Annotated in this window: 50 protein-coding genes and 1 tRNA gene (1 of these 51 cut by a window edge); 19 read left to right on the top strand and 32 right to left on the bottom strand. The window is 70.4% G+C overall.

Features of this window, described 5'->3' with window-relative positions:
- Window positions 1–100: 100 nt before the first annotated feature.
- Both ACIBK4_RS18760 and ACIBK4_RS18755 read right to left on the bottom strand, forming a co-directional pair.
- Window positions 101–2629, bottom strand: coding sequence for an ABC transporter permease (locus tag ACIBK4_RS18760; RefSeq protein WP_398995869.1), 2529 nt, complete (start codon window positions 2627–2629; stop codon window positions 101–103).
- A gap of 500 nt (window positions 2630–3129) precedes the next feature.
- Window positions 3130–3900, bottom strand: a complete 771-nt coding sequence (locus ACIBK4_RS18755; protein ID WP_384286947.1) for an ABC transporter ATP-binding protein — start codon at window positions 3898–3900, stop codon at window positions 3130–3132.
- A 471-nt stretch (window positions 3901–4371) separates the two neighbouring features.
- Between ACIBK4_RS18755 and ACIBK4_RS18750 the strand changes: the two genes are divergently transcribed.
- Window positions 4372–4458 (top strand) — tRNA-Leu (locus ACIBK4_RS18750).
- Window positions 4459–4514: 56 nt separating this feature from the next.
- On the opposite strand, the gene ACIBK4_RS18745 is transcribed toward ACIBK4_RS18750, so the two are convergent.
- Complete coding sequence (locus tag ACIBK4_RS18745) at window positions 4515–5099, bottom strand: hypothetical protein (RefSeq protein ID WP_398995868.1); 585 nt, start codon at window positions 5097–5099, stop codon at window positions 4515–4517.
- A gap of 207 nt (window positions 5100–5306) precedes the next feature.
- On the opposite strand from ACIBK4_RS18745, the gene ACIBK4_RS18740 reads away from it, so the two are divergent.
- Window positions 5307–6491 (top strand): 4-hydroxybenzoate 3-monooxygenase, encoded by a 1185-nt coding sequence (locus ACIBK4_RS18740; RefSeq protein ID WP_398995867.1) that lies wholly within the window; start codon window positions 5307–5309, stop codon window positions 6489–6491.
- A gap of 171 nt (window positions 6492–6662) precedes the next feature.
- Window positions 6663–7550: a Bax inhibitor-1/YccA family protein gene (locus ACIBK4_RS18735; RefSeq protein WP_384158707.1), complete on the top strand. Its 888-nt coding sequence runs from the start codon at window positions 6663–6665 to the stop codon at window positions 7548–7550.
- 120 nt (window positions 7551–7670) lie between these two features.
- On the opposite strand, the gene ACIBK4_RS18730 is transcribed toward ACIBK4_RS18735, so the two are convergent.
- Entirely contained in the window at window positions 7671–7901 is a 231-nt protein-coding gene (locus ACIBK4_RS18730) for a DUF4287 domain-containing protein (protein WP_026178224.1), read from the bottom strand.
- A 102-nt stretch (window positions 7902–8003) separates the two neighbouring features.
- Here ACIBK4_RS18730 and ACIBK4_RS18725 point away from each other — a divergent pair, with 102 nt between their 5' ends.
- On the top strand, window positions 8004–8315 hold the full coding sequence (locus ACIBK4_RS18725; protein ID WP_398995866.1) for a hypothetical protein: 312 nt from the start codon (window positions 8004–8006) through the stop codon (window positions 8313–8315).
- A gap of 229 nt (window positions 8316–8544) precedes the next feature.
- On the opposite strand, the gene ACIBK4_RS18720 is transcribed toward ACIBK4_RS18725, so the two are convergent.
- From ACIBK4_RS18720 to ACIBK4_RS18710, 3 genes are all read right to left on the bottom strand, one after another.
- Entirely contained in the window at window positions 8545–9333 is a 789-nt protein-coding gene (locus ACIBK4_RS18720) for a hypothetical protein (protein ID WP_398995865.1), read from the bottom strand.
- A 274-nt stretch (window positions 9334–9607) separates the two neighbouring features.
- A complete protein-coding gene (locus ACIBK4_RS18715; RefSeq protein ID WP_398995864.1) occupies window positions 9608–10828 on the bottom strand; it encodes an acetyl-CoA C-acetyltransferase in 1221 nt (406 codons plus the stop codon).
- 721 nt (window positions 10829–11549) lie between these two features.
- On the bottom strand, window positions 11550–12587 hold the full coding sequence (locus ACIBK4_RS18710) for an SGNH/GDSL hydrolase family protein (protein WP_398995863.1): 1038 nt from the start codon (window positions 12585–12587) through the stop codon (window positions 11550–11552).
- 215 nt (window positions 12588–12802) lie between these two features.
- Between ACIBK4_RS18710 and ACIBK4_RS18705 the strand changes: the two genes are divergently transcribed.
- Entirely contained in the window at window positions 12803–14194 is a 1392-nt protein-coding gene (locus ACIBK4_RS18705; RefSeq protein ID WP_329553367.1) for a cystathionine beta-synthase, read from the top strand.
- Window positions 14195–14541: 347 nt separating this feature from the next.
- Here the strand turns inward: ACIBK4_RS18705 and ACIBK4_RS18700 are convergent, their stop codons facing one another.
- Both ACIBK4_RS18700 and ACIBK4_RS18695 read right to left on the bottom strand, forming a co-directional pair.
- On the bottom strand, window positions 14542–15387 hold the full coding sequence (locus ACIBK4_RS18700) for a helix-turn-helix transcriptional regulator (RefSeq protein WP_398995862.1): 846 nt from the start codon (window positions 15385–15387) through the stop codon (window positions 14542–14544).
- A 55-nt stretch (window positions 15388–15442) separates the two neighbouring features.
- Window positions 15443–16399, bottom strand: a complete 957-nt coding sequence (locus ACIBK4_RS18695; RefSeq protein ID WP_398995861.1) for an LD-carboxypeptidase — start codon at window positions 16397–16399, stop codon at window positions 15443–15445.
- Between the two features lie 182 nt (window positions 16400–16581).
- Between ACIBK4_RS18695 and ACIBK4_RS18690 the strand changes: the two genes are divergently transcribed.
- The gene (locus ACIBK4_RS18690) at window positions 16582–17343 is read left to right on the top strand and encodes an SDR family oxidoreductase (protein WP_398995860.1); all 762 of its coding nucleotides are present in this window, start codon (window positions 16582–16584) and stop codon (window positions 17341–17343) included.
- A 9-nt stretch (window positions 17344–17352) separates the two neighbouring features.
- Here the strand turns inward: ACIBK4_RS18690 and ACIBK4_RS18685 are convergent, their stop codons facing one another.
- From ACIBK4_RS18685 to ACIBK4_RS18655, 7 genes are all read right to left on the bottom strand, one after another.
- Window positions 17353–17784 (bottom strand): hypothetical protein, encoded by a 432-nt coding sequence (locus ACIBK4_RS18685; RefSeq protein WP_398996425.1) that lies wholly within the window; start codon window positions 17782–17784, stop codon window positions 17353–17355.
- 19 nt (window positions 17785–17803) lie between these two features.
- Window positions 17804–19402, bottom strand: a complete 1599-nt coding sequence (locus tag ACIBK4_RS18680; RefSeq protein WP_398995859.1) for a SulP family inorganic anion transporter — start codon at window positions 19400–19402, stop codon at window positions 17804–17806.
- Window positions 19403–19463: 61 nt separating this feature from the next.
- Window positions 19464–20132, bottom strand: coding sequence for a carbonic anhydrase (locus ACIBK4_RS18675; RefSeq protein ID WP_398995858.1), 669 nt, complete (start codon window positions 20130–20132; stop codon window positions 19464–19466).
- Between the two features lie 109 nt (window positions 20133–20241).
- A complete protein-coding gene (locus ACIBK4_RS18670; RefSeq protein ID WP_398995857.1) occupies window positions 20242–21177 on the bottom strand; it encodes an ABC transporter substrate-binding protein in 936 nt (311 codons plus the stop codon).
- 19 nt (window positions 21178–21196) lie between these two features.
- Window positions 21197–21859: an ABC transporter permease gene (locus ACIBK4_RS18665; RefSeq protein WP_398995856.1), complete on the bottom strand. Its 663-nt coding sequence runs from the start codon at window positions 21857–21859 to the stop codon at window positions 21197–21199.
- Window positions 21859–22500 (bottom strand): ABC transporter permease, encoded by a 642-nt coding sequence (locus ACIBK4_RS18660; protein ID WP_398995855.1) that lies wholly within the window; start codon window positions 22498–22500, stop codon window positions 21859–21861. Before ACIBK4_RS18660 ends, ACIBK4_RS18665 begins: the two co-directional genes overlap by 1 nt.
- Window positions 22497–23531: an ABC transporter ATP-binding protein gene (locus ACIBK4_RS18655; protein ID WP_398995854.1), complete on the bottom strand. Its 1035-nt coding sequence runs from the start codon at window positions 23529–23531 to the stop codon at window positions 22497–22499. Before ACIBK4_RS18655 ends, ACIBK4_RS18660 begins: the two co-directional genes overlap by 4 nt.
- 142 nt (window positions 23532–23673) lie before the next feature.
- Here ACIBK4_RS18655 and ACIBK4_RS18650 point away from each other — a divergent pair, with 142 nt between their 5' ends.
- From ACIBK4_RS18650 to ACIBK4_RS18640, 3 genes are all read left to right on the top strand, one after another.
- On the top strand, window positions 23674–25230 hold the full coding sequence (locus tag ACIBK4_RS18650) for an aromatic amino acid ammonia-lyase (protein ID WP_398995853.1): 1557 nt from the start codon (window positions 23674–23676) through the stop codon (window positions 25228–25230).
- Window positions 25227–26123, top strand: coding sequence for a MurR/RpiR family transcriptional regulator (locus tag ACIBK4_RS18645; protein WP_398995852.1), 897 nt, complete (start codon window positions 25227–25229; stop codon window positions 26121–26123). The genes ACIBK4_RS18650 and ACIBK4_RS18645 overlap by 4 nt, the downstream gene beginning before the upstream one ends.
- Window positions 26124–26327: 204 nt before the next feature.
- Window positions 26328–26921 carry a hypothetical protein gene (locus ACIBK4_RS18640; protein ID WP_398995851.1) on the top strand — a complete coding sequence of 198 codons (594 nt, stop codon included), beginning with the start codon at window positions 26328–26330 and terminating at the stop codon, window positions 26919–26921.
- A gap of 11 nt (window positions 26922–26932) precedes the next feature.
- Here ACIBK4_RS18640 and ACIBK4_RS18635 read toward each other — a convergent pair whose 3' ends face one another.
- The 5 genes from ACIBK4_RS18635 to ACIBK4_RS18615 form a co-directional block, all read right to left on the bottom strand.
- On the bottom strand, window positions 26933–27307 hold the full coding sequence (locus ACIBK4_RS18635) for a hypothetical protein (RefSeq protein WP_033284364.1): 375 nt from the start codon (window positions 27305–27307) through the stop codon (window positions 26933–26935).
- Between the two features lie 22 nt (window positions 27308–27329).
- Window positions 27330–27857, bottom strand: a complete 528-nt coding sequence (locus ACIBK4_RS18630; RefSeq protein ID WP_398995850.1) for a roadblock/LC7 domain-containing protein — start codon at window positions 27855–27857, stop codon at window positions 27330–27332.
- Between the two features lie 34 nt (window positions 27858–27891).
- Complete coding sequence (locus tag ACIBK4_RS18625) at window positions 27892–28710, bottom strand: transcriptional regulator (protein WP_398995849.1); 819 nt, start codon at window positions 28708–28710, stop codon at window positions 27892–27894.
- The gene (locus ACIBK4_RS18620) at window positions 28707–29105 is read right to left on the bottom strand and encodes a hypothetical protein (protein WP_398995848.1); all 399 of its coding nucleotides are present in this window, start codon (window positions 29103–29105) and stop codon (window positions 28707–28709) included. Before ACIBK4_RS18620 ends, ACIBK4_RS18625 begins: the two co-directional genes overlap by 4 nt.
- A 183-nt stretch (window positions 29106–29288) precedes the next feature.
- Window positions 29289–30692, bottom strand: coding sequence for a diaminopimelate decarboxylase (locus tag ACIBK4_RS18615; RefSeq protein ID WP_398995847.1), 1404 nt, complete (start codon window positions 30690–30692; stop codon window positions 29289–29291).
- Between the two features lie 188 nt (window positions 30693–30880).
- Between ACIBK4_RS18615 and hutU the strand changes: the two genes are divergently transcribed.
- The 5 genes from hutU to ACIBK4_RS18590 all read left to right on the top strand — a co-directional run bounded on the left by hutU (window position 30881) and on the right by ACIBK4_RS18590 (window position 37401).
- Window positions 30881–32545, top strand: a complete 1665-nt coding sequence (gene hutU, locus ACIBK4_RS18610; RefSeq protein WP_398995846.1) for a urocanate hydratase — start codon at window positions 30881–30883, stop codon at window positions 32543–32545.
- Window positions 32542–34029, top strand: a complete 1488-nt coding sequence (locus tag ACIBK4_RS18605) for an allantoate amidohydrolase (protein ID WP_398995845.1) — start codon at window positions 32542–32544, stop codon at window positions 34027–34029. The genes hutU and ACIBK4_RS18605 overlap by 4 nt, the downstream gene beginning before the upstream one ends.
- The gene (locus ACIBK4_RS18600; RefSeq protein WP_398995844.1) at window positions 34026–35381 is read left to right on the top strand and encodes a formimidoylglutamate deiminase; all 1356 of its coding nucleotides are present in this window, start codon (window positions 34026–34028) and stop codon (window positions 35379–35381) included. The genes ACIBK4_RS18605 and ACIBK4_RS18600 overlap by 4 nt, the downstream gene beginning before the upstream one ends.
- Window positions 35382–35431: 50 nt before the next feature.
- Window positions 35432–36607, top strand: coding sequence for an imidazolonepropionase (gene hutI / locus ACIBK4_RS18595; protein ID WP_398995843.1), 1176 nt, complete (start codon window positions 35432–35434; stop codon window positions 36605–36607).
- A gap of 68 nt (window positions 36608–36675) precedes the next feature.
- Window positions 36676–37401 (top strand): helix-turn-helix domain-containing protein, encoded by a 726-nt coding sequence (locus ACIBK4_RS18590; protein ID WP_398995842.1) that lies wholly within the window; start codon window positions 36676–36678, stop codon window positions 37399–37401.
- On the opposite strand, the gene ACIBK4_RS18585 is transcribed toward ACIBK4_RS18590, so the two are convergent.
- Window positions 37354–38007, bottom strand: coding sequence for a class I SAM-dependent methyltransferase (locus ACIBK4_RS18585; protein ID WP_398995841.1), 654 nt, complete (start codon window positions 38005–38007; stop codon window positions 37354–37356). The genes ACIBK4_RS18590 and ACIBK4_RS18585 overlap by 48 nt on opposite strands.
- An 88-nt stretch (window positions 38008–38095) precedes the next feature.
- Between ACIBK4_RS18585 and ACIBK4_RS18580 the strand changes: the two genes are divergently transcribed.
- Window positions 38096–39100: a CehA/McbA family metallohydrolase gene (locus ACIBK4_RS18580; protein ID WP_398995840.1), complete on the top strand. Its 1005-nt coding sequence runs from the start codon at window positions 38096–38098 to the stop codon at window positions 39098–39100.
- Here the strand turns inward: ACIBK4_RS18580 and ACIBK4_RS18575 are convergent, their stop codons facing one another.
- The 4 genes from ACIBK4_RS18575 to ACIBK4_RS18560 form a co-directional block, all read right to left on the bottom strand.
- Window positions 39101–40282, bottom strand: a complete 1182-nt coding sequence (locus ACIBK4_RS18575; protein ID WP_398995839.1) for a serine hydrolase domain-containing protein — start codon at window positions 40280–40282, stop codon at window positions 39101–39103.
- A gap of 87 nt (window positions 40283–40369) precedes the next feature.
- Window positions 40370–40567, bottom strand: a complete 198-nt coding sequence (locus tag ACIBK4_RS18570) for a DUF397 domain-containing protein (RefSeq protein WP_398995838.1) — start codon at window positions 40565–40567, stop codon at window positions 40370–40372.
- 15 nt (window positions 40568–40582) lie between these two features.
- Window positions 40583–40786 carry a DUF397 domain-containing protein gene (locus ACIBK4_RS18565; protein WP_398995837.1) on the bottom strand — a complete coding sequence of 68 codons (204 nt, stop codon included), beginning with the start codon at window positions 40784–40786 and terminating at the stop codon, window positions 40583–40585.
- 8 nt (window positions 40787–40794) lie between these two features.
- Complete coding sequence (locus tag ACIBK4_RS18560; protein ID WP_398995836.1) at window positions 40795–41646, bottom strand: helix-turn-helix domain-containing protein; 852 nt, start codon at window positions 41644–41646, stop codon at window positions 40795–40797.
- A 195-nt stretch (window positions 41647–41841) separates the two neighbouring features.
- Here ACIBK4_RS18560 and ACIBK4_RS18555 point away from each other — a divergent pair, with 195 nt between their 5' ends.
- Both ACIBK4_RS18555 and ACIBK4_RS18550 read left to right on the top strand, forming a co-directional pair.
- A complete protein-coding gene (locus tag ACIBK4_RS18555; protein WP_398995835.1) occupies window positions 41842–42273 on the top strand; it encodes an ATP-binding protein in 432 nt (143 codons plus the stop codon).
- Window positions 42273–43172, top strand: coding sequence for a hypothetical protein (locus ACIBK4_RS18550; protein WP_398995834.1), 900 nt, complete (start codon window positions 42273–42275; stop codon window positions 43170–43172). The genes ACIBK4_RS18555 and ACIBK4_RS18550 overlap by 1 nt, the downstream gene beginning before the upstream one ends.
- Before the next feature lie 41 nt (window positions 43173–43213).
- Here the strand turns inward: ACIBK4_RS18550 and ACIBK4_RS18545 are convergent, their stop codons facing one another.
- The 6 genes from ACIBK4_RS18545 to ACIBK4_RS18520 all read right to left on the bottom strand — a co-directional run bounded on the left by ACIBK4_RS18545 (window position 43214) and on the right by ACIBK4_RS18520 (window position 48830).
- Window positions 43214–43594: a DUF1707 domain-containing protein gene (locus tag ACIBK4_RS18545; protein WP_398995833.1), complete on the bottom strand. Its 381-nt coding sequence runs from the start codon at window positions 43592–43594 to the stop codon at window positions 43214–43216.
- Window positions 43591–44187, bottom strand: a complete 597-nt coding sequence (locus ACIBK4_RS18540; protein WP_398995832.1) for an ArsR/SmtB family transcription factor — start codon at window positions 44185–44187, stop codon at window positions 43591–43593. The genes ACIBK4_RS18545 and ACIBK4_RS18540 overlap by 4 nt, the downstream gene beginning before the upstream one ends.
- Window positions 44188–44316: 129 nt before the next feature.
- The gene (locus ACIBK4_RS18535) at window positions 44317–45120 is read right to left on the bottom strand and encodes a DUF5995 family protein (RefSeq protein ID WP_398995831.1); all 804 of its coding nucleotides are present in this window, start codon (window positions 45118–45120) and stop codon (window positions 44317–44319) included.
- 104 nt (window positions 45121–45224) lie between these two features.
- Complete coding sequence (locus ACIBK4_RS18530; RefSeq protein WP_398995830.1) at window positions 45225–46145, bottom strand: aminoglycoside phosphotransferase family protein; 921 nt, start codon at window positions 46143–46145, stop codon at window positions 45225–45227.
- 66 nt (window positions 46146–46211) lie between these two features.
- Window positions 46212–47711, bottom strand: coding sequence for a ricin-type beta-trefoil lectin domain protein (locus tag ACIBK4_RS18525; protein WP_398995829.1), 1500 nt, complete (start codon window positions 47709–47711; stop codon window positions 46212–46214).
- A gap of 237 nt (window positions 47712–47948) precedes the next feature.
- Entirely contained in the window at window positions 47949–48830 is an 882-nt protein-coding gene (locus ACIBK4_RS18520; RefSeq protein WP_398995828.1) for an RNA polymerase sigma factor SigF, read from the bottom strand.
- A gap of 327 nt (window positions 48831–49157) precedes the next feature.
- Here ACIBK4_RS18520 and ACIBK4_RS18515 point away from each other — a divergent pair, with 327 nt between their 5' ends.
- Together ACIBK4_RS18515 and ACIBK4_RS18510 are read left to right on the top strand one after the other, a co-directional pair.
- Window positions 49158–49535, top strand: a complete 378-nt coding sequence (locus ACIBK4_RS18515; RefSeq protein WP_266769331.1) for an STAS domain-containing protein — start codon at window positions 49158–49160, stop codon at window positions 49533–49535.
- 209 nt (window positions 49536–49744) lie between these two features.
- Window positions 49745–49768: the beginning of an ATP-binding protein gene (locus ACIBK4_RS18510; RefSeq protein WP_366436545.1), read on the top strand. Its footprint extends 504 nt past the window's final position; 24 of the gene's 528 nt are visible here — the first part of the coding sequence; the start codon lies at window positions 49745–49747; its stop codon lies beyond the right edge, outside the window.

Below are 49768 nucleotides of genomic sequence, written 5' to 3'. Positions count from 1 at the left end.
GCGGGGCGGCGGGGGGGGGGGCCCGCCCCGCCCCCCCCCCGCCCCCCCCCGCGCGCCCCCCCCCCCCCCCCCCCCCCCCCCCCCCCCGACTCATGTGCCGCTACTCGGACTTGATGGCCGACAGCATGTTCAGCTTGGCCGCGCGCCGGGCCGGCCACAGGGCGGCCAGGACGCCGACCGTGCCCGCGAGGAGCAGGAAGAGCGCCATCCGGGCCCAGGGGATGACCAGCGAGTAGGTCGCCATCTTCGAGCCGACCAACTCACCTGCCGCCCAGCCGAAGAACACGCCCAACCCGATGCCGAGCACCCCGCCGAAGAGCGAGATGACCAGGGACTCCAGCCGGACCATCCGCTTGATGCCCTTGCGGTCCAGGCCGATCGCGCGCAGCATCCCGATCTCCTGCGAGCGCTCGAAGACCGACATGGCAAGGGTGTTGATGACCCCGAGCACCGCGACGATCACCGCCATGGCGAGCAGGCCGTAGACCATGTTGAGGATGAGGGTGAAGACCTGCGCGATGCTGTTCGAGAGGTCCTTCTTGTCCTGGACCTTGACCGCCGGGTTGGAGCCGAGGGCCTTCTCCAGCTTGTCCTTCGTCGCACTCGACGCGCCGTCGGCCGTCTTGACCAGGATCTGCATGTCGGCCGGGTCGGTCTGGTGCGGGGCGAGGGTCGCGTTGTCGAGCATGATGCCGCGGATCAGCGCGTTGCCCTCGTAGACCGCGGAGACGGTGAGCTGCTGCGCCTTGCCGTCCTCGTAGTGCGTGGTGAAGGTCGAACCGGCCTTCCAGCCATAGGACTTGGCCGTGTCGTCGTCCACGACCACCTGCGTGCCGGCGACCTTGAAGGTGCCGCTGTCGACCTTGAGGTCGGTGAGCTTGCCGATGGCGGAGCCGTTGACGCCGGTCAGGAACTCGGTCTTGCCGTCGATGCGCGACGGGGCGTTGCGCAGCGGGCTGCTGGCGGTGATGCCGGACGTGGTGGTGAGGGTCTTGTCGACGTCCGGGGAGAGCTGGTTGCCGTTCGCCATCGACACGATGTAGTCGGCGCTGATCGCGGACGAGGCCATCTTGTCGATGCCCTGCTGCAGGCTGCCCGCCATCACCGTCATGCCGGTGATGAGGGTGAGGCCGATCATCAGCGCGGAGGCGGTGGCGGCCGTACGGCGCGGGTTGCGCACCGAGTTCTGGCGGGCGAGCTTGCCGGAGATCCCGAAGATCCGCAGGACCGGGGCCGAGGCCGCGATCAGCGGGCGGGACAGCAGCGGGGTCAGGATGAACACACCGATGATCAGGAGTACGGCACCCACACCCATGGGCGCCTGACCGTCCGAACCGCTCATCGTGGTGGCCGCGAGGACGACCGCGATGCCCGCGCCGGAGAACAGCGCGCCGAGCGTGTTGCGCAGGACCAGCGACTTGGTGGTGGCCGTCGCGTGCAGGCTGCTCATCGCGGCGACCGGTGGGATCTTCGCGGCGCGGCGGCCGGGCAGCCAGGCGGCGAGCATCGTGATGAGGATGCCGACCGCGAGGGCGCTGAGCACCGTGTTCGAGGTGATGACCAGCGGGCCGTCCGGGACGGTCGCGCCGATCGTGCCCATCAGGGCGCGCAGCCCGGCGCCGATGCCGATACCGGCGAGCAGACCGGCCACCGCGGCGACCGCGCCGACCACGAACGCCTCGATCAGCACCGACCGCGTGACCTGCCGGCGTGAGGCGCCGACCGCGCGCAACAGGGCAAGTTCCTTGGTGCGTTGGGCGACCAGCATGGTGAAGGTGTTGGCGATGATGAACGTACCGACGAACAGCGCGATCCCCGCGAAGACCAGCAGCCCCGACTTCAGCCCGCTCATCGACGAGGCGATCGCCTCGGCCTGGTCGTCGGCGAGCTTCTTCGCGGTGGTGGTCTCGGTGAGACCCTTCGGCAGGGCGTTGTCCAGCTGCGCCTTCAGCGCGGCCTGACTGGTCCCGTCCGCGGCCTTCACATCGATCTCGTCGTACGTCCCCGCCTTGCCGAACAGCTTCTGCGCGGTCGCGGTGTCGAACAGGGCGAGGCTGCCGCCGGCGGCGACGTTGCCGTCGTCGGTGGTGAAGATGCCGGTGATCTTCGGGGTCAGCACCGGCCCGTCGACGGAGATGCGCACGGTGTCGCCTACCTTGTACCCGGCACGCTTGGCGGTCTCGGAGTCGATGGCGACTTCGCCCGAACCATGGGGCGCGGCACCGGACTTGAGCGGATACCGGGCGTCCTTGCTGCCCCAGTAATTCCCGCCCTCGGACTGGAAGCCGCCGCCGATGAGCTTGCCCTTCTTGTCGGCGATGGCGGTGAAGCCTTTGACGACCCCGGTCGCGGACGCGGCCCCCGGCACCTTGGCGCTGGTGTCGAGCATGGCCTGGGTCAGCTCGGGCGTCTTGCCGACCGTGTCGCCTTTGTCGTCCTGGGACTTGGGCTGGACGGCCACGTCGACCTGGTCGAAACCCTTGGCCGAGCTGTTCTGGAAGGCGTTCGAGATGGTGTTGGTGAAGACCAGGGTCCCCGACACGAACGCGACGCCGAGCATCACGGCGAGCACGGTCATAAGGAGCCGGGCCTTGTGCGCGAGTACGTTGCGCAAGGCGGTACGGAACATGGGTTGTCTCAGTCCAGGTCTACGAGGGGCCGGCTGGGGCGGTGAAGTCGGCTCCGGGGCGGCGGAGTTGAAGGCCTCGGCGGTGAGGTCGGGGGCCGGGGCTCTGACATCGCGGCCGGGGTGGTGGAGTCGGGCGCCGGCGCGGCGAGGTCGGTTGTCCGGTCGGTGAGGTCGGGTGCGCCGGCGGTGGACCGGGTGCCGGGGTGGTGAAGTCGGGTCTGGGGCGGTCGAGTTGAGGGCCGGGGTGATGGAGTCGAGGTCCCGGGCGGCGGTGCGGAAGCCCGGTGGTGAAGTCGGGTGTCGGGGTGGTGAAGTCGGTTCTGGGGCAGCTGAGTTGAGGCCGGGGCGGCGGAGTCGAGATCCCGGGCGGCGGAGTCGAGACCCCGGCGGTGCGGGGTCGAAACTCCGGCGGTGAAGCCGGCGGCCCGGGTGGCGAAGTCGGTTGCCAGCACGGCGAGTTGAGGGACCGTCACGAGGGTCCACTCAAGGTCCGTCGGACGTCAGCTGGTGCGGCCCTTCGCGTCGAACTGCTTCATGCGGTCCAGTACCGAGTCCGCCGTCGGCTCGTAGACCTCGTCGACGATGCGGCCGTCCGCGAGGAAGACCACCCGGTCCGCGTAGGCCGCGGCCACCGGGTCGTGGGTCACCATGACCACCGTCTGGCCCAGCTCCCGTACGGAGTTGCGGAGGAAGCCCAGCACCTCGGCGCCGGAGCGCGAGTCGAGGTTTCCGGTCGGTTCGTCGCCGAAGATGATGTCGGGGCGGGAGGCCAACGCTCGTGCCACGGCGACGCGTTGCTGCTGGCCGCCGGAGAGCTGGGAGGGCCGGTGCTTCAGGCGGTCGGCGAGGCCGATCATCGTGATCACCGAGTCCAGCCACTGCTTGTCCGGCTTGCGGCCCGCGATGTCCATCGGGAGCGTGATGTTCTCCAGGGCCGTCAGCGTCGGCAGCAGGTTGAACGCCTGGAAGATGAAACCGATCTTGTCCCGGCGCAACTTCGTGAGCTGCTTGTCCTTCAGGGAGCCCAGCTCGGTGTCACCGATCCGCACGGAACCGGATGAGAACGTGTCCAGACCGGCGACGCAGTGCATCAGCGTGGACTTGCCGGACCCCGAAGGACCCATGATCGCGGTGAACTCGGCCTGCCGGAAGGCGATCGAGACCCGGTCGAGGGCGACCACCTGGGTCTCGCCCTGTCCGTAGATCTTGGAAAGATCCGTGGCACGCGCGGCCACGGAGGTGGTCCGGTCGGCGATGGGGGTGGTGGTCACGGAGGGTGCTCCTGTCGGGACGACGGCATTGACGGGGGTATTGACGGCATTGCTGGATACGCCATCCATCTTCTCGGCCCCATCGCGCCGTGTAGTCAGCCGCTGTTCCGGTTCCGGGGGCAGCCTTCAGTCGGACTGCGCTCAGCGGTGTCATACCTGGGGATGAGGACCACCCCCGAGATGGCCCCTGTGACGACACCCGTGACGACCCCCGGTACGACCCCTGGACCGACCTCTGTGAACGATCACGTCAAGAACCGGTGGAGCACCCTCGTTCGGGCGGTGAAATTCCGTCATTCCGCATACGAGGCCCCAGACCGCACGCAAGGCTGTTGGCAAGTGCTGATGGCGCATTCCGTGGTCTGATGCACCCTCAGACATCAATAAAATAAGACAACATCGGTCCGCCTGCCCGCTGTTGGGGACGCGCGTCCCGATAGGCTCGTGACCTCGATGCGGAGCCCACGGCCTGCCCGGATGGTGGAATGCAGACACGGCGAGCTTAAACCTCGCTGCCCCTTCGCGGGCGTACCGGTTCAAGTCCGGTTCCGGGCACCATCGCAGTTACTGGGAGTGAGTGGCGAGAGCGTTGTGTTACTTCCACGCTCTGGACGTCACGGCTCGGGAGTCCATTCCACCGGCGGGAGTCGGCGGCTGTAATGCGCGCCTCTGAGACCGTAACGGGCGAGGTGGAGCGTCTCGCCGTCGATCTGGATCTCCATCGGCGGCGGGTTGGGGACGGAGATCCGCGGGTGGGCGTAGGGGCGGCCTTCGATGAAGAGTGATTCCCGCCGGCCGCTCCAGGCGTCCGCCAGCTTCTGGGCCTCTTCGCGGGACCACGGGTTCTGCAGGGTGCGCGGGGCGGCCGGGTCGTGGCCGTAGCCGTTGAGCCCGCGCACCAGGGCCTCGCTGTAGACACCCTTGACCCGGAAGTTCTCCAGGTCGTCCGTGCGCACGATCATGTGGACGTACCGGCGGGTGTTGCCCCGGTGCCGGCCCACCGCGGGACGGCGGCCACTGCCGGGGTCCCAGCGGTGGGGCGGGAGCCACAGCAGGGTGCCGGCGCGGAAGTGCTTCGTGCCGTGCTGGATGTCGAGGCCGCTGTCGCCGTGCGAGGTCTCCCGCGCCACGTTGGCCACCAGGCACCAGCCCAACAGCCCGTCCGGCGTTGCCTCTTCGGTGGATTCCGTGTCCGTCACGCCGGGAATTCTGGGGTACGGGACGGGGTGCGGGCCAGCCTTTATCGGCGGAGGGACCGGAAAGAACCGGACCGTTGACAGGTGACCCGTGCGGTCGGAGACTTGAGACGTATCGACGAGGTGAAGAGAATTTCACCTGACGAACTCGATCAACTCGATCAAATCAACTCGATCAGCGCGACTCGATCAGTGCGAAGGGAACTCCCGATGCGTACCACCGTCGGCATCATCGGAGCCGGCCCCGCCGGGCTCCTCCTCGCCCGGCTGCTGCACAACGAGGGGATCGACTCCGTCGTCCTGGAGAGCCGGGACCGGGAGTACGTCGAGCACCGGCAGCGCGCCGGGATCCTGGAGCAGGGCACGGTCGACGTACTGCGCGCGGCGGGCGCCGGTGAGCGGCTGGACCGGGAGGGGCTGCGGCACGACGGGATCGAGCTGCGGTTCGACCGGAAGCGGCACCGGGTGGACTTCCCGGCCCTCACGGGCGGCCGTAGCGTCACGGTCTACGCGCAGACCGAGGTGTGCAAGGACCTGATCGCCCTTCAACTCGCCGACGGCGGGCCGTTGTTCTTCGAGGCGGAGGCGTTGGGGGTGGAGGGCGCGGACACCGACAGCCCGCGCGTCCGCTTCCGTTGTCAGGGGCGCGAGGACGTCCTCGACTGCGACTACGTCGTCGGGTGCGACGGATTCTGGGGCGTCGCCCGCAACGCGATCCCCGCCGAACTCACCCGCGTCTTCGAACGGTCGTACCCCTACGCCTGGCTCGGCATCCTCGCCGACGTCGCGCCCTCCCACGACGAGCTGGTCTACGCCCGCCACGACCGCGGCTTCGCGCTCCTCTCCATGCGCTCGCCCTCCATCTCCCGTCTCTACCTCCAGGTGGAGGAGGGCGCGGACGCGGAGAGCTGGAGCGACGAGGCGATCTGGGACGAGCTGGAGCGGCGGTTCGAGACGGAGGACGGCTGGACGCTCGACCGCGGGCCCATCACGCAGAAGTCCGTCACCCCGATGCGTTCGTACGTCCACGAGCCCATGCGGTACGGGCGGCTCTTCCTCGCCGGCGACGCCGCGCACATCGTGCCGCCGACCGGTGCCAAGGGCCTCAACCTCGCCGTCGGCGACGTCGTCACCTTCGCGCGGGCACTGACGTACAAGAAGGACAAGGGAAGCGACGAACGGCTCGACGAGTACTCCGCCACCTGTCTGCGGCGGGTGTGGCAGGCCGAGCGGTTCTCCTACGACATGACGAGCCTCCTGCACCGCGCGCCCGACGCGACGCCCTTCGAGGGACGGCTTCAGCTGGCCCGGCTGGAGCGGATCGCGGCCTCGCGGGCGGCCGAGACGGATCTTGCGGAGGCGTACACCGGGTTCCCGTTCGATGAACGGGGATAAGGGGTCTCTAAGGGGGGCGTCACGGCTTGGTACCAGTGTTCGCAGGGGGTGCGGCACACCGCGTACCTTGGCAGGACGAGGGGAAGATCCTCCCCAAGAGGTAGGGTCAATCCTTTGCCTACCTATTACTCTTGAGGCCAAGGCCGCGCGAGGCGGCCATGGAGGAGTGAAATGAGGAGCAGAAACCCGGTCTTCTCGCGACGGGGGTTCAGCCGCGACAACGGCTACGCGGGCTTCAACACCGCGCCGCAGGCCGGGGGCCCCGCCGTAGGTACGCAGGGCAACCCCTACGCGGGCGGTAACCCGTACGCGCAGAACCCGTACGCCCAGCAGGACCTGCAGCAGGGCGCACCGCCCCAGGCCCCGGCCACCACCGGCCGGATGACCATGGACGACGTCGTCCTGCGCACCGGCACCACCCTCGGCACGCTGATCGTGACGGCCGCCCTCGCCTGGGCGCTGCTTCCGGTCGACGACGCCAACATCAACCGTTCGTACGGCATCGGGATCGGCGCCGCGCTGGTCGCGATGGTCCTGGCGTTCGTCCAGTCCTTCAAGCGCAAGCCCGTCCCGGCGCTGATCCTGTCGTACGCCGCGCTGGAAGGCGTCTTCCTCGGCGTCGTCTCCAGCGTCGTCGACAACCGCATCGCGAGCGGCGCGGCCATGCAGGCCGTGATCGGCACGATGGCGGTCTTCGCCGGCGTCCTCATCGCGTACCGCGCGGGCTGGATCCGCGTGAACCGCCGGTTCTACGGCTTCGTGATGGCGGCCGCGCTCGGCTTCGTGCTGCTGATGGTCGTGAACCTGCTGTTCGCGGTGTTCGGCGGCGGTGACGGCCTCGGCTTCCGCAGCGGCCCGCTCGGCATCTTCTTCGGTGTCGTCGGCATCATCCTCGGCGCGTGCTTCCTCGCCCTCGACTTCAAGCAGGTCGAGGACGGGATCGCCTACGGCGCGCCCAAGGAAGAGGCCTGGCTCGCGGCCTTCGGGCTCACGCTGACGCTGGTGTGGATCTACATGGAGTTCCTGCGGCTCATCTCGATCCTGAACAGCAACAACTAGCGGCGACAACCAGCGGCGGTACGGCGGTGGTTCCGCCCGCTCGCGTGAAAGGGCCCCGGGTTCGTTCCCGGGGCCCTTCGTCATGTCCGTGTCCGTGATGGGTCGGTCTGTGGTGCGCGCCTAGAGCAGTTTGCGCGCGGCCCTCCTCAGGTCGTACTCGTGAATGATCGCCTTGGCGTGGCCGTACGCGAGGTCGTGCTCGGCGCGGAGCCAGCTGACCTTCTCCTCGAAGCGGAAGAGGGCGGGGCCTTCGTCGACGGTGCGCAGCCAGTCGGACACTTCACGACCGGTGCAGTGGGGGATGCGGGCGAGCAGATTACGGTGGGTCTCCTGGGAGAACACTTGGGACATCGGCGCCTCCGGACGCATGGGGTGTAAGCCGGTCCTTCAGGTCACCGTGCCTGAGCGTTCGCCCGTTGGCAACAGTCCCGGTACGGCGCGTAGTCTCGCGGCGTGGTGGATACGACGCGGTTGACTCAAGCGGTGGATCACTTTGCGGACCGGCTCAGGGCTGCGCCGCAGAGTCGGTTGCAGAGGGGTGCCGCTGCCGAGGCTTTGGGGCTGGCCAGGGAGTTTGCCCTGTGGGCGCAGCGGGTTGAGGATCCCTCGGGGGAGGCTCGGGAGATGCCGGATGCGGGGATGTTCGCTGCGGCTGATCAAATCACCGTTGCTGTGCATGACTTGGCGGTTGTGCTGGTGAGTGACGCCGAGGTTGAGCGAGCGGTGGGGTTGGTTGCGGAGGCGCAGAAGAGGGCGGGGGTCTGAGGTGAGTTGGCGGCTTGCGGTGCGTCGTGGCTGGTCGCGCAGTTCCCCGCGCCCCTAAAGACGCTGGCCCGTCGTTTTCGGCTTGCGGTCCGTTGTGGTTGCTCGCGCGGTTCCCCGCGCCCCTAAAGACTAAAAACGCAGGCCGGCCGTGTTCTTTTAGGGGCGCGGGGAACCGCGCGACCAGCCCCCACTCGCCCGCACCCGACGACGTACCTGGACGCCCCCGGCATCACAGCGACGCTATGACCCTGTCCGCCAGGATGTAGACGTTTTCCTCGCCGCACGCGAACGTCAACGTGTATGCGCCGGAGACTCCCGAGCCCCCGAGGAGGAACGGGGTTTCGCCGGCGTGGAGGGCCGCGGCGAGGCGTTCGGCGGTTTCGCGGTGGCCGGGGGTCATGCAGAGGGTGGTGCCGTCGACGAAGACGTAGACATCGAGGGTGCCCAGGGGGCCGGGTCGGACGTCGGCCAGTTCTACGGCGGACTCGGCCAGCTCCTCCAGCGTCGCCACCGTGCGCTCGTGGTCGTTCGCCACCGGCGACTGCGCCGGGACGAAGTCCGGGTGGGACGGGTGGCGGCGGCGGGCCGCGGCCAGTTCGGGGGACTCGCCGGCGAACTCGTCCGCGTCCGCCGAGAACTCGGTGACCGGCTCCAGCGGTTCGAGGCCCACGAAGTCGCTCTGGCGGGGCAGGAACAGCTCACTGTCGGGCAGACCCAGCAGGGTCGGCACCTCGGTGTCGCGGGCTTCCTGCGCGGCCCAGAAGGCGCGCGCCTCGGCCAGCTCCCGCTCCCGTTCCTCGGCCAGTGCCTCGGCCACGGCGGCGCGTATCTCGTCCGCGTCGGTGTGGGTGCGGGCGGCGGGTACGAGCGCCCGTACGGAGGCGGCCCGGCCCTCGGCCAGTTCGGTGTGCAGGGCTGCTACCTGGCGACGGAGCACCAAGAGGGTGCGCAGGACGGCGACGCCCACGGCGCCTGTGGCGGCCGTGGTGAGCAGCAAAGCGATCGGCATGGCGCTCACTGACGTACTCCCGGTTCAAAGTCGACCCCCGACTTCCTACATCAGCTTGAAGGGCGGACTAACCAGCTGTCAGTGCGTAACGTCACGAAACGGGCAGGACTTTGGGCCCGATGTTTGGTGGTGAAACGGTCCTGACCTGGGAAAATCCCCCTTCGAAGGGAGATAGGTCACATCCTGGGGGAGATTGGATCACAAATCGGCCCAGAACCCAGGTGGTTACTGGGTTCCGGGCCACAGGGTGACGGTGGGTTTCCGTACGACTACGGGGAGTTGGTCAGCTGAGGCGCTCGATGACCATCGCCATGCCCTGGCCGCCGCCGACGCACATCGTCTCCAGACCGAACTGCTTGTCGTGGAACTGGAGGGAGTTGATCAGCGTGCCGGTGATGCGGGCGCCGGTCATGCCGAAGGGGTGGCCCACGGCGATCGCGCCGCCGTTCACGTTCAGCTTCTCCAGCGGGATGTTCAGGTCGCGGTAGGACGGGATCACCTGGGCGGCGAACGCCTCGTTGATCTCGAACAGGTCGATGTCGTCGACGGTGAGACCGGCGCGGCCCAGGGCCTGCTTGGACGCCTCGACCGGGCCCAGGCCCATGATCTCGGGGGAGAGGCCGGAGACGCCGGTCGACACGATCCGCGCGAGCGGGGTCAGGCCGAGCTCGCGGGCCTTGGTGTCGCTCATGATGACGACCGCGGCGGCGCCGTCGTTCAGGGGGCAGCAGTTGCCGGCGGTGACCAGGCCGTCGGGGCGGAAGACCGGCTTGAGGCCGGAGACGCCCTCCAGGGTGACGCCGGCGCGCGGCCCGTCGTCCTTGCTGACGACCGTGCCGTCGGGCAGCGTGACCGGGGTGATCTCGCGCTCCCAGAAGCCGTTCTTGATGGCTTCCTCGGCGAGGTTCTGCGAGCGGACGCCGAACTCGTCCATGTCCTGGCGGGTGACGCCCTTGATCCGGGCGAGGTTCTCCGCGGTCTGGCCCATCGCGATGTACGGGTCGGGGAGCAGGCCGTCCTCACGCGGGTCGTGCCAGGTCGAGCCCTCGGACGCGGCGGTGGCGGCGGTGCGGGCCTGTGCCTCGTCGAAGATCGGGTTCGTGGTGCCGGGGAGGCCGTCCGAGCTGCCCTTGGCGTAACGGGAGACCATCTCGACACCGGCCGAGATGAAGACGTCGCCCTCGCCGGCCTTGATGGCGTGCAGGGCCATGCGGCTCGTCTGCAGGGACGAGGAACAGTAACGGGTGATCGTGCAGCCCGGCAGGTGGTCCATGCCCATCTGTACGGCGACGATCCGGCCGAGGTTGTAGCCCTGCTCGCCGCCGGGGAGGCCGCAGCCGAGCATCAGGTCCTCGATGAGCTTGGGGTCCAGCTCGGGGATCTTCGCGAGGGCGGCCTGGATGATCGTGGCGGTGAGGTCGTCGGGGCGCAGGTCCTTGAGGGAGCCCTTGACGGCGCGGCCGATGGGGGAGCGGGCGGTCGAGACGATGACGGCTTCGGGCATCACGGCTCCATTGGCGTTCGTACGGCGTGAGGTGCGGGGGACTGGCACGGCTTCCTTGCGAAGTTACCCGCACGTATGGCGCAGGTCACGGGGATCGCGGTGTGACCCGTGCCGCAGTTTTCTAAGCGCTTGCTTGGGCCTCCGGCGGTCGGGCGGACGAGTGGTGCGGGTCGGCACACTGGCCGTCCCAAGGGGCTCCGCCCCCTGGACCCCCGGGCCTGTGCCCACCCACCAGGCAAGGGGTACGGCTCGGTTGGACCGGCCGCCCCTGGGGGCTGCGCCCCCAGACCCCCATCGGCCTGAACGGCCTCGTCCTCAAACGCCGGACGGGCTGGGGGGTGTCGGCTCGGGCTCAGAAGCCGGAGCGGGCTGGAGGGTGCCTGCTCGGGCTCAAGAGTCGGACGAGCTGGGAGATGCCGCCTCGGGCTCAGACGCTGGACGGGCTGGAGGGCGCCTGCCCGGGCTTAAAAGCCGGACGGACTGGAAGGTGTCGGCTCGGGCTTAAAAGCCGGACGGGCTGGAGGGTGTCTGCTCGGGCTCAAACACCCCACGAGCTGAAAGGGGCGCCTCGGGCTCAAAAGCCGGACGGGTTGGAGGGTGCCTCCTCGTCTTCAGACGCCGGACGGGCCGGAGAGTGCCCTCTCGTCCTCAGACGCCCGACGCGCTGGAGGGCGCTGCCCCGCGCCCAGACGCCCGAGGCGCTGGAAGACGCCCCCCGCCCTCAAACCCCCGACGCACTCGAAGGCGCCGCCTCCGGCTCCGGCACCCGCCGCCTCTTCCGCCGCTTCAGCAACGCCCACGGCCCACGCGGCCCCGTAGGCATCGCCGCCGTGACCTCCGTACCCGCCTCCGAAGCCGCCTCCGCCGCAGCCCGCGCCACCGGCAGGAAGCCCTCGCGGCGGGACGCGTCCGGGCGGTCCTCTTCCGCCGGCCAGAGGCCGAGGGCCGCGCAGACCGTCGGGAGGACGGCCATCGCCGCCGTGGCATACCCCTCCGCCGAGGGGTGGAAGTTGTCCGGGCCGAACAGCTCGCGGGGGTTCGCCGCGAACTCGGGGCCCAGGAGGTCGCCCAGCGACACCGTGCGGCCGCCCTGTTCGACTGTGCCGATCGTCTGGGCCGCCGCCAGTTGTCTGGACGCCCGGCGGGCCAGCCAGCGCAACGGCTGCTGGACCTGCTCCACCGTCCCGAGGTCGGGACAGGTGCCGACGACCACCTCGGCGCCGGCCGTGCGCAGCCGTCGTACCGTCGCCGAGAGGTGACGGACCGAGCGGGTCGGGTGCATGCGGTGGGTGACGTCGTTCGCGCCGATCATGATCACGCAGATGTCCGGCACCCGGGTGGTGTCCGCGAGGGCCAGTGCCACCTGGCGGTCCAGGTCGTCGGACTGGGCGCCGGGCAACGCCACGTTGTGCAGTTCGACCGGGCGTTCCGCGACCGCCGCCAGCCCGGACGCCAGCAGCGCGCCCGGGGTCTGGGCCGCCCGGTGGACGCCCTGGCCCGCCGCCGTCGAGTCGCCGAGCATGGTCAGGCGGAGCGGGGGTTCACCCGGGGTGTCGTAGCCGTTGCCGTAGCGGCCGTCCGCGCTCGGCACATGGTTGCTGCCCGGCGCGTGGCCGTTGCCCACATGGCGCTTCACGAAGCGGACCTCGGCCAGCACCAGCCCGATGGCCGCCGCGCCCACCAGCCCGACCCCGCCACCGCCGTACGCCGCGCCGGCCGCGATCCGCCGGGCCACCCGCGCCCTCGACATCCTCGTCATACGTCGCCGCCACCTCCTCTAAGCCGTCATCCACTCCTTGCCCCGAACTGCACGTCGCCCAATCTCAACAGGCGGTGAACGTGGATTCGGGGTGCACCGGACCCCGTTCACCGGCACCGGTCGCCCCCGCCGATCTCCTGCGACCCGACCCCCCGAACGGGCCTTACGCTGACAGGACCATTCACGACACTTCTTTGCAGCAACCGGAGACAACGGTGCAATTCCACGACTCGATGATCAGCCTCGTCGGCAACACCCCGCTGCTGAGGCTCAACAGCGTGACCGCGGGCATCCAGGCGACCGTGCTCGCCAAGGTGGAGTACTTCAACCCCGGCGGATCCGTGAAGGACCGCATCGCGCTGCGCATGATCGAGGCGGCCGAGAAGAGCGGGGAGCTTCAGCCCGGCGGCACCATCGTCGAGCCGACCAGCGGCAACACCGGCGTCGGCCTGGCCATCGTCGCCCAGCAGAAGGGGTACCACTGCATCTTCGTGTGCCCCGACAAGGTGTCCACGGACAAGATCAACGTGCTGCGCGCGTACGGCGCCGAAGTGGTCGTCTGCCCCACCGCCGTGGACCCCGAGCACCCGGACTCGTACTACAACGTCTCCGACCGCCTCGTCCGCGAGACCCCGGGCGCCTGGAAGCCCGACCAGTACTCCAACCCGAACAACCCCCTCTCCCACTACCACTCGACCGGCCCCGAACTGTGGGAGCAGACCGAGGGGAAGATCACCCACTTCGTCGCGGGTGTGGGCACCGGCGGGACCATCTCCGGCACCGGGCGCTACCTCAAGGACGCCAGCGAGGGCCGGGTGCAGGTCATCGGCGCCGACCCCGAAGGGTCCGTCTACTCCGGCGGGTCCGGGCGGCCGTATCTCGTCGAGGGTGTCGGTGAGGACTTCTGGCCGACCGCCTACGACCGGACCGTCGCCGACGAGATCGTCCCCGTGTCCGACAAGGACTCCTTCCAGATGACCCGCCGGCTGGCCAAGGAGGAGGGGCTGCTGGTGGGCGGTTCCTGCGGGATGGCCGTCGTCGCCGCGCTGCGGGTCGCCGAGCGGCTGGGTCCGGACGACGTCGTAGTCGTACTCCTCCCCGACAGCGGACGCGGCTACCTCTCGAAGATCTTCAACGACGAGTGGATGGCCGACTACGGCTTCCTGGAGGACGAGGGTCCCAGCGCCCGCGTCGCCGACGTCCTGAACGACAAGGTGCACGGCGCCATCCCCTCCCTCGTGCACATGCACCCGGAAGAGTCGGTCGGCGAGGCCATCGAGGTGCTGCGCGAGTACGGCGTCTCGCAGATGCCGATCGTGAAGCCGGGTGCCGGTCACCCGGACGTCATGGCGGCGGAGGTCGTCGGCTCGGTCGTCGAACGGGAGCTGCTGGACGCCCTGTTCACCCAGCGCGCCTCCCTGACCGACCCGCTGGAGAAGCACATGTCGGCCCCGCTGCCGCAGGTCGGTTCCGGTGAGCCGGTGGGCGACCTGATGACCGTGCTCGGTGCCGCGGACGCGGCGATCGTCCTGGTCGAGGGCAAGCCGACCGGTGTCATCAGCCGTCAGGACCTGCTGTCCTTCCTCGCCAAGGGCGGGAAGCAGTAGCAAACGTCCGGTGAACGGGCCGTGTCGACGGCGACTTTGCGGTTGTCCACCAGAACGGTGGACTTCGCGGAAGTGGTACGAGGGCGTCACGTCCACGCAGCACACGCTTAACAAGCGTCGGGCAGATTAGTGGATGTCGGCAGGGCGGGAGCGGCTCCCCGCCTCGCCGACACAAAAACGGCGTCACGGACCTCCGGAGCGGCTCCCGGACCTCCACCGACGCCTAGGACGCGCACGCCCGGCCCTGACCCGGCACGCGTCCCTCGCGGGGACCGCCGTCGTCCCGCCCTCCCGGCAACGGGGGGTGCGGCGGTCCCCGCGCATAGTCTTTTTCACGGCCACATCGGCTACGGCCTCGCAGGCCCTGCCGGCCCCGTAGTGGCCCAACTCCCCAGCAGCGCAAGGCGTTCCGCCGTCTCCGAACCCGGTTCCGGCGTGTAGACCACGATCGTCTGCGCCAACTCCCCCGGTACCGCCAGTGTTTCGTACGGCAGGGTCAGCAGGCCCGCGACGGGGTGCCGGACGCGTTTCACACCGTAGGCGCACTCCTTGACCTCGTGGTCGGCCCACAGGCGGCGGAAGTCCTCGCTCTGGTGGGAGAGTTCGCCGACGAGGGCGCTCAGTTCCGGGTCGTCGCCGTCGCGGCCGGAGGTCACCCGCAGGTTGGCGACGGCCTGCTCGGCGACAGCGGTCCAGTCGGGGTAGAGCTCGCGCGAGGCCGGGTCGAGGAACACGTGGCGCGGGATGTTGCGGACGGCCGGGGGCATGCGGCTGAAGCCGCTCAGCGCGTCGGCGAGCGTGTTCCACGCCAGGACGTCCATCCGCGGGCCCAGTACGAACGCCGGCATGCGGTCCATGCCGTCCAGCAGTACCTGGACGCCGGGGCGGATCCGGGGTGCGGGCGTCCGGTCCTTCTTGCCGCGCCGGGGGCGGGCCACCGTACGCAGGTAGGCGTGTTCCGTGTCGTCCATGCGCAGGACGCGGGCGATCGCGTCGAGCACCGCGTCGGACACGCTGGGTCCGCGGCCCTGTTCGAGCCGGATGTAGTAGTCGACGCTCACCCCGGCCAGTTGCGCCACCTCCTCGCGGCGCAGCCCGGGGACGCGGCGGCGCCCGTGCGAGGCCAGCCCCACCTCCTCGGGCTGGATACGAGCACGGCGTGAGCGCAGGAAGTCTCCGATGTCCCCGTCCATGGGTTCGATGCTAGTGCCGTGTTCGAGGAGGGGGAGCGGGGAAGCCGGGGGACCGTCACACGACGGCCGGCTCCACCGTCAGGGTTCCCTCGGCCGTGTCGATCGTCGCCCGCGTGCCGAGCGGGATCGTCGGCGGGTGTGCGCCGTGTCCGGCGGGGAGGCCGCCGAGGACGGGAACGCCCAGGCGGGTCAGCCGGTCGCGCAGGATGTCGGCGATGCCCCAGCCTCCGAGGGCCGGGTCGCCGGTGTCCTGCTCGAAGCCGATGAACTGGCCGAGGGCGACACCGTGCAGCCCGTCCAGGGCCCCGGCGCGGGTCAGTTGGGTCAGTGCGCGGTCGACCTCCCCGAGCCCGGTGCCCCGCTGGTGTTCGAGGAAGAGGATCGCGCCCTTGAGGCTCGGCAGACCCGCGCCGGTCTCGGTGCGGATCGCGCTGAGGTTGCCACCGAGCAGGACGCCGGTCGCGGTGCCCTCGACGGTGACGGCCGCGCTGGCCTGGCCGGCGTCCCGGTGGAGCGTGACGGGGTCGGTGGTCATCAGCGCGCGGCGGACGGCGTCGGCGGACTCGGGCCCGCACCACGCGTCGCTCGCGTTGGGGAACGGGCCGTGCAGACAGGCCAGGCGGCAGCGGGCCCAGAGGGCGAGGTGGAGGTGGGTGATGTCGCTGAAGCCGATCACCGGTTTCGGGTCGCGGCGCAGTGCGTCGGTGTCCAGGTCGTCGACGATGCGGTAAGTGCCCTTGCCGCCCATGGCCGCGAACACCGCGCGGACCCCCGGGTCACGGAACGCGGAGTTCAGGTCGGCGACGCGATCCTCGTCCCGGCCGGCCATGTACCCCCACTGGTCGAAGACGTGCTTACCCACCTCGGCCCGGAGCCCCCACGCCGTCAACTCCTCGACGCCACGGGCGACATGCTCCCGTCCGGGCGGACAGGCCGGGGCGACGATCCGCACCCGGTCTCCGGGCCGCAACCGCGGCGCTCGCAAGGTCGGGGCATTGCCGAAGGAGTCCATGCCGCGATCCTCCTGCACGCACCGGCCCCGACCCCGCGCGGTCACCACGTCATCGGCGCTTTTCAGCCTGGTACTGCCAGACCCAGGAAAAACGCATCCCTGGGTAGCCCCGCCGCACCGGACCAGTGTGGTGAGTGCCGCCGGGGAACCGCCCCGCCGGCCACCTCACCGAGGAGCACCTCATGTCGTACGAGAATCTGGCCGGACGTACCGCCGTCGTCACCGGGGCCGCCAGCGGGATCGGGCAGGCCGTCGCCGTTCAACTCGCCGCGAACGGGGCCCGGGTGGCGCTGCTGGCCCGGCGCGGGGAGCGGCTGGAGGCGATCGTCGGGAAGATCCGGGCCGACGGGGGACAGGCCCTCGCGGTCGTCGCCGACGTCACGGACGACGCGTCCGCGGAGGCGGCCGCCGCGCACATCCACGAGACGTACGGGGCCGTGGACCTGGTCGTCAACGCCGCCGGTGTCATGCTGCCGAACCCCGTCGACGAAGGGCGGATCGACGAGTGGCGGCGGATGCTCGACACCAATGTCACCGGAGTGCTGCGGGTCATCCGCGCCTTCACGGGGGACCTGGTGGCGGCGGCCGGGGAAGGTCGTAGCGCCGACCTGGTGAACATCTCGTCCATCGGCGCGCACGTCACGTTCCCCGCCTACGCCGTCTACGGCGCCACCAAGGCCGCCGTCACCTACATCTCCCAGTCGCTGCGCGGCGAGTTCGGGCCCCGTGACGTGCGGGTCACCAACATCGAGCCGGGGCTGACCGACACGGAGCTGGGGACGCACGTCGACAGTGCCGAGATGGCCGCCCAACTGGACCAGCTGTTCGGGGCGTTGGGCGGACTGGCACCCGAGGAGGTCGCCGATGTCGTGGCCTACGCCGCGAGCCGCGCCCGGCACGTCAATCTGCGGCAGATCGTGGTGCTGCCCACCCGCCAGGCGTGACCGGGACGGTCAGTCCTCCCACTCGCTGTCCTGGGAGGACTTGTGGCGCCGGACGCCGAAGAGGCCCGGGTTGGTGCGGGCAGCCTGGACGACGTTGACGCCGACGATGCCGGCCCAGGCCACCAGCAGGCCGGGGAGGTGGGCGATGCCGCCGCCGATCGCGGACAGCGGGATCGCCAGGACCATCGAGACGATGCCGAAGCCGAAGCGTTCGCCCCAGGAGTCGTTGGCGGCCTTGGGCCCGCGTGAACCGCGGGCGACCACCATCTGCTGCTCGGCCAGCTGCCGGCGCACCCGGCGCTCCACCGCGCCGTCGATCCGCTGGTCGATCTTCTCCAGGAACGAGTCGACCAACGCCGACTCGTACTCGTCGCCGAGTTCCCTGCGCGCCTGCAGGGTGGCGTTGAGTTCCTTCTTGAGTTCGACGTCGTTCGCATCCATTCCCGTCATGCGACTCAGGTTAGGGAGCCGCCGCGCCCGCCGCACTGGGGATAGCCCCCCTGTTGGAAGTCGGGTTCACCGGGAGCACCCCGAGCGACTCCAGCACCCGGCGATGACCGTGCTCGACGCCCGTGATGCTGACCTCGATCCCCCGGTCCCGCAGCTCGCCCACCGCATCCTTCAGGGCCAGCGCACCCGTCGCGTCGACCGCCGTCAGTCCCGACAGGCGTAGGTCTACGGCTGTCACGTCCTGGACGTCGGCCAGGCTGCGGCGGAAGCGGTGGGCGGCGGCGAAGAGGAGGGGGCCGTCGAAGCGGTAGGTCACCGTGCCGGAGGTGTCCGAGAGTTCGTCGGTCGTGGCCGGGGTCAGGCGGGTGCCGCGCATCGCCGCGCGCAGGGCGAGCAGGACCGAGACGCCGAGGCCGATGAGGACCGCGCGCACCAGGTCGAGGGCGAGGGTGCCGGCCGCCGTGAGGACCAGGACCAGGGCGTCGCCGTGCGTCGAGCGGGCCATCGCGCGGACCGCGTCCGTCTCCACCATGCGGATCGCCGTCGCCAGCAGCACTCCGGCCAGCGCGGCCAGCGGGATACGGCCCACCAGCGGCGCCGCGACCGCGACGATCCCGGCGAGGATCACGGCGTGCGCGAGCGCGGCCAGGCGGGAGGTGGCGCCGGTGCGGACGTTGACGGCGGTGCGGGCGATGGCGCCCGTCGCCGGGACACCGCCGAAGAGCGGGGCCGCGAGGTTGGCGATGCCCTGGCCGAAGAGTTCCTTGCCGGGGTCGTGGCGCTCGCCGGGGCGCATCGCGTCCGCGACGGAGGCCGACAGGAGGGATTCCAGGGCGGCCAACGCCGCTACCGCCGCTGCGGGGAGGAGGAGGGAGGGGACCCGGGAGACGTCCAGGAAGGCCAGGGACGGGGCCGGGATCGACGCTGGGAGCGTGCCCAGGCGGGTGACGTGCAGGTGCAGCGCCTCCGAGACGATCGTCGCCACGGCAACTGCCGCCAGGGAGAAGGGAACTGTGGGTTTCCAGCGCGCCCCGGCCAGCATCAGCGCGGCCGAGCCGAGGGCGAGCAGGAGCGCCGCCCAGTGCGGGGTCGCGTCGAACTCCTCCGCCGCCCGCGCCGCGACCACCGCGACCTGGTCACCGCTCGGGGTGGGCACGCCCAGCGCCGACGGCACCTGCTGGAGCCCGATCACACACGCGATGCCGATGGTGAAACCGGCGATCACGGGTGCCGGGACGTAGGCCATCGCCGCTCCCGCGCGGGCGAAGGCGAGCACGAGGAGCATGAAGCCGGAAATCAGACCGACCGTCAGGACGCCGTTCGCGCCGTACTCGTGGACGATCGGGACGAGGACGACGGTCATCGCACCGGTCGGCCCGCTGACCTGGCGCGCGGAGCCGCCGAACAGCGCGGCGAGCGAGCCCGCGACGATCGCGGTGATCAGGCCGGAGGCCGCGCCGAGACCGGACGTCACCCCGAAACCGAGGGCGAGGGGGAGGGCCACCACGGCGACCGTGAGGCCGCACAGGAGGTCGCGGCGCGGGGCGCGGGTCATGGTGCGGAAGTCGGCGGGGGAGGGCAGGACGGAGAGCACGCCGTTCATGTTCATGAGCTTCTTCGCGTCAGGAGCGTGGGGGGTGAAGTGGGCTTGCCGCAGCGGGAGTTGAGGACTACGGCAGCAGCGACACGAGGCCCGTGTCGAGGTCGAAGCGGGCCGCGACGACGTGCGCGGAGGTGAAGGCGGGGTCGGCGCGGATCGCGTCCCGGACCCAGGCCGTGTGGGCCCGCATGGTGTGCTCGGCCCAGTCGCCCGGCAGGGCGCGGGTGCGGCGCGCGGCCGGGCTGATCTCGTCGACGAGGAGCGCGAGATGGCCGGGGACGGGGGCGCCGGTCTCCAGGTGCGCGAGGGTCGCCGCGACCGCGCCGCAGCGCTCGTGGCCGAGCACCAGCACCAGGGGGATGTGTAGTTCCTCGACCCCGTACTGGATGGACGCGAGCACCGCCTCGTCCAGGACCTCGCCGGCCGTCCTTATGCACAGCAGGTCGCCGAGGCCCTGGTCGAAGACCAGCTCCGGCGGCACCCGGGAGTCGATGCAGCCGACGATCACCGCGAACGGGTGCTGTGCGGTGGCCAGTTGGTGACGGAGGCGGCGGCTCTCGTCCGGGTGGCGGGAGTGGTCGGTGGCGTAGCGGCGGTTGCCGTCCAGGAGTTCGGCGAGCGCGGCGGGGGCGGTGGTCGGGTGGGGCTGCGGGCCGACGGCGGCGGTGGCGGTCGTAGGGGTGGCGGCCAGCGCGCCGACGGCGGTGGCCGTCAGAAAGGCCCTGCGGTTCGAGGCCATGCGTTTCCTCAGGTGGTGAGCGTGAAATCACCCTACGCATGCGATCAGTTACCGAGAGTGCCGGTTTAACGACACTTGACTGATCCCTCGTCAGATCATCAGCGTGCCATTACTTCGTGATGCCGTGCTGCTTCGCGTACGTGTTCGCCACGTCCTCCGGGTCCTTCTTGTCCTTGTCCACCTGGCGGTTCAGCTCGGTGAGCTGGGCCGTGGTGAGGATGTTCCCGAGCCGCGCGAGCGCCTTGCGGACCGTGGGGTCGGCCACGCGGTCGGCGATGAGCGGGACGATGTGCTGACTGGGGATCAGGGTCTTGGGGTCGGTCAGGACGACCCAGTCGTTGGCCTTGATGTCGGTGTCGGTGGTGAACAGGTTCGCCACGTCCACATCGCCCTTCTTCAGCGCGCCCTTCACCAACGGCCCGTCGGAATCAAGGGACTTGAACTCCTTGAACTCCACGCCGTACACGTCCTTCAGTCCTACGACGCCCACCTGACGGGTCTTCACCTCGGCGGAGGCACCCAGGGTCAGCTTGCCGTTGTGCTTCGCGAGGTCGGCCAGCGAGGTCAGGCCGTACTTCCTGGCGGTCGCGCGGGTGACGGCGAAGCAGTCCGCGTCCTCGGCGATGCCGTAGGGCAGAACCTGGAGGCCGGAGGGGAGGGCGAGGGTGAGGGCGTTCTGCATCTCGCCCGGCTCCGCGACCTTGGACTTGGGCTGGAGGTAGGTGAGCAGGGCGCCCTGGTACTCGGGGAGGAGGTCGATGTCGCCGCTCTTGAGGGCGGGGAAGACGATCTCGCGGGTGCCGAGGTTGGGGCGGACCTTGACCTTCACACCGGCCGCTTCGAGGGCGGCGGCGTAGAGGTAGCCGAGGACCTGGTTCTCGGTGAAGTTGGCGGTGCCGATGGTGACGCCGTTCTTGCTGGAGGCGCTGCCACCGCCCGCCGAGCCACCGCCGTCGAGCGAGGTGACGCCGCTGGAGCAGGCGGACAGAACGGGGACGGCGACGGCCGTTCCGGCGAGGGCGCCGAGGAGAGTGCGACGGTTCATTTCGGAGTTCCCGGTTTTCCTAGGCGGTGCGGTGGCGGAAGAGGAAGCGCTGGAGGGCGGACAGGCCCAGGTCCAGCACGATGGCGACAACGGCAACAAGCACCGCCCCGCCCAGCACTTGCACAAGATCCCGCTGGGCGAGTCCGTCGAAGACGTAGCGGCCCAGGCCGCCGAACGAGACGTAGGCGGCGATGGTCGCCGTGGCCACCACCTGGATGAGGGCGAGGCGCAGGCCGGTCATGATCAGGGGGAGCGCGAGGGGCAACTCGACCTGGAACAGGACCTGGTGGCCGCGCATGCCCTGGCCGCGCGCCGCGTCCTTCACGTCCGGGTCCACGGCCGTCATGCCGGCGTAGGTGTTCGTCACGATCGACGGGACCGCGAGGGCGACCAGCGCGATGTACACCGGCCACATCGACAGGCCGCTGGCCAGGAAGACGAGGACGACCAGGCCCACGGTCGGCAGGGCGCGGCCGAAGGAGGCCAGGTTGATCGCGAGGAACGCGCCCTTGCCGGTGTGGCCGATCAGCAGGCCGAGCGGGAGGCCGATCGCGGCCGCGATGAGGGTCGCGAGGAGCGAGTACTGGAGGTGCTCGGCGAGGCGGTGCGCGATGCCGTCCGAACCGGCCCACTGGGAGCCGCTGGTCAGCCACTTGCCGAGGTTCTTGAAGAGTTCGAACATCAGGCTCGCCGCCTCTTCCAGGGGGTCAACACGTACTGGAGGCCGACCAGCAGGGCGTCCGCCACCACGGCCAGGAGCAGGGTCAGGACGACGCCGACGATCACCGGCGTCGGGAAGTCGCGCTGGAAGCCGTCGGTGAAGAGCTGGCCGAGGCCGCCGTCGCCGATGTAGGTAGCCACCGAGACGAGGGAGATCGACATGACCGTGGCGATACGGACGCCCGCCATGATCACCGGGAGCGCGAGGGGGAGTTCGACGGTGAGGAGCGTGCGCAGGGGGCGCGTGCCCATCGCCTTCGCGGCCTCCTTCGTCTTCGCGGGGACCGAGTCGAGGCCCTCGACCGTGTTCCGCAGCAGCACGACCAGCGTGTAGACCGTCAGGCCGATGACCGTGGTCGTACGGGTGAGGCCGCTGATCGGGAGCAGGAGGACGAAGATCGCGATCGACGGGATCGTGAAGAGCACGTTCGACAGGCCGAGCAGGAAGCCCCGGAGCGGGCGGACGCGGTGGGCCACGACCGCCAGCGGGAGCGAGATCAGCAGGCCGAGGAAGACGGCGGTCATCGCGGCCTGGAGATGCGAGAACGTGAGGCTGGTGAGGTCGTCGGTGTGGTCGCCGATCCACGACCAGTCGACGGTCACGCCGCCACCCGCGCTTCCGCGTGCGCCTGGCCCGCGTGGGTGTGGATGTCGTCGCGGGAGGAGACGCCGGTGAGGACGCCGTTCGCGTCGACGCGGGCGATCAGGCCGTTCGGGGAGGCGACGGACTCGTTGAGGGCGGCGAGGAGGGAGTCACCGTCCTGGAGCGATCGTACGGGGATCTCGGCGCCCTTGGATGCCCAGTGGAGGGGCTTGCGGGCCTCGTCCACGACCAGGGTCCAGGTGTCGCCCTCGGGGGCCGGGCCCTGCGGGACCTCGGCGAGGGTGGTGAGGGAGAGCAGCTTGAGGCCGCGTTCGGCGCCGAGGAAGTCGGCGACGAAGTCGTCGGCCGGGCGGGCGAGGAGTTCGGCGGGGGCCGCGCACTGGACGAGGTGACCGCCGGTGCGGAAGATCGCGATGCGGTCGCCGAGCCGTACGGCCTCGTCGATGTCGTGCGTGACGAAGACGATGGTCTTGTTCAACTCCTTCTGGAGGCGCAGGAGTTCGTCCTGGAGCTGGGTGCGGACCACCGGGTCGACGGCGCCGAAGGGCTCGTCCATCAGGAGCACCGGCGGGTCGGCGGCGAGCGCGCGGGCCACGCCGACGCGCTGCTGCTGGCCGCCGGAGAGCTGATGCGGGTAGCGCTTCCCGGCGTCGGCGGCGAGCCCGACGGTCTCAAGGAGCTCGGCCGCGCGGGCCCTGGCCTTCTTCCGGCCGTGGCCCAGGAGCAGCGGCACGGTGGCGATGTTGTCCAGCACCGTGCGGTGCGGGAAGAGGCCCGACTGCTGGATGACGTACCCGATGGAACGGCGCAGTTCGGCCGCGTCCTGCTGGGTGACGTCCTTGCCGCCGACCTTGATGACGCCCGAGGTCGGGTCGATCATCCGGTTGATCATCCGAAGGGTGGTCGTCTTGCCGCAACCGGAGGAACCGACCAGTACGGTGACCCCGCCTTCCGGCATCTCCAGGGAGAGGTCGTGAACTGCTGTCGTGCCGTTGGGGAAGCGTTTGTGGACCGCGTCGAACTGGATCATGAGTTGTCCCTTGCCCGGCTGTATAACGTCATGCAGAGTTCTCGGTGTCTGAATAGTTTGTCAATGTCTCCGCGTTAATCCGAGGTAACGGATGACCGGCAGGCAAGATCGAGTGTCCTGATTGATGGGAGTTCGTCACCTTATGTCGTCTCAGATCGTGGACGCCTCTGATGTGGCGCTGTCCGGAGGCACCGATCTGGTCGTCCTCGACGGGGTCGGATTCGGCGTCACCGACGTCGTACGCCTCGCCGACGGGGACGCCCGGCCGGTCCCCGGCACCGACGCGATGAAGCGCGCGACGGAGTCCTGGGACGCGGCCCGCCAGATCGCCGCGACGGGCCGCGTCTACGGCCGCTCGACGGGCGTGGGCGCCAACCGGAACGAGGATGTGCCCACGGAGGCGGCGGCCGAACACGGCTTGCGGTTGCTGCGCAGCCACGCGGGCGCGATCGGCGACGAGCTCCCGGCGCGGGAGGTCCGCGCGATGCTCGCCGTCCGCGCGAACCAGTTGCTGGCCGGGGGTGCGGGGCTGCGGCCGACGGTTGTGACGGCGTTGTGCGAGGCACTGGAGAACGGGGTGTATCCGGTCGTCAACGAGTTCGGGTCGGTGGGGACGGGGGACATCGCGGCGCTGGCTCAGGTGGGGCTGGCGTTGGTGGGGGAGCATCCTTGGCGGAGCGTCTTCGGCGGTCCCGGTCTCTCTGGCGGTCCCGCTCTTGTGGGCGTCCCCGAGCCCCAACCCCTGGACAACAACGACGCGTTGGCGATGATCAGCAGCAACGCGCTCACCCTCGGCCAATCCGCCCTGGCCCTGCACGAGTTGCGCGGGCTTATCGGGGCCACGCAGGTCGTCGGGGCGCTCTCGTTGCTCGCTGTCGACGGGTCGCACGAGCCGTATGCCGCGCCTGTGCATGCCGCTCGGCCGCATCGGGGGTCGACCGAAGTCGCCCGGCGCATGCGGGAGTTGATCGGGGCCGCGGACCGGCCCACTCCTCCCCTTGGGCGGATTCAGGACCCGTACGGGTTTCGGTGTCTGCCGCAGATCCACGGTCCCGCGCATGACGCGGCGGACGCGTTGGAGGAGGTGCTCGCGATCGAGATCAACGCGGCCGCCGAGAACCCGTTCATCTCCGCCGAGGACATGACCGCCTACCACCACGGCGGCTTCTACCAGGCCCAACTCGTCCTCGCCCTGGACCACTTCAGGCTCGCGCTCACCCAGGTCGCCCGGCTCTCGACCTCCCGGCTCTCCTCGCTGAACGAGCCCGCGTTCACCCGGCTCAAGCCATTCCTCGCGGACAACGAGGCCGCGTCCTCCGGCGTGATGATCCTGGAGTACGCCGCTGCCGCCGCCCTCGGTGATCTGCGGGCGTTCTCCGCTCCCGCCTCGCTCGGGCACGCTGTACTCTCCCGAGGCGTCGAGGAACAGGCCAGCTTCGCCTCGCTCGCCGCACGTCAGACACTGCGCGCCTGCCGCGCGTACCGTCTCGTCGTCGGCTGCGAACTCGTCGCCGCCGTACGGGCGTTGCGCCAGCGCGACCTGCGGCCCGACCCGGAACTCCCGGTCGGCCGCGCGCTGGAGCTTGCCGAATCGGTGCTCGACGACGGGACGGCGGACCGGCCGCTCACGGACGATGTGACGGCGGCGGCGGGACTGTTGGACCGGTTCACCGAGATCTGGAGGGGGAGCACGGTATGAGCGAGGACAGGGGCGTGGACGAGCGTGTGGGTGGGGCCGCGGACGGGAGTGCGGGGGTGACCGACAGCCCGGCCGCACGGCTGCAGGCGCTCTTCGAGGGGCACCGGCTCACGCCGACCCAGCGGCGCATCGCGCACAGCATGGTGCGCCGCGCCGCCGACGTGCCGTTCCTCTCCAGCGTCGAACTCGCCGAACTCGCCGGCGTCAGCCAGCCCTCCGTGACCCGTTTCGCGGTCGCCCTCGGCTTCGACGGCTACCCGGCGCTGCGCAAACACCTCCGCGAGGTCGCGCCCTCCGAGTCGGCCCCGGACACGGCGTCGTACAACGAGTACCAGCAGGCCGTAGAGGCCGAGATCGAGAACCTCAAGCACCTCGCCGAGATACTGGCCGACCCCCGGCCGGTCGCGAAGGCCGGTCGCCTCCTCGCCGCGTCGCGTCCGCTGCCCGTCCTCGGGCTCCGCGCGGCGGCCTCGCAGGCGTACGGCTTCGCGTACTTCGCCGCGAAGGTCCATCCGGACGTACGGCTGCTCAACGAGGGCGGCACGATGATTCACGACCGGATCGATGCGGCGGTTCGGGCCGGGGCCACGGCTCTGCTGTGCTTTGCGCTGCCGCGGCATCCTCGCGAGGTTGTCGACACGTTGGCGTATGCGCGGGAGGCGGGTCTGACCGTCGTCACCGTTGCGGACTCGGCGTTCGCGCCCGTTGCCAAGGTGTCCGATCTGCTGATTCCGGCCGCTGTCGGTACGGGTCTCGCTTTTGACACGGCCTGCGCGCCGATGTTGCTGGGGCGGGTGCTGCTTGAGGCGATGTGTGACGACCTTCCGGATGCGCAGGCGAGGCTTGAGGAGTTCGATGTGCGGGCGGCGGCGCGGGGGTTGTTTGTGGAGTGACGGGTGTTGTGTTTGGGGGCGTGGGTGGCGTTGTCGGGTGCGGGTGCGTTGTGGCTGGTCGCGCAGTTCCCCGCGCCCCTAAGGGGTCTCTGCTGGCCCAGCTGAAAAAGTCGCCCTTGCTGCCGTGCTCTCAGACTCGTCTCACGTTTGCTCACTAGTCTCCCCGCACTACGGAACTGTGCCGGGACGACCAGGAGGCGGGACGTGGCACGCGGAGATCGGAGAGTTCAGGGGCTGGCGCGGGTGGCGGTCGTCGTGCGGGCCGGGGCCGCCCCGATGTGGTGGTTCGGGGTGCTGGCGGCGGGTGTCGGGGTGTTGCTGCCCGGGATCACGGGGCGCCGGATCGGGGTGATGGCCGGGGCCGCGCTGTTCATCATCGCGGCGATCGTGGTGTCGTACTCGCGGCGTAAGCGGTATACCGCCCTCGCGCGCGCCGCCGCCCGGGCCGGGAAGCACGACGTGCTCCAGGACCGCGCGGTGAGCGTACGGAACTGGCGTCGCGCGCACCGCTGGTGGCTCGTTCTCGCCTTTGCCGTCGCGCTGGCGAGTTCGTTCGCCGTGCCTGCCGCGGGCGGGATGCTGCTCGCCGGTGCCGGGACCGGGCTGCGACTGAAAGCGGCCTGGCTGGGTCGGCGTGAGCGTGCCGACGACGTGCTGCTGTGGATCCGCGTCGACTGGCTGAACCAGCGCAACGGCGCCCCCGCCGGCAAGCCGGTCAAGGGCTACCGCTCCACCGGTATCGCCGCGGGCGACGCGACCCCGGGCGGGGCGCGCCGCCGTAGCGACGTGTTTGCCTGACCCGGGTCCGGCTAGACCTCCAGGTCCGCCTCGATCTTCTTCAACTGGTGCCTGGCCATGGCCAGGTTGGCGCGGCCGGCGTCCAGCACCAGGTAGAGGAAGAGGCCGTTGCCGCCGCGCCCTTTGAGCAGGCGGATCAGGTGGTACTGGCTGGACAGCGTGATCAGGATGTCCTCGATCTCGCCCTTCAGGCCGAGGTGTTCCATCGTGCGCAGCTTCGAGCGCACGACGTCGGTGTTCCCGGCGGCGGCGACGCCGAGGTCGAAGGTCTTGCTGCCGCCCATCGTGCCGAGCGCCATACCGCTGGTGTAGTCGACGAGCGCGACGCCGGTCGCGCCCTCGATGGAGGTCAGCGCCTCTTTGAGGGAGGTTTCGGTGTTGGCCATGACAGTGCTCCTTTGGGTCCGTTCAACTTTCCGTGGTGGTGCGCGCGTTGGTGCCTGTGGTGGTGCGGGGTGCGCGCGCTGTTCTCGTTCGTGCGGTGGTGGTTTTGGGGGGCGCCTTGGCGGGCGGCGCCGCGTCGGTCCGTTCCTCGGGCACGACGGCTTCGGCCTCGGCCGCGGCCGCCTCGGCGTCGATCAGTTCGCCGATCCGGGCCCCCGCGCGGCGGCCCTCCAGCAGCAGTCGGCCGACGTGGACGCGGTCCTGCGCGAGCACGGTCAGGACGGCGCCGCGGCCCGCCGCGTAGGTCGCGACATAGCCGTAGACCCCGCGCACGATCAGCTCGCGGAAGTCGCCCTGCCCGGTCGCGTCCGCCATCCGTACGGCCACGCCGAGCGCCGTCACGGTGAGCGCGGCGACCCGCTCCGGCTCGACGCCCGGGGTGTCCTGGGCGAGGACGAGGCCGTCGACGCCCGCCGCCAGCGCCCCGGTCAGTTGCGGCACGCGGGCTCTCAACCGGCGCAGCTCGTCGAGGATTTCGGCCTCGGAGGCCATCGGCTCTCTCCTCTCGGCGCGTGCTCGCTGCCACTCAAAGGGCCTCCAGCGCATCTCTGAGCCTCTTCAGCAAGGTGATGTCGGGATCGGTGACGTCGGGCAGGGTCGCGGCCGCGGGCGTCGGCGGCCGGGGCGACACGAGCCCCGCCGACACCAGCCGCCGGACGTCCAGCAGCGTGGGGTAGGCCCGCCGGCCCAGCGCCCGCGCGATGTCCGGCGCCGTACGGACGCCGTCCACCCGGGCCAGTACCGCGGCCTGCCGGGCGGTGACCGGCGGGGGTGCGACGGGGTCGGCCCGCACCAGCGGCGCGCCGTCCGTCGCCGCGTCCGGCCAGACGCGGTGCAGCAGATCGCGGCGGCGCAGCGTCTCGCGCTCCAGTGCGGCCACCGGAACCGGCCGCACGGTGCCGAGCGGATGTGTGACGCCGTAGCGGAAGCGGCCCGGGGTGCTGCTCGGCGCGAGCACGAAGTACGCCGCGTCGTACAGCGCCCCGAGGTGGCACAGTTCGAGCGCGCCGGGGCTCAACAGGCCGCCGTCCAGCAGGAGTCGGGTCGTGGCGTGCCGGTCGTCGGTCGCCTTGGCGGCGGCCTCCCAGGCCTCGGTGCGCAGGGTGCCGTGCGCGGTGAGGAGCAGGTCGAGGCCGGGGGCGGACGGGCTCTCGGCGTGCACGACCCGGCCGTCGACGAGGTGGAGGCTGCCGCGCTCGCGGACGAGGACGCCGGTGGCCTTCTCGGCGGCGAGCCGGGTCAGCATCGGGGAGACGCCGCCCCAACCCCGTTCGCCGGCATCGGACTTGGTGCGCGTCGGCAGCCGGGGCGGCGGGGTGGTGGGTGTGGCCTTGACCGCGGTCATCCCAGCACCAGCCGTCCGGCCATCTCGCCGAGCCGGATGCGGGCCAGCGCGAGATTGCCCTCCGCGCGGGCCAGCCACAGATGCAGGAACACACTGCTGTCGAACGACGTCCGCACGAACCGCAGCACGTGATAGCTGTCGCGGTTGCTGACGATCAGATCCTCCAGCGGAGGATCGTCGGCCGCCTCACCGTCCTCCGCGAAGGACGCGAACGCCCGGTGCTCCGCCGCCAGCCGCGCCAGCTCGGCGGCCTCGGCGGCACTGGCCTCCTGGTCGCCGCCGGGGGACTCCCCGACGACGCCCAGGGCCAGCCCGCTCGTCCAGTCGACCAGCGCGGCGCCCCGGGCACCGGGCAGTCGCATGGCCTCCAGTAAGCACTCGTCGATTCCGGGCACCGTGGCTCCCCTCCCGCCTGCGGTTCGGCTGAGTGACGACGAAGCTACGCACCGTGTGGCCGAGGGGTGAGGGATCTGGCATTTTCCGGTGGAACATGCCCCCGAGTGACTAAGGTGGGTCAACTGACCCCGTTTTCACACCAGTTGCATGGGTCAGTTGAACCCTGCTCGCACGGGCGTGCGTCAACGGCGCCCGGGCGCCCGCAGGGTGGTGAGCGCGGCGGCGTGCGCCCCGCCGGATTCGGCCACGATCTCCGCCATCGTCTGCGGCTCCCGCACGGTCGCGAACGACACGCCCCCGGCACCGTCCTGCACGAAGCCGTAGATCCCGGGCCGGGCAAGGGAGTTGTAGGCGTAGTGCGCCGCGAAGTAGTACGCCCCGGTGTCCAGCGCGGCCGCGTAGTCACCCTGTTCCAGCAGGGGCAGTGCCTGCCCCTCGGCCAGCAGATCCCCCGCGAAGCACGCGGGCCCGGCGACGTCCTGCACCACCTCGGGACCCGACTTGGGGCGCCCCTTCCCGTCGTAGGCGGCGATCCGCAGCGGCCACGACTGCGGCGCGTACACCGTCCGCGTCGCCACCTGGACGCCCGCGTGCGTGATCGCGATCGGCCGCCCGCCGGCACTCTTCGCGTACTCGACCCGGGCCACCACCGTCCCCTGCTTGGCCAGCATCGACCGCCCGAACTCGGTGACCAGCCCGTACCGCCCGTCGAACAGCCTCGGCACCGCCTCCCTGAGCAGCCGCGCGTACTGCGCGTACGTCGGACCCGTCGCGTCCGAGCCGAAGTTGACCGACAGCCCGCCGCCGATGTCGAGCGTGTCGATCTGCGGCCGCCCGATCCGCGCGTTGATCTCCTCGGCCAGTTCGTACGTCTCCGCGACGCCCCGCGCGAGCAGCGCCAGCGGGATGCCCTGCGACCCGGTGTGCGCGTGCAGCCGGGTCAGCCACGGCCGCTCCGCGAACGCCCGCACCACCCACTCCCGCGCCCCCTCGTCCCGCAGCGCCACCCCGAACTTCGAGGTCGCCGTGGCGGTGGAGAGCGCGGCGATGGAGCCCGCGCCGATCTGCGGATTGACCCGGATCCCGAGCGGGGAGCGGCTGGTCGCCGACCGCATGAGCGCGTCGATCCGCTCCAGCTCCTGCGGGTTGTCGGCGTTGACGGCGATCCCCAGCGCCAGCGCCTCCCGCAACTCCGCCGGCGTCTTCGCGGGCGCGTCCAGCACCGTCCGCTCCGGCCGTACGCCCGCCGCCCGCGCGAGAGCCAGCTCACCCGGGCTCGCCACCTCCGCGCCGATGCCCTCCTCGTGCAGCAGCCGCAGCACCGGCACGAGCGGACTCGCCTTCACGGCGAACGCGTGCAGTACGGGCGTCCCGGGCGCCGTCACCGCGTCGAACGCCGCCCGCAGCTCCGCCGCCGACTCCCGGATGCCGGTGACGTCCAGCAGGGCGGCGATGGGGGCGCCGGGGCCCAGCAGCCCCTGTTCCACGGCGGCCCGTACGGCTTCGTCCCGGCGGGCGGTGCGGTCCGTGCCGAGACGCATGGTGGGTTCGGTGCCGTCCGTGTGACCCTGGATTCCGTCGCTCATCGCATCCCCGTCGTGTCGTCGCCCGTGGCGGTACAGCCGGGCTCATCCATCGGTTCGTAGATCCAGCCAAACACTCAGAGCCTGCCCACAAGGACGCCTCCATGTATTGACTAGTTCTATTCACGACGCCAGGATGTGAATAGCTGTAGTAGGAAATCCGCTGAGAGCAGTCCGCTAGGAGGCAGACCATGTCAGGACCCCGCCCCGTACGAGCACCCCGCGGTACGGAACTGAGCGCCCTGGGATGGCAGCAGGAAGCCGCCCTGCGGATGCTGCAGAACAACCTGGACCCCGAGGTCGCCGAACACCCCGACAAGCTCGTCGTCTACGGCGGCACCGGCAAGGCCGCCCGCGACTGGCGCTCCTTCGACGCCATGGTCCGCACGCTGCGCACCCTGAAGCAGGACGAGACGATGCTCGTCCAGTCCGGCCGCCCGGTCGGCGTGATGCAGACCCACGAGTGGGCGCCGCGCGTCCTCATCGCCAACTCCAACCTGGTCGGCGACTGGGCCAACTGGGAGGAGTTCCGGCGCCTGGAGGCCCTCGGCCTCACCATGTACGGCCAGATGACCGCCGGTTCGTGGATCTACATCGGCACCCAGGGCATCCTCCAGGGCACCTACGAGACCTTCGCCGCCGTCGCCGCGAAGAAGTTCGGCGGCACCCTCGCCGGCACCATCACCCTCACCGCCGGCCTCGGCGGCATGGGCGGCGCCCAGCCTCTCGCGGTCACGATGAACGACGGCGTCGCGATCTGCATCGACGTCGACCCGCGTGCCATCGAACGCCGCATCGAGCACCGCTACCTGGACGTTCGCGCCGACTCGCTCGCGCACGCCCTGCAGCTCGCCGTCGAGGCCCGCGACGCCCGCCGCCCGCTCTCCATCGGCCTCCTCGGCAACGCGGCGGAGCTGCTCCCGCAGATGCTGGCCGAGGGTGCCCCCATCGACATCGTGACCGACCAGACCTCGGCCCACGACCCCCTCGCCTACCTGCCGGTGGGCATCGCCTTCGAGGACATGGCCGACGAGGCCGCGAAGGACCCGGCGGGCTTCACCACCCGAGCCCGTGAGTCCATGGCCACGCACGTCGAGGCGATGGTCGGCTTCATGGACGCCGGCGCCGAGGTCTTCGACTACGGCAACTCGATCCGCGGCGAGGCCCAACTCGCCGGGTACGACCGGGCGTTCGCCTTCCCCGGCTTCGTCCCCGCCTACATCCGCCCCCTCTTCTCCGAGGGCAAGGGCCCCTTCCGCTGGGCCGCGCTGTCCGGCGAGGCGTCCGACATCCACAAGACGGACAAGGCGATCCTCGACCTCTTTCCGGAGAACGAGTCCCTCCACCGCTGGATCAAGCTCGCGGGGGAGCGGGTCCACTTCCAGGGCCTCCCGGCCCGCATCTGCTGGCTCGGCTACGGCGAGCGCGACAAGGCCGGCGAGCGCTTCAACGACATGGTGGCCTCCGGCGAACTGGCGGCCCCGCTGGCCATCGGCCGCGACCACCTCGACTGCGGCTCCGTCGCCTCCCCGTACCGCGAGACCGAGGCCATGCTCGACGGCTCCGACGCGATCGCGGACTGGCCGCTGCTGAACGCGATGGTCAACGTTGCCTCCGGCGCATCCTGGGTCTCCATCCACCACGGCGGTGGCGTAGGCATGGGCCGTTCCATCCACGCGGGCCAGGTCTCCGTGGCCGACGGTACGAAGCTCGCCGGCGAGAAGATCCGCCGCGTCCTGACCAACGACCCCGGCATGGGCGTCATCCGGCACGTGGACGCCGGCTACGACATCGCGGAGCGGGTCGCGGACGAGCGGGGCGTGCGGGTTCCCATGCGCGAGGGTGGCGACGCGTGACCCTTCCGGGAGATGAGCGGGGCGGCGACTCTTCGGTGGGGGCGGGGGTTTCGTCGCCGGGCGCGGGTCCGGCTGTGCCCACCCGTTCCGCCGTGCGGAACGCCTGCCCACAGCCTGTAGCGGCTGCTGCTGGTGCGCCCGCCGGCGACCAACAGCTTGGCGCGGCTGTGGGCCCTGGCGTCGGACGGCCTGGCGCGGCTGTGGGCCCTGGCACCGGACAGCCCGGCGCGGTAGCGGCCGGCGCCGGGCACCAGGGCCTGGCCGGTGCCTCCTTCCACGAGATGTGGCGCGAGTTGCTCCCCATCGGCCGGCACCCCGACTCTCACGGCTACCGTCGCTACGCCTGGACCGGTGCCGATGCCGAGTGCCGGGCCTGGTTCGAGGAGCAGGCCAAGTCACGCGGCCTGACCTACGAACTCGACCGCAACGGCAACCAGTGGGCCTGGCTGGGCGATCCCGCCGCCGGGGACGCCGTCGTCACCGGGTCGCATCTCGACTCGGTGCCGGACGGTGGGGCCTTCGACGGTCCCCTGGGTGTCGTGTCGTCCTTCGCCGCGCTCGACGAACTGCGGGGCAGGGGAGCGGAGTTCACCAGGCCGCTCGCCATCGTGAACTTCGGTGACGAGGAAGGCGCCCGCTTCGGGCTCGCCTGTGTCGGGTCGCGGCTCACCGCAGGGCAGCTCACCGTCGAGCAGGCGCACCGGCTGACCGACGGCGACGGTGTCACGCTGCCGCAGGCGATGGCGGCCGCCGGTTACGACGCCGACGCCATCGGCCCCGACCCCGAACGGCTCGCCCGTATCGGCGCGTTCGTCGAACTCCACGTCGAACAGGGCCGTGCGCTGGACCTCTCCGGCGACCGGGTCGGCATCGCCAGCGCGATCTGGCCGCACGGACGCTGGCGGTTCGACTTCCGGGGCGAGGCCAACCACGCCGGTACGACGAGGCTGGTGGACCGCCGCGACCCCATGCTGTCGTACGCCGAGACCGTGCTCGCCGCCCGCCGCGAGGCCCAACTCGCGGGCGCCGTCGCCACGTTCGGGAAGATCGCCGTGGAACCGAACGGCGTCAACGCCATCCCCTCCCTGGTGCGTGGCTGGCTCGACTCCCGCGCCGCCGATCAGCAGACCCTCGACACCGTGGTCACCGGCATCGAGAAGGCGGCCCGCGAGTACGCCGAGGCGCACGGCATCGACCTCGACATCGTCCGGGAGTCCTTCACCCCCGTCGTCGAGTTCGACCACACCCTGCGCGACGAACTCGCCCGCGTCCTGGGGAAGGAGACGGAGCTCACCGTCCCCGTCCTCGGCACGGGTGCCGGACACGACGCCGGAATCCTCTCCGGGAGCATCCCGACCGCCATGCTGTTCGTGCGCAACCCCACGGGCGTCTCGCACTCCCCGGCCGAGTTCGCGGCCGAGGACGACTGCGTGGCCGGGGTGACCGCACTCGCCGACGTACTGGAAGGGCTGGCCTGCAGGTGACATCCCCCGGCACACCCCACACGCGGACGTACTGGCTGGAACACGCCTGGCTCGACACCAACGTCGAGCCGGGCGTCGTCCTGGAGGTGAGGGACGGCCGAATCGCCGCCGTCCGCACCGGAGTTGACACCCCGCCCCCGGGTGCCGAGTCCCTCCGAGGCCTCACCCTCCCCGGCCTCGCCAACGCCCACAGCCACGCCTTCCACCGCGCCCTGCGCGGAACCGTCCAGGTCGGCTCCGGCACCTTCTGGACCTGGCGGGAGCTCATGTACTCCTTCGCCGACCAGCTCACCCCGGACACCTACCACGCACTGGCCCGCGCGGTGTACGCCGAGATGGCGCTGGCCGGGATCACGGCGGTCGGCGAGTTCCACTACGTGCACCACGCCCACGACGGCACCCCGTACGCCGACCCCAACGCCATGGGCGAGGCCCTCATCGCCGCCGCCTCCGAAGCCGGTATCCGCATCACCCTCCTCGACACCGCCTACTTTTCCTCCGGCTTCGGACAGCCCCCCAACCGCCACCAGCTCCGCTTCTCCGACGGAAGCGCGGACGCCTGGGCGGAACGCTGTTCATTTCTCAAGGAACGGGATCACGCGAGGATCGGTGCCGCCATCCACTCCGTACGGGCGGTCCCCGCAAGGGAGTTGGCGACGGTCGCGAGGTGGGCCGAGGAGCGCCGGGCCCCACTCCACGTCCACCTGTCCGAGCAGACCGCCGAGAACGACGCCTGCCGCACGGCCCACGACTGCACGCCGACCCAACTCCTCGCCGACCACGGCGTGTTGGGCCCCCGCACCACCGGCGTCCACAACACGCACCTCACGGACGAGGACATCGCGCTGCTGGGCTCGACCGGGACGGGCACCTGCATGTGCCCCACCACGGAACGCGACCTGGCCGACGGCATCGGCCCCGCGGTCGCCCTCCAACGAGCAGGCTCCCCCCTCTCCCTCGGCTCGGACAGTCACGCGGTCATCGACCTCCTCGAAGAGGCCCGGGCGATGGAGCTGAACGAGCGCCTGCGCACCCGCACGAGGGGTCACTGGACGGCGGCGGCCTTGCTCCGCGCGGCCTCGGCCGACGGCCACGCGGCGCTGGGCTGGGACGAAGCGGGCAGCATCGAGGCAGGAGCCCTCGCCGATCTGACGACGATCGCCCTCGACTCGGTCAGAACAGCGGGGCCGGTGCCCAGGCTCGGCGCCGAGACGGCCGTATTCGCGGCGACGGCAGCCGACGTACGGCACACGATCGTGGGCGGCCGGCACGTCGTACGCGACGGGGCGCACGCGCTCGTACCGGACGTACCGCAGGCGCTCGCGGCGGCTGTCGAAGCCCTGCGCGCGTAGAGCCGACCGCCGCCCCTCGCACCCACGATCCCCGCACCCACGAGGACACGATGAGCAGCAGCACCGTCATCACCAACATCGCCACGCTGGTCACCAACGACCCCTCCCTCGGTGACAGATCTCCCCTCGGTCTGATCCAGGACGCGGCCGTCGTCATCGACGGCGACCGCATCGCGTGGACCGGTGAAACAAGCAAAGCACCCGCCACTGACAATCGGGTCGACGCCGGTGGGCGGGCGGTCCTGCCCGGTTTCGTGGACTCCCACTCGCACCTCGTCTTCACGGGCGACCGCACGCAGGAGTTCAACGCCCGGATGTCCGGGCGGGCGTACAGCGCGGGCGGCATCCGTACGACGGTCGCGGCGACGCGCGCGGCGAGCGACGCGGAACTGGAGGCGAACCTCACCCGTTACCTGACCGAGGCCCTCCGCCAGGGCACCACCACCTTCGAGACGAAGTCGGGCTACGGCCTGACGGTCGCCGACGAGTCCCGCGCGCTCCGTATCGCCGCCGCGCACACGGACGAGGTGACGTACCTCGGCGCGCACATCGTCTCGCCCGACTACGCCGACGACCCGGCCGCGTACGTGTCCCTGGTCACCGGCGAGATGCTCGACGCCTGCGCCCCGCACGCCCGTTGGATCGACGTGTTCTGCGAGAAGGGCGCGTTCGACGGCGACCAGGCCCGGGCCATCCTGACGGCGGGCAAGGCGAAGGGCCTCCACCCGCGCATCCACGCCAACCAGCTCTCCTACGGCCCGGGGGTCCAACTCGCCGTAGAACTGGACGCGGCGAGCGCCGACCACTGCACGCACCTCACGGACGCGGACGTGGACGCGCTGGCGAGCGGCGCGACGGTCGCCACGCTCCTCCCCGGCGCGGAGTTCTCGACGCGCGCCCAATGGCCGGACGCGCGCCGCCTGTTGGACGCGGGCGTCACGGTCGCGCTGTCGACGGACTGCAACCCGGGTTCGTCCTTCACGTCCTCCGTTCCCTTCTGCATCGCGCTGGCGGTACGGGACATGGGGATGACCCCGGACGAGGCGGTGTGGGCGGCCACGGCGGGCGGGGCGGCGGCGCTGCGACGGGACGACGTGGGGCGGATCGCGGTGGGGGCGCGGGCGGACCTGGTCCTGCTGGACGCGCCGAGCCATGTGCACCTGGCGTACCGGCCGGGCGTGCCGTTGGTGAGCGGGGTGTGGCGGAGCGGAACGCGGGCGGTCTGACGAACGCCGTGGGCCGTTTCCCCTCCGTGCCCTCGCCGTCGTGGTGTCGGCCTGACACCATCGACGGCGTGGAGGCCAGGGGAGAGACCGAGCCACGGTTCGTGATCCGCGAGGGGTACGCGCTCTACGCGGGCCCCTCGACCGACAACGCCTCGCACGGGCACGGCGCGTTCCAGGTCGCCATCGCCGTCCGGGGCGAGGTGACCATGGTGGACGGCTCCGGAACCCACCATCGCGCCGTGGCCCTGGTCGTACCGCCGATGGTGCGGCACCGCATGCTCGCGACGCCGCACCTGCGCACGTTCTTCGTCGAACCGCACTGCGCGTTCGCGGACCGGCTGCGCGACCGTTGCGACCACGGCATCACCGCCGCCCCCGAGCTGCACGACCTGAGCGAGGCCGACGTCCGTCCCGCCGGGACGTGCCCGTCGAGCGGACTCGACGTACGCCTGGTGGAAGCGATGAGCGCCCTGGCGGACCGGAGGGTCCCAATGCCGGCCCTCGCCGCGACGGTCGGACTCTCGCCGCAGCGGCTACGGGCCCTGGCGCAGCGCCAGTTGGGGATGCCACTCCCGCGCTGGCGCATCTGGCAGCGGCTGGTCCGCGCGGTCGAGGCGTTGCGCGAGGGCCGGCCGCTCGCCGTCGCGGCGATCACGGGCGGCTTCGCCGATCAGGCGCACTTCAACCGGCAGATGCGCGAGATGCTGGGGATGACTCCGTCGGCCGTACTGCCCGTGCTGCGCACGTCAGTCGCGCCGCGCGACGTAGACCGAGATCGATCCGCTGATCGTTGACACGGTCTCGGCCTCGCGCACATCGCGGAATCCGGCGTCGGTGATCAGCCTCGGCAGGACACCGTCCGCGTTCGGCTGGGTGTCCTCCTTGCCGTCCGCCAGCTGCACGATTCGGAACGCGAGGCGCATCAGCCCGGTCCGCTGCAGCCCGTAGTCGGCGATGACCAACTTGCCGCCGGGCGCCAGTACCGCGTACATCGACGCGAGGATCGCGCGCTTCGTCGCGACCGGACATTGATGGAGTACGAGGCTGGAGACGACGGCGCTCGCGGAGCCGGCACCCAGCATCTCCTCCAGCGCGTCGCCCATGCCGACCCGCCATTCCGGCGCCACCCCGACGGCATCGGCCTTGCGCCGCGCGGTACTCAGCACGTCAGGATCGGGGTCGACGCCGACGACCCGGGCGCGCGGCTCGACACGGTTCAGCAACAGGGCCGTCGACCCGGTGCCGCAGCCCACGTCGACGATGACGTCGCCGGGCTGCGGCGCCACGTACATGGCGAGCAGGCCGCGCCAGAGGCGTTCACGCATCAGGGCGACGACGGGATCGTAGAAGCGGGTGGGGGCGAAGCGGCCCAGCGCGGGGGTGAAGGTTTGATCGGTCATACGGAGAGTCTCGGTCGCGGCACGCACGGGGTCTTGAACGAACCGCTTGCGGGCAGGCCTGCCATGGAAACGACAAGCGAGGAGAAGCATGCCGGAGTTGGAGGACGCCGTGTTCCCGCCGACGCGGGTGACCGGTTCGGCGAGCGGCTGGTACCGAGGCGACTGCCACGTGCACTCGACGCGCTCGCACGGCGGCGAACTGACACCGGACCGTCTCGCCGCCGAGGCCCGCGCGGCCGGGCTGGATTTCCTGGCGGCGACCGAACACAACAACGCGGATACGCACGGCACTTGGAGCCGTTACGCCGGTGCCGACCTCCTGGTGATTCCGGGCCAGGAGGTCACCACCGGGACCGGCCACTGGCTTGCGCTGGGGGTGCGACCGGGGCAGGTCGTCGACTGGCGGTACGGCGTGCGGGACGGGGTGATCGACCGGCATCTCGACGAGGTCCGTCGCGGGGGCGGGCTGTGCGTGGCGGCCCATCCGCACGCGCCGTACGACTCGGGCACGTTCCTGTACCCGTACGAGGGGTTCGACGTGGTCGAGGTCTGGAACGGCCCGTGGAGTTCGGACCTGCCCTGGCAGGCGGACAACGAGGCGGCGTTGGCGGAGTGGGGGCGGGGGCTCGATGCGGACATCCGGCGGCGGGGCGGGTGGCGGCCGGCGATGGGCAACAGTGACACTCACCTGCCGGGCCAGATCGGCGTTCCGCACACCGTGGTGCGGGCCGGGGAGTTGGGTACGGATGCGGTGCTGGCCGGGATTCGTGCGGGGCGGAGTTGGATCGCCGGGTCTGCCGCCGTGGAGTTGTCGTTCACGGTGTCCTGCGGGGAGCGACGGGTGGGGATCGGCGGGCAGTTGGAGAGTCGCGGCGGACCGGTGGTGGCTCGGGTGGGTGTGCGTGGCGTGCCTTCGGGGGTGGTCAGTTTTCACACCGGGCGGGGGAAGGTCCACGTTGCTTCGTTGCCGGGTACGGGAGTGGGTGCGGTGGAGTGGCGTGTGGACGCGATGGACTCGGCGTTCGTCCGGGTTGAGGTGCGGCATCCCGGTGGGGGAATGGCGGCTCTGACCAACCCGGTAACTCTGCTCTGATCAGGGGGTGTTGGGGCTCTCGGCGCACAACGCGTGGTCGATCAGGGCACTGGCCGCGTTCTCCTGGGCGAGGATGTGGTCCAGGGTGTCGCCGCGGGCTTCGGACATGGAGACCACGACGCTTCGACTGCCGTTGCCGGTCACGCCGTTGAGGGTGATGTAGCCGCCGTCTCCGCCCTCGTGGCCCCAGTAGGTTCCGCCGCAGCTCAGGGGACGTTCGGCCAGGCCGAGCCCGTATCGGCCGCCGGGCCAGAGCTGTTGGACCTCCGCGCTCACGGGGACGGTTCGCTTCATCTCGGCGAGTTGCCGCGGCGGCAGCAGGCGGCCGGCGAGCAGCGCGCGGAGGAAGGTGTTCTCGTCGCGCGTGGTCGTGACGTACGAGAGGTTCTCGTGGTCCACCGGTATCTGGTCGGTGACGTCCACGACGGAACCGGGGCCGAAGAGCTGGTAGGCCTTGGCGTGCGGCTGGGGCAGGGTGGGTGAAGTACCGCCCCACCGGGTGTGGTTGAGGCCGAGCGGACGGAGAATACGGTCGTCGATCTCCTGGTGGGCGGGTCGGCCGGTGGCCTTCTGGATGACGGCGTCGAGCAGGACGTAACCGGTGTTCGAGTAGCTCCAGCCCTCGTCCGGCGGGAAGTCCGGCGCGTGGGCCATGGCGCGAGCGATCAACTGCTCGGGGCTGTAGACGTCGTAGCGCTGCTGGAAGTACTCCTCCGGTGTGGTGTATCCGGGGAGGTCGTCGTGAATTCCGCTGGTGTGCCGGAGCAGTTGGCGAAGCGTGATGCGGGTGCCGTCGTTGCCGTTGCTCCGCACGACGCCCGGCAGCCAGTGGTCGACCGTGTCGTCCAGCGACAGCGTGCCCTCGGCCTCCAGTTGGAGCACCACGGTGGCGACCAGCGTCTTGGACGTGCTGGCCATGCGGAAGTACCCGTCGGGACGGACCGGGCGGCCGCTGTCCAGGTCGGCGGTACCGCTGATGGCGACCGACTCCCGTCCGTCAGGCGCGACCGTACGAGCCTGCACCCCGCTGACCCCGAGGGCGTGGATCGCTTTGGCGTCCCGACGCAGCTGCTCCGCGGGGGATGCGCCGGCGGGCTGGGCTACGGCGATGCCCGTCTCGGCGGCCAGCAGGGTGGCGATACCGAGTGCCATGACGAGGTGCTTCCGCAGGGCCGAAGTCATGGCTGAACGCTAGTTTCGGGGTCCGGTGGGGCGCGATGCGGTGTGCCCCAGGATCGGGGTGGGGGTAGCCCCCCGGCGTGGGCGTGGTCAGGTGGGGAATCGGCCTGACTTGATGCCGTGTATGAGGTGGGTCAACGGGGCGCGGGTGGTGGTGAGTTCGGTGTTGGGGGTGTCGCTTTCGCGGAGGTGGAGGGTGGTGGGTGAGGTGGCAGCGAGTTCGACACAAGTGTTGCCGTCCCCGCCTTCAGAGAAGGAGGACTTCTGCCAATGCCTGGGCTGGGGCATGTGGGTCCTCCCGGTTCAGGCGGTTGGGTGGAACGGGTGCCCGGACTTCACGCCGCGTATGAGGTGGGCCAACGGGGCGGTGGTGATGCTGAGTTGAGTGTTAGGGGTGTCGCTCTCGCGGAGGTGGAGGGTGGTGGGGGTGGCGGCGAGTTCGACGCAGGTGTTGCCTTCGCCGCCACCCGAGAAGGTGGACTTCTGCCAGTGCAGGGCATGGGTCATGGTGGGCCTCACAGCTCCTTCACCAAACGGTGGATGAGGTCTCGTGACGCCGTGGGGTCCAGCGACGCCGCTTGTACCCTACGGAAGAGTGTTTGGAGTCGATTCAACTCTGCCTGCGCATCGATGAACATCGTTCCGGTGGGAGCGTCGAGGAGCCCTGTATCCAGTCGGGGTAGTGGGCCGCCCATGTACATCAGAGAGGCGTCGGCACCGCCAAAGCCGTCCTGGTCGGTCGGAATGACGCGCACGGTGGCGTGCCCCTGCTCGATCTCGGCCAGGATGCGGCGGAGTTGAGCGATGGAGGCCTGGCGGTCGGCCACGCGGATGCGCAGAGCGAACTCGTGGATGATCGTCTCGTACGGTGTCGGGTTGTCGCCCTCGATGACGGCTCGCCGCTTCATCCGGTGGTCCACTCGGGGTGCCAGCTCGCTCTCCGGCAGCTCCGGGCGCATGTAACCGAAGACCGCCCGCGCGTAGTCCGGCGTCTGGAGCAGCCCGGGGACGTGCGTGATGACGACCTCCCGCAGGAACTTCGCATGGTGCTCCGCCTCGGCCACGTCCAGGTTCACCTGGGGCAGGACTCCCTTGTACTCGTCCCACCACCCGCGGGTGCGCTCGGTCGCCATCGCCACGAGAGCCTCGATCAACTCCTCGTCCGTGCAAGCACAGTGAGCCGCCAGCCTGCGTAGGCGCTCCTCGCTGATCGCCGAACTACCGGCTTCGATCTGGCTCATGTGCGCCGAACTTGCCCCAAGGAGCCCGGCGATCTCTTTGGCCGGCTTGCCTGCGGCCTCCCGCAGTTTGCGCAACTCCGAACCCAGACGCACGTGTCGGGCGGTGGGCTGGTTCCGCATGGTCATCCGAGTAACTGCCTCTCTGGGACTCCTCGTTCGGGGGTCAGATTACGCGAGGCGGTTGCGAGGGTACGAATTTACACCCTACTGTCGGTGATGCGACGCACACGCTGCGGAAGCGCACCGCTTCGTCCTGCCATGACGGCTGCGGCAATGCCACCGCCCGCGCCCAACAACCCCCTCGCCCCCCGGAGTTGACCCATGCCCGAAACCGAAACCGCAACCGAAGCCGAGCCCGAACCCTGGGAGTACTCCCTCTCTGTACCGCACGACCGCCGTGCCGTCACCGTCTGTCGCCGCACCCTGCGCCTCGTCCTCACCGCGCACGGCCTCATCCGGGTCGTGGACACCGCCGAACTCCTCGCGACGGAGCTGGTGGCCAACGCCGTACTGCACACCAAGGGGCCGGTGATGCTCAGGGTGCGGTGGTCGGCGGGGGTGTTGCGGGTCGGAGCGTGGGACGCGGACCCCGAACCCCCGGAACCGCCGGGCCAGTTGGAGAACCTCTTGGACGCCGAGGCGGGGAGAGGGCTCGCGTTGGTGCGGGCATGTGCCGACTGCTGGGGCTGGCAGCCGTTGTCGAGGAACGGCCAGCGCGGCAAGTACGTGTGGTGCGAACTGGAGGTGGCGTAGTGCCCAGTTCGTCGCACGAGGCGCTGCACCGGATATTCCAGAAGGACCCCGCGCTCCTCACCCGCGCCCTGCAGAGCGTGTTACGCATCCCCTTCCCCGAACCCCGTGAGTTCGCCGCCATGAACGTCGACCTCACCGAGATCGAACCGGTCGAGAGACGCGTGGACACGTTGCTCCGGGCAGAGACCGACGAAGGGGACTACCTCCTCGTCGTCGAATCGCAGGGCGATATCGACAAGAGGAAACGCGGCAGTTGGCCGTACTACCTCAGCTACCTGCACGAGAAGTACCACTGCGAGCCCGTACTCATCGTCATCACCCAGAGCCACGCCACGGCCCGCTGGGCGGCGGAGCCGATCCACCTCGGGGTGCGCGGATGCCCCTCGCTGACGGTGCGCCCCTTCGTCCTGGGCCCGGACAACGTGCCGGTGATCGTGGACGAACGCGAGGCCGAACAGGACGTACCTCTTGCGGTGCTTTCGGCGATGACACATGGCAAGGGGCCGAGGGCCGCCGCCATACTGGAAAACCTGGCCACCGCCCTGCGGACCATCGACCCGGACAGTGCCGCGGTCTTCGTGCAGTTCGTCGACTCATGCCTGGCAGACCGCCAGGCCCAGCAGATGTGGAGGGACCTGATGACGGCGATCCAGTACTTCTGGCGACACCCGCTGGCGGAGCAGGTGCGGGGTGAAGGCCGGGAAGAGGGCAGGGAGGAAGGGCGCGCCGAGGGATGGGCGGCCGCAATTCTGCGTACCCTCCAACGGCGTCGGATCGACGTCCCCGACAGCGTCCGCGACCGCATCCTCGCCTCCACGGACCTGGACGAACTCGGCACCTGGCTGGACCGTGCCCAAGAGGTGACCGACGCGGTAGACCTGTTCGGCGACACCTGCTGAGCCGTACCACGTGTTCACCGATCCCGGGTCCTAACGCGCCCCTAGGGCAACCGTCGTGGAACGTCAGCGCCAGTAGTCGTCGGCGAGAGCCCTGGCCTCCTTCGACGTGCCGTCCGTTGGCGGATGAGCCAGTAGATGAGTGCCGCAGGTGGCGAAGTGCAGAGCAGGATGATCAGCAGACGGGAGTCGATCACAAGCGTGGGGGACGCGGGTTCGTCCACCTCGCTCGGCAGATCCCGTACGAGGGCGTCGAGTTGATCGCGGGTGCGTGCTTCGTAGGCCACGGCCACCCGTTCTTCGAGCTCGGGCAGGGTCAAGCGGCCCACCGCGTAGTGGTGTTGCAGCTGCGCCTCTACCCGGTCGCGCTCGGCGTCCGAAGCTCGTAAGGCGGGGCCGGCGGGGGACTCTTCGCTGTCATTCATGACGACCTCTCAGGCGCAGGCTCGGGCTCAGGTGCAGCGGTGTCCGGGGACGGGCGGTCCTGCAGGTCGACGACCGCGACGACCACCCGTGTCCAGACCCCTGAGGCGTCACCGTCTCCGAACCGGGTGGCGAGCCGTTCGATGTGACCGCGCAGCTCGGCGAGTGCCTCGTCGGTCAGCCGCAACGCACCGCGATGGACATCGACCTCCCGCCGGCCGCCGGCCTGCTTGGAGCGGTAGGCGGCGTTGATGTCGGCCCGGGTCGCCTCCAGCATCGAGCCGAGGAACTCGGCCATCTCTTCCGGGCCCGCGGCATCGCCGGGGGGTTCCGTGACCGCGGGGGCGTAGACCCGCTCGGTCTTGCCGCGGGCCAGCGGACGGTATTCGGCGATCTCGATCAGCCCGGCCTGTTCGAGCCGACCCAGGTGGTAGTAGAGCCGGTCGGCCGGAAGGTCCGCACGATCGGCAAGCTCACGCGCGGACTGCGGCATCTCCCACAGGGCTTCCAGGAGCCGGATGCGCAGCGGATCGGCGAGCGCCTTGTGCACACCGTGCCACCGCCTGGTCGATGCGTCGGAGCCCTGCGAGCTCATCGATCCACCATCTTCATTGCATAGATCTCCATTGATTGGAGAATCCTACAACCAGCAGGAGGGTGCGGCTAGTTGGAGTTGGAGCCGGCGATACCCAGCTCAGCGATGCTGCTTCCACGACTCCGAGCCTCACCCCGTCCCCTTCTGGGCACCCGCCCGCTCCATCGCCCCATCCAAATGCGAAATAACAGCCCCCACATCCCCACTCTCCGTCCCCCGGATCAACTCCAACGCCGGCCGCACAAGAAGCCCGGGCCGGGCGATCAGTCGAGCCAGTACCGCCGCCCGGACGTCCAACCGGTCGATCGTGACCTCGCGTTGCGCCTCCGTCTGGCCGGCCAGCAGGACCGCGTTGTACCAGGCCTCCTGGCGGGACTGGACGATGCTGAAGTCCAGGATCTGCTCGTCCGTGCGGCCCCCGACCTTGTCCAACAGGGACAGGAGGGGGGATACGGCGCCCACCGAGTCCTCCAGCACCAGCACCACCCCCGCGAGGATGTCGTTGATCAGCAGGTAGTCGTGCTGGAGGGCGTGGATGTCCGCGCCGGGGGTGGTTCGCGCGGCGGCTACGGCCAGGTCGAGGTTGATGTGGGCGTTCACGCCCAGGATCAGGTGCTGGACGATCACCGTGTCGGCGTCGGACAGCAGACCGAACGTCTCGCGCCAGCAGCGCGGCCCGCTCCGGTCGCGTTGCCAGGCGTTGTACGCGTCGATGTAGCGGTTGCCGAAGAGCGTGTCGAAACGGTCCATCCGGGGACCGTCCTCGAACTGCCCCGCGTGGATGGCCTTACGGATCTCCACGGTCACCTGGCGGTACAACGCCGCGAAGTATCCGATCCGGTCACCGGCGACGGTCGCCTCCCGCACGATCCCCGCCAGCGTGTCCACGACCTCGTCGATGTTCTGCGCCTGTGCTCGTGTCTCTCCAGCCATGCCCAACTCCCGTTCCGCAGTGGTTCGTTCGGACCGTGCCCCGGCCGGTGTCCGCCGTGCCGGTCCCCGTCCTACCACCGCGCTCCGGGAGTTGAGCCCGTTTCTCAACCTCCCGTCGGCGATGCGGTGAGCCGTCGTAGCGAGGCGTGGGCCGGCGGGCCCCACGTGGACTTGCCGCCGGGGCGGCCGTGGTCGCCGGCGTGGCCGATGTGGATGCCGCCGAGGGCACGCATCAGCGCACAGCCTCGGGCGCGGCGCAGGGTCGCCGCGTCGGGGGTTGGGCGGTAGGCCGCGTGGAACAGATCCGTCGCGCCGTCCGGCAGCAGGATCCACGTGGCGGCGAGGTCGTAGGCGGGGTCACCGACGCACAGGTCGCCGAAGTCGATCACGCCGGCCAACGTGCCGTTCGCGGTCACGATGTTGGCCGGATGCAGGTCGCCGTGGAGCCAGAGTGCCGGGCCCGTCCACTCGGGTGCCGCCACGGCGTCCTCCCAGACCGCCCGGACGGCCTCCGGGTCGGGGATCAGGCCCATGTCGGCGGCCGAGGCGAGCCCCCGGAGGAAGCCTTCGGTGTGGTCGGCCAGCGGGCCCCCGCGGTCGTGTCCCTTCGGCGCTCCCTCGGGCGCGGGGCGGTGCAGTGCCGTCAGGAAGTCCGCCAGCGCTACGGCCGCCTCGGCGCCGCGCGTCGCGGGGGCGCGGTCGGCCGGCTCGCCCGGTACCCACGTGGTGACGAGCCAGGGGCGCGGGAACCGTTCGGAGGGCTGACCGAGGCGTTGCGGGACCGGGATCGGCAGGGGAAGGTGCGGGGCGAGGCCGGGCAGCCAGGCGTACTCCTTGCGCAGCAGCGCGTCCGCGTTCTCCGTCGCCCACGGCAACCGGACGGCGAGATCGTCGCCGAGCCGCCACACCTGGTTGTCCCAGCCGCGCGCGCCCAACTCCACGGGGCGGTCCGCCAGATCCGGGTGCTGCTCGCGCAACAGGTCCCGGATCAGGTCCTCGGTGATGTCCATCGCGGTAACTGTCATGCGGAGCAACGGTAGTTGGCCCCCACCTCACCCGGCGTCACTCACCCCACCCGGCGTCACCTCATCTCACCCCGCCCGCCACCGTTGCTCAGCACCACCACTCAACGGCACCAGTGACACCCCCTCCTCCCCGTCCGGCGTCATCCCCGTCAGGATCGCGATCGCCGGGCGGATCACCCCGTCCGGGTCCACCGTGAAGCGCAGGTTCTCGCCGTGGCTCCCGTCCACCGAATCGCACTCCCAGATGCCGACGCCCTTGTCCACGGACCCCCGGCTGTCCAGGCACAGGTCGGAGTCGGCGGAGGACTGCACCACCCCGCGCCCGGAGTCGACGCGCCACAGCTGGGTGCCGGACGAGGTGCAGGGCGCCGTGATCACATCCGTGCCCTTCGTCAGGTCGCCGTCGCGGATGTCCAGGCATCGGCCCGTGGAGACGTTCACGATCTGCGCGGAGGTGCCGTCGGGCGCGTGCGTGGCCGGGGACAGAGACGGGGAGGGTGTCGCGCTCGCGGAGCGGCTCGGCTTCGAACTCCTCGTCGGGGACGGCGACTTGGCGGGGGACACCGACGGCGTCACCGGGACCGTCGCCGTCACCGTCACCTCGGACGGACCCGACGGGATCGCCACCGCGCCCGCCGCCGCACCCGGATGCGACGTCGCCCCGCCCGACCGCAGCAGAAAGAACAGCAGCGGCACCAGCGCCACCCCCAGCGCCGCCGACGCCAGCACCAGCCGACGCCGCGAGGGTGCCCAACTCGCCGGAGTCCCGCGGGCGTTGCCCCTCGCCTCCTCGCGATCCCGTATCGCGTACGACGCCCCCGCCCACGCCAGCAGCCCCTCCGCCAGCGTCGCCCGCGGCGCGTCCCGCAGTGCCGTCAGTTCCTCGTACGCGCCCGTGCAGTGGACGCACTGCGCCATGTGCGCGTGCAGGTCGGCGCTGTCGCGGGGGTTGTCGGGGCGTACCGACTCCTCGATCAGCCGCCGGAAGTCACCGCAGCGCGGGTCGTCGGAGGCGGCCAGGCGGGTCTTCAGGCAGGCCTGGGCCATGGACTGGAGGGCCGGTCCGGTGCCGTGGGCGACGTCCTCGGGGGTGAGGCCGAGGAGGGAGGCGGTCACGGTCTCCGGTTCCCGGTCGACGACGCCGTTCCAGACCAGGCCCTGGGTCCGGGAGGGGAGCGAGCGGAACGCCGGGAGCATGGCAGGTGCCGGGTCCGTCGTGTTCAGGAGCAGGAGGAGGCCGGGGTCCAGGCCGGTCGAGCGGTCGTCCCGGGACCATGACGCGGCCACTCGCCCGGCCAGCAGCAGGAGTTGGTGCCGCCAGGGGACGGACGGGTCCACGCCGCGTGCCGTCTCGCGGGCCGCGAGGGTGAACGCCTGTGCCGCCAGCTGCCGTGCCGCCGACTCGCTCGTCGTGCACAGGCGGGCGTAGGAGAGCACGGACGGCTGGTGCCGGGTGCGAAGTTCCCGCAGGGCCGCGTAGACCGTGGACGTGTCCGCGCGCAGTAACTCCGTGAGCCGGGCGTCGGACGCTCCGGGTATGCCGTCGTCCTTCTCGGAGCGAACCATTCACCCGCCTCCTCACGCCCGTACTGACGTACCAGCCAGTTTGCCGGGTGACCATAGTGGTGGAAGGAGGCCGGTGGGGAAAGAGGTTTCTGTGGGTAACCCCGGGGGTGGTACGGAAGCGTCCGGGAACGCCTGAGCGCGGCGCACACACGCGCCGCGCTCAGTACAGGCAATACCGGAGATACGGGCGATACCGCCGGAGATGCAGGCGATACCGGCGTACGGCCAGGGGAGTTCTTACTCCTCGACCGTCAGTCCCTTCCGCAGCCGCACCAGTGTTCGCGACAGCAGCCGCGACACATGCATCTGCGAGATGCCCAGCTCGTCGCCGATCTCCGACTGCGTCATGTTGGCGACGAAGCGCAGGGAGAGGATCTGCCGGTCCCGGGACGGGAGTTCGGCGATCAGGGGCTTCAACGACTCGACGTACTCGATGCCTTCGAGTCCGTGGTCCTCGTAGCCGATGCGGTCCGCGAGGGCGCCCTCGGAGTCGTCCTCCTCGGGCTGCGCGTCAAGTGAGCTCGCCGTGTAGGCATTTGACGCCGCCATGCCCTCGACGACCTCCTCCTTGGAGATCTTCAGGCGCTCCGCCAACTCGGCCACGGTGGGGGCGCGGTCGAGTTGCTGGGCCAGTTCGTCGCCGGCCTTGGCCAGGTCGAGCCGGAGTTCCTGGAGCCGGCGCGGGACGCGCACGGACCACGAGGTGTCGCGGAAGAAGCGCTTGATCTCTCCCACGATGGTTGGCATCGCGAAGGTGGGGAACTCGACGCCGCGGCTGAGTTCGAAACGGTCGATCGCCTTGATCAGGCCGATGGTGCCGACCTGGATGATGTCCTCCATCGGTTCGCTGCGCGAGCGGAACCGGGAGGCGGCGAACTTGACCAGCGCGAGGTTGAGTTCGACGAGGGTGTTGCGGACGTACGAGTACTCGTGCGTGCCTTCTTCGAGCGATTCGAGCCGCTCGAAGAGGGTCTTGGAGAGCGCTCGTGCGTCCACGGCGCCGACCTCGTCGTACGGGGGGATCTCGGGGAGCCCCTCGATGGCATTGGGATCCAGTTGTGCCGGTGGGGGTGTCGACGTCGCTGCAGGGGTAGGCGATGCGTCGAGCCGGGGTGACATGGCGTCCTCCATCGTTCTCGGCATATGGCTGCCGAAGCCGGTGCGTGCACTGCGGAGTGCGGCGCCTCCAAAGCCGGTCGTGTCGGTCGGTCGGTCGTATCGACAGTCGGACGCGTCGGGCGGGCCTTTCCGCCTGACTTGTCGGTCGTATCGAATGTCCAAATACTTGTCCCTACTAGCCCTACCCGTTTTCCGGAGCCCGCCGCAAGTGCATTGCGTACCCATATGTCCATTTATGGGCGGTTGTTCGGGTGTCGGAGAGTGTGAGGAAGGCGTAGTGTTCCAGGGCGAACGTCAACAGCCACGACCTCGGGAGAGAGAGACGGCATGGACCGCGGGACGGTCGGCAGCGCACAGTCTGGCCGGCTTCTGGTCGAGGTGCGGAAACAGGGCCTCAGTGCTGTCGTGACGCCGGCGGGTGAGTTGGATCACCACACCGCCGATCTGTTGCGGGAGCCACTGGAGGACCTGCTCGCCCATGGGTACGCACGGCTCGTCGTGGACTGCTCACGGCTGGAGTTCTGCGACTCCACGGGCCTGAACGTACTGCTCGGCGCGCGCCTCAAGGCGGAAGCCGCAGGTGGCGGAGTGCACCTCGCGGGGATGATGCCCGCGGTGGCGCGCGTGTTCGAGATCACAGGGGCGGATGCGGTCTTCACCGTCCACGACACCCTCGGGGCCGCCCTCGCCGACGAGTCCGGCTGAGCCCTGTTCTCCCCCCGTGCGACCGGCGGATTCCCCGTGCCTCGTCTTCCGTGCCGAGTAAGGGGTGTTTTGCCGGTTCGCTCGGGCAGGAGAACATCTGAACCTGTCGAGAAGCAGAGCGACGAAAATGCTCCTGATCCACGTACTGACCCTTGAACACGCACCAACTCTTGAATCGTGAACCGGTGAATCGGTGAGGTGAAGCGCTGATGAGCACCACCCGGCCCTACCCG

Origin of the sequence: Streptomyces sp. NPDC050528, from assembly GCF_044457795.1 — a bacterium.
GTDB lineage: Bacteria > Actinomycetota > Actinomycetes > Streptomycetales > Streptomycetaceae > Streptomyces.
The sequence above is the reverse complement of the archived record's forward strand: the minus strand, read 5'-3'. Positions and strand labels throughout refer to the sequence as shown.

Coding starts and splice junctions, on each gene's coding strand:
- ACIBK4_RS18760 (WP_398995869.1), bottom strand. CDS start 2,629: ATGTTCCGTACCGCCTTGCGCAACGTACTCGCGCACAAGGCCCGGCTC.
- ACIBK4_RS18740 (WP_398995867.1), top strand. CDS start 5,307: ATGCGTACCACCGTCGGCATCATCGGAGCCGGCCCCGCCGGGCTCCTC.
- ACIBK4_RS18735 (WP_384158707.1), top strand. CDS start 6,663: ATGAGGAGCAGAAACCCGGTCTTCTCGCGACGGGGGTTCAGCCGCGAC.
- ACIBK4_RS18730 (WP_026178224.1), bottom strand. CDS start 7,901: ATGTCCCAAGTGTTCTCCCAGGAGACCCACCGTAATCTGCTCGCCCGC.
- ACIBK4_RS18715 (WP_398995864.1), bottom strand. CDS start 10,828: ATGCCCGAAGCCGTCATCGTCTCGACCGCCCGCTCCCCCATCGGCCGC.
- ACIBK4_RS18710 (WP_398995863.1), bottom strand. CDS start 12,587: ATGACGAGGATGTCGAGGGCGCGGGTGGCCCGGCGGATCGCGGCCGGC.
- ACIBK4_RS18700 (WP_398995862.1), bottom strand. CDS start 15,387: ATGGACGGGGACATCGGAGACTTCCTGCGCTCACGCCGTGCTCGTATC.
- ACIBK4_RS18695 (WP_398995861.1), bottom strand. CDS start 16,399: ATGGACTCCTTCGGCAATGCCCCGACCTTGCGAGCGCCGCGGTTGCGG.
- ACIBK4_RS18690 (WP_398995860.1), top strand. CDS start 16,582: ATGTCGTACGAGAATCTGGCCGGACGTACCGCCGTCGTCACCGGGGCC.
- ACIBK4_RS18685 (WP_398996425.1), bottom strand. CDS start 17,784: ATGGATGCGAACGACGTCGAACTCAAGAAGGAACTCAACGCCACCCTG.
- ACIBK4_RS18680 (WP_398995859.1), bottom strand. CDS start 19,402: ATGAACATGAACGGCGTGCTCTCCGTCCTGCCCTCCCCCGCCGACTTC.
- ACIBK4_RS18675 (WP_398995858.1), bottom strand. CDS start 20,132: ATGGCCTCGAACCGCAGGGCCTTTCTGACGGCCACCGCCGTCGGCGCG.
- ACIBK4_RS18670 (WP_398995857.1), bottom strand. CDS start 21,177: ATGAACCGTCGCACTCTCCTCGGCGCCCTCGCCGGAACGGCCGTCGCC.
- ACIBK4_RS18665 (WP_398995856.1), bottom strand. CDS start 21,859: ATGTTCGAACTCTTCAAGAACCTCGGCAAGTGGCTGACCAGCGGCTCC.
- ACIBK4_RS18655 (WP_398995854.1), bottom strand. CDS start 23,531: ATGATCCAGTTCGACGCGGTCCACAAACGCTTCCCCAACGGCACGACA.
- ACIBK4_RS18650 (WP_398995853.1), top strand. CDS start 23,674: ATGTCGTCTCAGATCGTGGACGCCTCTGATGTGGCGCTGTCCGGAGGC.
- ACIBK4_RS18645 (WP_398995852.1), top strand. CDS start 25,227: ATGAGCGAGGACAGGGGCGTGGACGAGCGTGTGGGTGGGGCCGCGGAC.
- ACIBK4_RS18635 (WP_033284364.1), bottom strand. CDS start 27,307: ATGGCCAACACCGAAACCTCCCTCAAAGAGGCGCTGACCTCCATCGAG.
- ACIBK4_RS18630 (WP_398995850.1), bottom strand. CDS start 27,857: ATGGCCTCCGAGGCCGAAATCCTCGACGAGCTGCGCCGGTTGAGAGCC.
- ACIBK4_RS18625 (WP_398995849.1), bottom strand. CDS start 28,710: ATGACCGCGGTCAAGGCCACACCCACCACCCCGCCGCCCCGGCTGCCG.
- ACIBK4_RS18615 (WP_398995847.1), bottom strand. CDS start 30,692: ATGAGCGACGGAATCCAGGGTCACACGGACGGCACCGAACCCACCATG.
- hutU (WP_398995846.1), top strand. CDS start 30,881: ATGTCAGGACCCCGCCCCGTACGAGCACCCCGCGGTACGGAACTGAGC.
- hutI (WP_398995843.1), top strand. CDS start 35,432: ATGAGCAGCAGCACCGTCATCACCAACATCGCCACGCTGGTCACCAAC.
- ACIBK4_RS18585 (WP_398995841.1), bottom strand. CDS start 38,007: ATGACCGATCAAACCTTCACCCCCGCGCTGGGCCGCTTCGCCCCCACC.
- ACIBK4_RS18580 (WP_398995840.1), top strand. CDS start 38,096: ATGCCGGAGTTGGAGGACGCCGTGTTCCCGCCGACGCGGGTGACCGGT.
- ACIBK4_RS18575 (WP_398995839.1), bottom strand. CDS start 40,282: ATGACTTCGGCCCTGCGGAAGCACCTCGTCATGGCACTCGGTATCGCC.
- ACIBK4_RS18570 (WP_398995838.1), bottom strand. CDS start 40,567: ATGCCCCAGCCCAGGCATTGGCAGAAGTCCTCCTTCTCTGAAGGCGGG.
- ACIBK4_RS18565 (WP_398995837.1), bottom strand. CDS start 40,786: ATGACCCATGCCCTGCACTGGCAGAAGTCCACCTTCTCGGGTGGCGGC.
- ACIBK4_RS18560 (WP_398995836.1), bottom strand. CDS start 41,646: ATGACCATGCGGAACCAGCCCACCGCCCGACACGTGCGTCTGGGTTCG.
- ACIBK4_RS18555 (WP_398995835.1), top strand. CDS start 41,842: ATGCCCGAAACCGAAACCGCAACCGAAGCCGAGCCCGAACCCTGGGAG.
- ACIBK4_RS18545 (WP_398995833.1), bottom strand. CDS start 43,594: ATGAATGACAGCGAAGAGTCCCCCGCCGGCCCCGCCTTACGAGCTTCG.
- ACIBK4_RS18540 (WP_398995832.1), bottom strand. CDS start 44,187: ATGAGCTCGCAGGGCTCCGACGCATCGACCAGGCGGTGGCACGGTGTG.
- ACIBK4_RS18535 (WP_398995831.1), bottom strand. CDS start 45,120: ATGGCTGGAGAGACACGAGCACAGGCGCAGAACATCGACGAGGTCGTG.
- ACIBK4_RS18530 (WP_398995830.1), bottom strand. CDS start 46,145: ATGACAGTTACCGCGATGGACATCACCGAGGACCTGATCCGGGACCTG.
- ACIBK4_RS18525 (WP_398995829.1), bottom strand. CDS start 47,711: ATGGTTCGCTCCGAGAAGGACGACGGCATACCCGGAGCGTCCGACGCC.
- ACIBK4_RS18520 (WP_398995828.1), bottom strand. CDS start 48,830: ATGTCACCCCGGCTCGACGCATCGCCTACCCCTGCAGCGACGTCGACA.
- ACIBK4_RS18515 (WP_266769331.1), top strand. CDS start 49,158: ATGGACCGCGGGACGGTCGGCAGCGCACAGTCTGGCCGGCTTCTGGTC.